Annotated in this window: 55 protein-coding genes; 37 read left to right on the top strand and 18 right to left on the bottom strand. The window is 62.5% G+C overall.

What is annotated here, in order from left to right:
* Together LB558_RS32600 and LB558_RS32595 are read left to right on the top strand one after the other, a co-directional pair.
* The coding region (locus LB558_RS32600; protein ID WP_224701493.1) for a porin at positions 1 to 1,086 on the top strand (1,086 nt) is incomplete at its 5' end.
* A gap of 234 nt (positions 1,087 to 1,320) precedes the next feature.
* Positions 1,321 to 2,415 carry a tyrosine-type recombinase/integrase gene (locus LB558_RS32595; protein ID WP_224701491.1) on the top strand — a complete coding sequence of 365 codons (1,095 nt, stop codon included), beginning with the start codon at positions 1,321 to 1,323 and terminating at the stop codon, positions 2,413 to 2,415.
* Positions 2,416 to 2,473: 58 nt separating this feature from the next.
* Here the strand turns inward: LB558_RS32595 and LB558_RS32590 are convergent, their stop codons facing one another.
* Both LB558_RS32590 and LB558_RS32585 read right to left on the bottom strand, forming a co-directional pair.
* On the bottom strand, positions 2,474 to 3,373 hold the full coding sequence (locus LB558_RS32590) for an alpha/beta fold hydrolase (protein ID WP_224701489.1): 900 nt from the start codon (positions 3,371 to 3,373) through the stop codon (positions 2,474 to 2,476).
* Between the two features lie 272 nt (positions 3,374 to 3,645).
* Positions 3,646 to 5,697 carry a lytic transglycosylase domain-containing protein gene (locus LB558_RS32585; protein WP_224701487.1) on the bottom strand — a complete coding sequence of 684 codons (2,052 nt, stop codon included), beginning with the start codon at positions 5,695 to 5,697 and terminating at the stop codon, positions 3,646 to 3,648.
* A 246-nt stretch (positions 5,698 to 5,943) separates the two neighbouring features.
* On the opposite strand from LB558_RS32585, the gene dapA reads away from it, so the two are divergent.
* Genes dapA through LB558_RS32570 form a run of 3 tightly spaced genes read left to right on the top strand, consistent with a single transcriptional unit; the run spans position 5,944 to position 8,056 of the window.
* Positions 5,944 to 6,825 carry a 4-hydroxy-tetrahydrodipicolinate synthase gene (dapA, locus tag LB558_RS32580; protein ID WP_224701485.1) on the top strand — a complete coding sequence of 294 codons (882 nt, stop codon included), beginning with the start codon at positions 5,944 to 5,946 and terminating at the stop codon, positions 6,823 to 6,825.
* 25 nt (positions 6,826 to 6,850) lie between these two features.
* Positions 6,851 to 7,330 (top strand): SsrA-binding protein SmpB, encoded by a 480-nt coding sequence (gene smpB / locus LB558_RS32575; RefSeq protein WP_224701483.1) that lies wholly within the window; start codon positions 6,851 to 6,853, stop codon positions 7,328 to 7,330.
* Positions 7,331 to 7,345: 15 nt separating this feature from the next.
* Positions 7,346 to 8,056: a GH25 family lysozyme gene (locus LB558_RS32570; protein WP_224701481.1), complete on the top strand. Its 711-nt coding sequence runs from the start codon at positions 7,346 to 7,348 to the stop codon at positions 8,054 to 8,056.
* A gap of 42 nt (positions 8,057 to 8,098) precedes the next feature.
* Here the strand turns inward: LB558_RS32570 and LB558_RS32565 are convergent, their stop codons facing one another.
* Both LB558_RS32565 and LB558_RS32560 read right to left on the bottom strand, forming a co-directional pair.
* Complete coding sequence (locus LB558_RS32565) at positions 8,099 to 8,755, bottom strand: uracil-DNA glycosylase (protein ID WP_224701479.1); 657 nt, start codon at positions 8,753 to 8,755, stop codon at positions 8,099 to 8,101.
* Between the two features lie 11 nt (positions 8,756 to 8,766).
* Positions 8,767 to 9,348 (bottom strand): NYN domain-containing protein, encoded by a 582-nt coding sequence (locus LB558_RS32560; protein ID WP_027038041.1) that lies wholly within the window; start codon positions 9,346 to 9,348, stop codon positions 8,767 to 8,769.
* A gap of 325 nt (positions 9,349 to 9,673) precedes the next feature.
* On the opposite strand from LB558_RS32560, the gene rpoZ reads away from it, so the two are divergent.
* From rpoZ to LB558_RS32490, 14 genes are all read left to right on the top strand, one after another.
* Entirely contained in the window at positions 9,674 to 10,075 is a 402-nt protein-coding gene (rpoZ, locus tag LB558_RS32555; protein ID WP_095086596.1) for a DNA-directed RNA polymerase subunit omega, read from the top strand.
* A 113-nt stretch (positions 10,076 to 10,188) separates the two neighbouring features.
* Positions 10,189 to 12,417 carry a RelA/SpoT family protein gene (locus tag LB558_RS32550; RefSeq protein ID WP_224701477.1) on the top strand — a complete coding sequence of 743 codons (2,229 nt, stop codon included), beginning with the start codon at positions 10,189 to 10,191 and terminating at the stop codon, positions 12,415 to 12,417.
* Positions 12,418 to 12,505: 88 nt separating this feature from the next.
* Positions 12,506 to 13,084 carry an orotate phosphoribosyltransferase gene (pyrE, locus tag LB558_RS32545; RefSeq protein WP_224701475.1) on the top strand — a complete coding sequence of 193 codons (579 nt, stop codon included), beginning with the start codon at positions 12,506 to 12,508 and terminating at the stop codon, positions 13,082 to 13,084.
* Between the two features lie 68 nt (positions 13,085 to 13,152).
* Positions 13,153 to 13,533 (top strand): VOC family protein, encoded by a 381-nt coding sequence (locus tag LB558_RS32540; RefSeq protein WP_224701474.1) that lies wholly within the window; start codon positions 13,153 to 13,155, stop codon positions 13,531 to 13,533.
* A 254-nt stretch (positions 13,534 to 13,787) separates the two neighbouring features.
* A complete protein-coding gene (locus LB558_RS32535) occupies positions 13,788 to 14,387 on the top strand; it encodes a DUF2062 domain-containing protein (RefSeq protein WP_224701472.1) in 600 nt (199 codons plus the stop codon).
* Positions 14,384 to 14,797 carry a holo-ACP synthase gene (acpS, locus tag LB558_RS32530; protein ID WP_023812868.1) on the top strand — a complete coding sequence of 138 codons (414 nt, stop codon included), beginning with the start codon at positions 14,384 to 14,386 and terminating at the stop codon, positions 14,795 to 14,797. Before LB558_RS32535 ends, acpS begins: the two co-directional genes overlap by 4 nt.
* Positions 14,798 to 14,875: 78 nt before the next feature.
* The gene (lepB, locus tag LB558_RS32525; RefSeq protein ID WP_013532585.1) at positions 14,876 to 15,625 is read left to right on the top strand and encodes a signal peptidase I; all 750 of its coding nucleotides are present in this window, start codon (positions 14,876 to 14,878) and stop codon (positions 15,623 to 15,625) included.
* The gene (rnc, locus tag LB558_RS32520) at positions 15,625 to 16,377 is read left to right on the top strand and encodes a ribonuclease III (protein WP_224701471.1); all 753 of its coding nucleotides are present in this window, start codon (positions 15,625 to 15,627) and stop codon (positions 16,375 to 16,377) included. Before lepB ends, rnc begins: the two co-directional genes overlap by 1 nt.
* A complete protein-coding gene (era, locus tag LB558_RS32515) occupies positions 16,374 to 17,297 on the top strand; it encodes a GTPase Era (protein ID WP_023812871.1) in 924 nt (307 codons plus the stop codon). The genes rnc and era overlap by 4 nt, the downstream gene beginning before the upstream one ends.
* Before the next feature lie 191 nt (positions 17,298 to 17,488).
* Positions 17,489 to 17,731 carry a hypothetical protein gene (locus LB558_RS32510; RefSeq protein WP_224701462.1) on the top strand — a complete coding sequence of 81 codons (243 nt, stop codon included), beginning with the start codon at positions 17,489 to 17,491 and terminating at the stop codon, positions 17,729 to 17,731.
* A gap of 700 nt (positions 17,732 to 18,431) precedes the next feature.
* The gene (locus LB558_RS32505) at positions 18,432 to 19,568 is read left to right on the top strand and encodes a porin (protein ID WP_224701460.1); all 1,137 of its coding nucleotides are present in this window, start codon (positions 18,432 to 18,434) and stop codon (positions 19,566 to 19,568) included.
* A 132-nt stretch (positions 19,569 to 19,700) separates the two neighbouring features.
* Positions 19,701 to 20,477 carry a DNA repair protein RecO gene (gene recO, locus LB558_RS32500; RefSeq protein WP_224701458.1) on the top strand — a complete coding sequence of 259 codons (777 nt, stop codon included), beginning with the start codon at positions 19,701 to 19,703 and terminating at the stop codon, positions 20,475 to 20,477.
* On the top strand, positions 20,474 to 20,992 hold the full coding sequence (locus tag LB558_RS32495; RefSeq protein ID WP_224701456.1) for a PaaI family thioesterase: 519 nt from the start codon (positions 20,474 to 20,476) through the stop codon (positions 20,990 to 20,992). The genes recO and LB558_RS32495 overlap by 4 nt, the downstream gene beginning before the upstream one ends.
* An 83-nt stretch (positions 20,993 to 21,075) precedes the next feature.
* Positions 21,076 to 23,838 carry a DUF2339 domain-containing protein gene (locus LB558_RS32490; protein WP_224701454.1) on the top strand — a complete coding sequence of 921 codons (2,763 nt, stop codon included), beginning with the start codon at positions 21,076 to 21,078 and terminating at the stop codon, positions 23,836 to 23,838.
* A 390-nt stretch (positions 23,839 to 24,228) separates the two neighbouring features.
* Here LB558_RS32490 and LB558_RS32485 read toward each other — a convergent pair whose 3' ends face one another.
* Positions 24,229 to 24,480, bottom strand: a complete 252-nt coding sequence (locus LB558_RS32485) for a type II toxin-antitoxin system prevent-host-death family antitoxin (RefSeq protein WP_224701452.1) — start codon at positions 24,478 to 24,480, stop codon at positions 24,229 to 24,231.
* A gap of 219 nt (positions 24,481 to 24,699) precedes the next feature.
* Here LB558_RS32485 and LB558_RS32480 point away from each other — a divergent pair, with 219 nt between their 5' ends.
* The 5 genes from LB558_RS32480 to LB558_RS32460 all read left to right on the top strand — a co-directional run bounded on the left by LB558_RS32480 (position 24,700) and on the right by LB558_RS32460 (position 29,172).
* Positions 24,700 to 25,218 (top strand): RNA polymerase sigma factor, encoded by a 519-nt coding sequence (locus LB558_RS32480; RefSeq protein ID WP_013532577.1) that lies wholly within the window; start codon positions 24,700 to 24,702, stop codon positions 25,216 to 25,218.
* Entirely contained in the window at positions 25,215 to 26,006 is a 792-nt protein-coding gene (locus LB558_RS32475) for an anti-sigma factor family protein (RefSeq protein ID WP_224701450.1), read from the top strand. The genes LB558_RS32480 and LB558_RS32475 overlap by 4 nt, the downstream gene beginning before the upstream one ends.
* A 310-nt stretch (positions 26,007 to 26,316) precedes the next feature.
* On the top strand, positions 26,317 to 27,420 hold the full coding sequence (locus LB558_RS32470; protein WP_224701449.1) for a peptidase C39 family protein: 1,104 nt from the start codon (positions 26,317 to 26,319) through the stop codon (positions 27,418 to 27,420).
* Positions 27,420 to 28,883, top strand: a complete 1,464-nt coding sequence (locus LB558_RS32465) for a RimK family protein (protein ID WP_224701447.1) — start codon at positions 27,420 to 27,422, stop codon at positions 28,881 to 28,883. Before LB558_RS32470 ends, LB558_RS32465 begins: the two co-directional genes overlap by 1 nt.
* 16 nt (positions 28,884 to 28,899) lie before the next feature.
* The gene (locus LB558_RS32460) at positions 28,900 to 29,172 is read left to right on the top strand and encodes a DUF3303 domain-containing protein (protein WP_224701446.1); all 273 of its coding nucleotides are present in this window, start codon (positions 28,900 to 28,902) and stop codon (positions 29,170 to 29,172) included.
* 18 nt (positions 29,173 to 29,190) lie between these two features.
* Here the strand turns inward: LB558_RS32460 and LB558_RS32455 are convergent, their stop codons facing one another.
* Entirely contained in the window at positions 29,191 to 30,102 is a 912-nt protein-coding gene (locus LB558_RS32455; RefSeq protein WP_224701444.1) for a LysR substrate-binding domain-containing protein, read from the bottom strand.
* Between the two features lie 112 nt (positions 30,103 to 30,214).
* Between LB558_RS32455 and LB558_RS32450 the strand changes: the two genes are divergently transcribed.
* Positions 30,215 to 31,105, top strand: coding sequence for a fatty acid desaturase family protein (locus LB558_RS32450; RefSeq protein ID WP_224701442.1), 891 nt, complete (start codon positions 30,215 to 30,217; stop codon positions 31,103 to 31,105).
* Positions 31,106 to 31,117: 12 nt separating this feature from the next.
* Here LB558_RS32450 and LB558_RS32445 read toward each other — a convergent pair whose 3' ends face one another.
* The 3 genes from LB558_RS32445 to LB558_RS32435 form a co-directional block, all read right to left on the bottom strand.
* Entirely contained in the window at positions 31,118 to 33,202 is a 2,085-nt protein-coding gene (locus LB558_RS32445) for a putative bifunctional diguanylate cyclase/phosphodiesterase (protein WP_224701440.1), read from the bottom strand.
* Between the two features lie 120 nt (positions 33,203 to 33,322).
* Positions 33,323 to 33,958 carry an HD family hydrolase gene (locus tag LB558_RS32440; RefSeq protein WP_224701438.1) on the bottom strand — a complete coding sequence of 212 codons (636 nt, stop codon included), beginning with the start codon at positions 33,956 to 33,958 and terminating at the stop codon, positions 33,323 to 33,325.
* The gene (locus LB558_RS32435) at positions 33,958 to 34,815 is read right to left on the bottom strand and encodes a YgfZ/GcvT domain-containing protein (protein ID WP_224701436.1); all 858 of its coding nucleotides are present in this window, start codon (positions 34,813 to 34,815) and stop codon (positions 33,958 to 33,960) included. The genes LB558_RS32440 and LB558_RS32435 overlap by 1 nt, the downstream gene beginning before the upstream one ends.
* A gap of 75 nt (positions 34,816 to 34,890) precedes the next feature.
* On the opposite strand from LB558_RS32435, the gene LB558_RS32430 reads away from it, so the two are divergent.
* Positions 34,891 to 36,222 (top strand): dihydroorotase, encoded by a 1,332-nt coding sequence (locus LB558_RS32430; protein ID WP_318011693.1) that lies wholly within the window; start codon positions 34,891 to 34,893, stop codon positions 36,220 to 36,222.
* 33 nt (positions 36,223 to 36,255) lie between these two features.
* Here the strand turns inward: LB558_RS32430 and LB558_RS32425 are convergent, their stop codons facing one another.
* From LB558_RS32425 to LB558_RS32410, 4 genes are all read right to left on the bottom strand, one after another.
* Positions 36,256 to 37,044, bottom strand: a complete 789-nt coding sequence (locus LB558_RS32425) for a hypothetical protein (protein ID WP_224701432.1) — start codon at positions 37,042 to 37,044, stop codon at positions 36,256 to 36,258.
* Between the two features lie 70 nt (positions 37,045 to 37,114).
* Positions 37,115 to 37,372, bottom strand: a complete 258-nt coding sequence (locus LB558_RS32420) for a hypothetical protein (RefSeq protein ID WP_008874920.1) — start codon at positions 37,370 to 37,372, stop codon at positions 37,115 to 37,117.
* A gap of 356 nt (positions 37,373 to 37,728) precedes the next feature.
* Positions 37,729 to 38,106, bottom strand: coding sequence for a TIGR02301 family protein (locus LB558_RS32415; protein WP_224701429.1), 378 nt, complete (start codon positions 38,104 to 38,106; stop codon positions 37,729 to 37,731).
* 64 nt (positions 38,107 to 38,170) lie between these two features.
* A complete protein-coding gene (locus LB558_RS32410) occupies positions 38,171 to 38,605 on the bottom strand; it encodes an NUDIX hydrolase (RefSeq protein ID WP_224701427.1) in 435 nt (144 codons plus the stop codon).
* 127 nt (positions 38,606 to 38,732) lie between these two features.
* On the opposite strand from LB558_RS32410, the gene LB558_RS32405 reads away from it, so the two are divergent.
* The gene (locus LB558_RS32405) at positions 38,733 to 39,494 is read left to right on the top strand and encodes an SOS response-associated peptidase (protein WP_224701425.1); all 762 of its coding nucleotides are present in this window, start codon (positions 38,733 to 38,735) and stop codon (positions 39,492 to 39,494) included.
* A 42-nt stretch (positions 39,495 to 39,536) separates the two neighbouring features.
* Here LB558_RS32405 and LB558_RS32400 read toward each other — a convergent pair whose 3' ends face one another.
* Complete coding sequence (locus tag LB558_RS32400; RefSeq protein ID WP_015318552.1) at positions 39,537 to 39,692, bottom strand: hypothetical protein; 156 nt, start codon at positions 39,690 to 39,692, stop codon at positions 39,537 to 39,539.
* Positions 39,693 to 40,083: 391 nt separating this feature from the next.
* On the opposite strand from LB558_RS32400, the gene cysS reads away from it, so the two are divergent.
* From cysS to LB558_RS32360, 8 genes are all read left to right on the top strand, one after another.
* Positions 40,084 to 41,520, top strand: a complete 1,437-nt coding sequence (gene cysS / locus LB558_RS32395) for a cysteine--tRNA ligase (protein ID WP_224701422.1) — start codon at positions 40,084 to 40,086, stop codon at positions 41,518 to 41,520.
* Positions 41,517 to 41,903: a VOC family protein gene (locus tag LB558_RS32390; protein ID WP_224701419.1), complete on the top strand. Its 387-nt coding sequence runs from the start codon at positions 41,517 to 41,519 to the stop codon at positions 41,901 to 41,903. Before cysS ends, LB558_RS32390 begins: the two co-directional genes overlap by 4 nt.
* A gap of 6 nt (positions 41,904 to 41,909) precedes the next feature.
* Positions 41,910 to 42,401: a GFA family protein gene (locus tag LB558_RS32385; RefSeq protein ID WP_224701417.1), complete on the top strand. Its 492-nt coding sequence runs from the start codon at positions 41,910 to 41,912 to the stop codon at positions 42,399 to 42,401.
* Positions 42,377 to 42,871: a GFA family protein gene (locus LB558_RS32380; RefSeq protein WP_412033511.1), complete on the top strand. Its 495-nt coding sequence runs from the start codon at positions 42,377 to 42,379 to the stop codon at positions 42,869 to 42,871. The genes LB558_RS32385 and LB558_RS32380 overlap by 25 nt, the downstream gene beginning before the upstream one ends.
* The gene (pip, locus tag LB558_RS32375; protein WP_224701413.1) at positions 42,868 to 43,827 is read left to right on the top strand and encodes a prolyl aminopeptidase; all 960 of its coding nucleotides are present in this window, start codon (positions 42,868 to 42,870) and stop codon (positions 43,825 to 43,827) included. Before LB558_RS32380 ends, pip begins: the two co-directional genes overlap by 4 nt.
* Before the next feature lie 187 nt (positions 43,828 to 44,014).
* Positions 44,015 to 45,631 carry a citramalate synthase gene (cimA, locus tag LB558_RS32370; RefSeq protein ID WP_224701411.1) on the top strand — a complete coding sequence of 539 codons (1,617 nt, stop codon included), beginning with the start codon at positions 44,015 to 44,017 and terminating at the stop codon, positions 45,629 to 45,631.
* Between the two features lie 83 nt (positions 45,632 to 45,714).
* Entirely contained in the window at positions 45,715 to 46,641 is a 927-nt protein-coding gene (gene rarD / locus LB558_RS32365; RefSeq protein ID WP_224701409.1) for an EamA family transporter RarD, read from the top strand.
* A gap of 9 nt (positions 46,642 to 46,650) precedes the next feature.
* Positions 46,651 to 47,337, top strand: a complete 687-nt coding sequence (locus LB558_RS32360; RefSeq protein WP_224701407.1) for a glutathione S-transferase family protein — start codon at positions 46,651 to 46,653, stop codon at positions 47,335 to 47,337.
* A gap of 16 nt (positions 47,338 to 47,353) precedes the next feature.
* Here the strand turns inward: LB558_RS32360 and LB558_RS32355 are convergent, their stop codons facing one another.
* Together LB558_RS32355 and LB558_RS32350 are read right to left on the bottom strand one after the other, a co-directional pair.
* Entirely contained in the window at positions 47,354 to 48,352 is a 999-nt protein-coding gene (locus LB558_RS32355) for a transporter (RefSeq protein ID WP_224701405.1), read from the bottom strand.
* Between the two features lie 176 nt (positions 48,353 to 48,528).
* The gene (locus LB558_RS32350; RefSeq protein ID WP_224701403.1) at positions 48,529 to 48,819 is read right to left on the bottom strand and encodes a muconolactone Delta-isomerase family protein; all 291 of its coding nucleotides are present in this window, start codon (positions 48,817 to 48,819) and stop codon (positions 48,529 to 48,531) included.
* Between the two features lie 110 nt (positions 48,820 to 48,929).
* Here LB558_RS32350 and LB558_RS32345 point away from each other — a divergent pair, with 110 nt between their 5' ends.
* Positions 48,930 to 49,823, top strand: a complete 894-nt coding sequence (locus LB558_RS32345; protein WP_224701401.1) for a LysR substrate-binding domain-containing protein — start codon at positions 48,930 to 48,932, stop codon at positions 49,821 to 49,823.
* 56 nt (positions 49,824 to 49,879) lie between these two features.
* Here the strand turns inward: LB558_RS32345 and LB558_RS32340 are convergent, their stop codons facing one another.
* Complete coding sequence (locus LB558_RS32340; protein ID WP_224701399.1) at positions 49,880 to 50,491, bottom strand: TIGR00730 family Rossman fold protein; 612 nt, start codon at positions 50,489 to 50,491, stop codon at positions 49,880 to 49,882.
* Positions 50,492 to 50,651: 160 nt separating this feature from the next.
* Here LB558_RS32340 and LB558_RS32335 point away from each other — a divergent pair, with 160 nt between their 5' ends.
* Positions 50,652 to 52,085 carry a LysM peptidoglycan-binding domain-containing protein gene (locus tag LB558_RS32335; RefSeq protein WP_224701397.1) on the top strand — a complete coding sequence of 478 codons (1,434 nt, stop codon included), beginning with the start codon at positions 50,652 to 50,654 and terminating at the stop codon, positions 52,083 to 52,085.
* A gap of 30 nt (positions 52,086 to 52,115) precedes the next feature.
* On the opposite strand, the gene LB558_RS32330 is transcribed toward LB558_RS32335, so the two are convergent.
* The gene (locus LB558_RS32330) at positions 52,116 to 52,907 is read right to left on the bottom strand and encodes an NAD(P)H-dependent oxidoreductase (protein ID WP_224701395.1); all 792 of its coding nucleotides are present in this window, start codon (positions 52,905 to 52,907) and stop codon (positions 52,116 to 52,118) included.
* Positions 52,908 to 53,035: the final 128 nt, after the last annotated feature.

Here is a 53,035-nt window from a genome sequence, read left to right as displayed (position 1 = left end):
ATCGCAGTTTCCGGTGCGCGCGCCGCCGACGCCGTCGTCGTCGCCGAGCCGGAACCCGCTGAATACGTCAAGATCTGTGACGTCTACGGCGCTGGCTACTTCTACATTCCCGGCACCGAGACCTGCCTGCGCATCGGCGGCTATATCCGTTATGACATCGGCGTCGGCGACATCGGCTCCTTCGATGGTGCTCGCAGCGCAGACCATATGGACGATGACAACAACGCTACCTACTGGAAGAGGGCCCGCTTCGCTCTGAAGACCTGGACCGGCCAGGAAACCGAACTCGGCACCTTGAAGACCTACACCGAGACCCGCTTCAACTTCCAAAATGCCCAAGCCGATACGGGCGACTACATCAATGGCGCCGGCAACACCGGTGCTTCGCTAAACTTCGCCTGGGTCCAGCTCGGTGGCCTGCGCGTCGGTAAGGACGAATCGGCCTTCGATACGTTCATCGGCTACGCCGGCAACGTCATCCAGGATACGCTTGTTCCCTATGGCGATTTCGACACCAATGTCGTTCAGTACTACTTCGATGCCGGCAACGGCTTCTCGGCAGTGGTCTCGCTGGAAGAAGGTTCTGGTTTCGACACGATCGACAGCTATGTTCCGCATGTCGTCGGCGGCGTGAAGTGGACGCAGGGCTGGGGCGCGATCACCGGCGTCGTTGCTTATGACAGCAACTACGAAGAAGTCGCCGGCAAGGTTCGTTTGGACGTGAATGCGACCAACGAACTGTCGCTGTTCTTGATGGCCGGCTACGGCACCGACGATAACCTCACCGACTTCAACGACGGCCGCGGCTTCTACAAGCAGTGGGGCGGCAATTGGGCAGTATGGGGCGGTGGCACCTACAAGTTCAACGAGAAGACCTCGTTCAACCTCCAGGTGTCGTATGACGATTGGAAGAACCTCGGCGTTGCCGCCAATGTCGCGTACGACATCGTTCCCGGCTTCACGATCACGGCCGAAGTCGACTACCTGAATGCTGGTAAGTTCGATGACCTCGACTTCTCGAACTGGACCCACGCCGACAAGAAGAGCAGCCTCGGCGGTCTCCTCCGCTTCCAGCGCTCCTTCTAAGGGCTGGTTCCTTACAGGTGAAATCCAGCCCGGGCGCACAACGCCCGGGCTGTTTTGTTTCGTGACTGGGTCAACGCAACAGAAGGATGGGGGTAACGGTAGCTGAATAGGGTCCGTGAGTGATTTCGTGGGATCCGCTGATGTGCGGATGAAATCACAATCGCGTGATTCAAATCTCTTGAAAGGACGCTTCCAAGCGGATAGGGCTGATCTATCCACTCGGGGGTGTGGCAAATGATGACGAACGAAGCGATTCAAGAGGGTGAACCCTCTGATCATTTTTCGATGTTTTCTTCTCAAAGTCCGAAGATTCGATACACCTACAACAAGATTAGAGAAGTAAAGTCGCATCGGGTCGGAGATCTTTTTTCAGCATATCGGGACATATTATGGGATGATGGGCGGCATAAGTATAATGTCAGCTCGTTCATCGGCGAAATAGACGAGATTCTCCTTGGGGAGCGTTTCAGCGCCTTTGACCAAAGTACCCTGGACAACCTTATCGGCACCTTGCGCCAGCGCGGCAACAGCAACGCAACCATCAATCGAAAGATGGCTGCCCTCAGCAAACTGCTGCGCAAGGCTCACAAGATGGGAGATATCCACAGCCTGCCCGAGTTCCGCCGCCAGAAGGAGCGGGCGGGTCGGATTCGCTTCCTCGAAAGGGACGAAGAGGCGCGCCTGTTCGCCGCCATCAAGAGCCGCAGCGAGGATGCCTACAGGCTTTCCGTCTTCCTTGTCGACACCGGATGCCGCCTCGGCGAGGCGCTTGGGCTAATCTGGAACGATATCCAGGAGCATCGCGTCAGTTTCTGGATCACCAAATCCGGCCGCAGCCGCACCATTCCAATGACCGAGCGGGTCAAGGAGGTCATCAAGCTGCCTCCCACTGAGGGTCGCCGGCCCAAAGGACCGTTCACCAAGCTCAGCCAAGCACAGTTCCGCGCCATCTGGAACGACGCGAAGGCCGAAGTCGGCCTCGGCGCCGACGACCAGGTGGTGCCGCACATACTGCGCCATACCTGCGCCTCGCGGCTTGTCCAGGGCGGCATCGACATCAGGCGCGTGCAGATGTGGCTCGGCCACCAAACGCTGTCGATGACGATGCGCTACGCGCATCTGGCCACCAACGATCTCGATGGCTGTGTCATCGTGCTGGAAACGCCTCGATCGACTCAGCCGGGCGGCAATTGCGCTGAAGGCTCCATGTTTTCTTCGCCCGTGACGACGCCTTCGTCGCCGACGGCAGAGCGGAAAAAGAGGGGCGAGGCAGCCGCCGCTGCAAAGGAGTCGCCGAAAGCGAGTCGGAAAAGTTCAAAAGCCAAGTAGGCTGAAGAATCCTGCCTATACTATCGGAGCTATCCCGTGCCTTGTTTGGTCATGGGAGTTACTTCGGGATATTCTTTCGCTCGGCCCGATCAAGAAAAACTGCGATGGCGTCCGGCAAGTCGCCAGTTTCGAGGAATGGCGCATGGCCCTGGCCCTTGATTGTGATCGCTTCCATCATGGAATGGCGCGCTCGCATCTGCTTGAGCGTGTCTATGGACAGCAATCTCGAATTGGCACCACGTATGGCGAGCAGCGGGATGGCGGCCAACGCCTCGAATTGAGGCCATAGATCAGGCAGAGGCTGCGTCAGGTCGAGGCTCGCAACGGTATCCACCAGCTTCGGATCGAAATCCGGCACCAGCCCACCATTCGTTTCGCGGTAGAGAGCCCGTACCATCCGATCCCAATCGGCGCCGGCAAGGGCGGAGAAGTCTTCGCCATGCACGCTGCGCTGGGCGGCGGTCGCCTGTGCGCGGGTTTTCGGTGCCGGGTCGCGCTCGAGATAAGACTGGATATGGGCAAGTCCGGCCATCTCGATCACCGGTCCGATGTCGTTGAAAACAATGGCTTTCAGGACGGATGGCCGCATCATCCCGAGCACATGGATGATCAGCCCGCCACGCGAGGTGCCGATGAAGGCCGCCTCTCCGATGTTCAGCGCCGTCAGCCCGGCCAGGATGTCGCCGGCCTCCACGCCGACATTGTAATTTTTGACGTCGGGGTCATAGGTTGACTGCCCCCGCCCACGGTAGTCGAAGGCGATGACCTTTCGCGGAGTTGCTGCATCCGTCGACAGATAGAGCGCCAGCTCGTGAAAATCCCTGGCGTTGCGGGTCAGGCCAGGCAGGCAGACAACCGGCCAGGGTCCGGTATTGGCCTCGCCGTAGACGCGCGCATGAAGTTTTAGCCCATCCGGTGCGCTGTAGAAGAAGTCGGAAAAGCCCTGGTCGTTTGGCATCTGGACGCGATTCCTTCTGGCCGCCTGATCGCCTTGCGACTGCTACAGGCGAAGGCAGGAGTGGTCAAACAGAGGGCGGACGCTGGAGCTGCCAATCTCCCCCCTTGCGGGGGAGATGGCCGGCAGGCCAGAGGGGGTGTAGGAATGCCGACCTTGGGCCACAACCGGTAAAGAAACAACGCTGATAGCCGAGGAACCCCCCAATGCCTTGCCAGGCATCTCCCCCGCAAGGGGGGGAGATTGGCAGCTTCGGCGAGTCGCCTCTCGAGCCCTCAACTCCGCCCGTTCACCAGATCCCCGACAATGTCGTATTTGCCGGAAATACGCATCTTGTAGACCTCGTAATTCTCCATCACGCGCTGCACGTAGCTTCTTGTTTCCGTGTAGGGAATCCGCTCGATCCAGTCGACGACCGCGTCGATGTCCTTGCCGCGCGGGTCGCCATATCTGGCCACCCACTGGCTGGCCCGGTTGGGGCCGGCATTGTAGCCGGCGAAGGTCAGCACGTAGGAGCCGTTGAAGCGGTCGAGCTGTTCGCCGAGGAAGGCCGAACCAAGCGTCGCGTTGTAGCCGGCATCGGTGGTCAGCCGTGTTTGCGAAAACTGCAGCCCGGCCTTCTTCGCCAGTTGCCTTGCGGTTCCCGGCATCAGTTGCAGCAGCCCGCGCGCGCCGGCGCTCGATACGGCGCCGATGTTGAATTCGCTTTCCTGGCGGGCGATCGCATAGGCCAGCGCCTTGCCCGAGCCGGAAATGTCAGCCGAATCGGGAATGACGCCGAGCGGATGCGACAATGCGCCGACATCGATGCCGCGCGCTCCAGCGATCTTGCCGATTTTCAGCGCCATGAAATGGTTCCCTTGCTTTTCGGCAAGGACAGCGAGCAGCGCCAGTTCCCCCGGACTGGTCAACTGCCCGGCAAGGTCGCGATAGAGCGTCTCGGCATAGCGGTCGTAGCCCGCCTCCTGCAGCCGCTTGATGGCGCTGACTGCTTCGCGGCCGGCAAAATTCTGCCGGTCGGCTACACTTGGCGAGGGATAGACGATGTTGAGCGCCTGCCGGCCGACACGTTCGGCGGCAAGCTGGCCGTAAAATGTCGTGCCGTAGGCAGCGGCGCGCGCAAAATAATCCTTGGCGTTGCCAGGGCCGCCGACTTCGGCGGCACGACCGAGCCAGTAATAAGCGCGCGACAGCGTCATCGGCCCTTGGGCAAGGTCGGCGATGCGGGCGAAATGCGTTGCGGCAAGCTTGGGGTCGTTCAGCCCACGCAGCGCGTACCAACCGGCGTGGAATTCGGCGTCCGCCGCACTGGTGGCACTTTCGGCGGCGTGTGTGGCGACGATCTTGTACGCGGTCTTCATGTCGCCCTGGTCTACCAGTTCGCGCGACAGCACCCGGCGCTCGACCCACCAGGCATCCGGATCGACCAGAGCTTCGCGATCAGTCGGCGCCTGCATCACAATGGCTGCAGCGCCGGCAAAATCCTCCTGCTTGCGCAGATATTCGGCCTGAGCGAAGAAGTAGCCGGCCGAACGTTGCATTGCCGGCACGGCCTTCAGCAGCTTGGGCGCGTTCTTGTCGCCTTTGTCGGCCGCCGCCCATGCATCGGCGAGCTGCCGGGCACCGGCAAGGCCGGCGACACGCAGGGCGGAATTCGCACGGTCGGCATAGAACATACGCTCCATGCGAAAGCGGTGGTCGGCGGCCGGGATCAGGCTGCCGAATTCCTTGATCAGCGCCGCCTCGTCCTTGGCCTCCAGGATCGCGGTGCGCCAGAAGGGCGACAGAACGGAACGCGCCGCCTTGGTATTGCCCGACCCCACATAGGCGCGGGCGAGAACCATCACGCCTTCGAATGTCTGCGGCTGGCTGCCGTCGAACGCCCTGATAACGATGTCGGGGGCAGGGTTCTCGCGATAGAGCGCGCGCTCGCTGTTCTTGCGCAGGGCGACGGTCCCCGGCCAGTTGGGCAGCATCCTGGCCGCAGCAGTGATATCGCCGCTAGGAACCTTGTCGCCGCCATAAAGCGCGATCGCCCAGGCAAGGATATGCTGGTCGAGCGACTGAGCCGGAAGGGCATCGCGCACTCCACGAGCGCGGGGACTATCGCCCGCCGCCAACGCATCCAGCCCGCTTTTCAGGGGAGCGACGTCCGGCAAGGGCGCCTGTCGCGTCCTTTCCTGCAGGTCTGGCAGCGCAATTGCCGCGCCTGGAATCGGAATGGCTGAGGTGACCCGTACGTCCACGCTACCGCTGATCGCCATGCCCGGCATCAGCGCGAGCGTGGCGCCAAGCAGCGCGAAAAGGTGAGGCCGACCGCCCGGCATGGTCCTTAAGTCTTTCCTTGTCCTGGCATTCCACAAGCTGGCGAAGATGCCTCGAAGCCTAAACTTAGGTCGTGAAGAGCCCGTAAACAAAGAGTTAGCGAGGCCGTTCGAATTGCGCTTGCTGGCACCATGGCAATGCTTGCCGCGCAACCATGTCGAGACTATGGTGCGCCGCTTCGCTTTCGGCTAGAAGGCGCGACCACAAACCCGAAACAAAACACCAGAAGTGGCAAGGAGTTGGACGATATGCTGAGAGGCTCGCTTACTGCGCTCGTGACACCGTTCGAAAAGAGCGGGCGTTTCGACGAGAAAGCCTTTCGCGCGTTCGTCGAATGGCAACTCGCGGAAGGCACTACAGGACTGGTTCCCGTGGGCACGACCGGCGAGTCGCCGACGCTGTCGCATGACGAGCATCGCCAGGTCGTCAGGGTCTGCATCGAGGTTGCCAAGGGACGCGTTCCGGTCGTCGCCGGCGCCGGTTCCAACAACACCGAGGAAGCCGTTGGCCTCGTGCAATATGCCGAGAAGGCGGGCGCTGATGCCGCCCTGGTCGTCACGCCCTATTACAACAGGCCGACGCAACGCGGCCTTTACGAGCACTTCGCTGCCGTCGCCAGGGCGACCAAGCTGCCGATCATCATCTACAACATCCCGCCGCGCTCGGTCATCGACATGATGCCGGAGACGATGGGCCGGCTGGCACACGACTTCAAGAACATCGTCGGCGTCAAGGATGCCACCGGCAAGGTCGAACGGGTCTCCGAGCAGCGCGCCACGTGCGGCAAGGATTTCATCCAGCTCTCGGGCGAGGACGCTTCGGCGCTTGGCTTCAACGCGCATGGCGGCGTCGGCTGCATTTCGGTGACATCGAATGTCGCGCCGCGGCTCTGTGCCGAATTCCAGGAAGCAACGCTGTCCGGCGACAGCGCCAAGGCCTTGGAGTTGCAGGACCGTCTGCTGCCCCTGCACAAGGCGATCTTCATCGAGCCTGGCGTCTCCGGCGCGAAATACGCGCTGTCGAAGCTGGGTAAGGTCGAAAACGTGCTGCGTTCGCCGCTTGTTACGGTCGAGGATGTGACCGCGGCAAAGATTGATGCGGCCATGAAGCACGCCGGCTTGATTAATTAGGGATGAGGCGCCACCTCTCCGCATCATGAACCAGGTCAGAAAAGCCGATCCCAACAACAAGACCGTTTCGGAAAACCGCAAGGCGCGATTTTCCTACGAGGTGCTCGACACGGTCGAGGCCGGTCTGGTGCTGACCGGTACCGAGGTCAAGTCGCTGCGCCAGGGCCAGGCCAACATCCAGGACAGCTATGCCTCGGTCGAAGGCGGCGAGATCTGGCTGATCAACTCCTATCTGCCGGAATATCTGCAGGCCAACCGCTTCAACCATGAGCCGCGGCGGCGCCGCAAGCTGCTGCTCAACAAGCGCGAAATGGCGAAACTGTCACAGAGCGTCGACCGCGAAGGCATGACGCTGGTGCCGCTGAAAATCTATTTCAACGACCAGGGCCGCGCCAAGCTGCTGCTCGCCCTCGGCCGCGGCAAGAAACTGCACGACAAGCGCGAATCGGAGAAGCAGCGCGACTGGTCGCGCGAGAAGGGTCGGCTGCTGAAGGAGCGTGGGTAGGCTGGGGCTATTCGTTTGAAGAACCGGATTGTCCTTTTCGGTCTAGCCAGCCTGGTTTTGGTGTGTTTTGTCGCTGCGGGCGGCTATCTCTATTTCAGGACATTCTCGCCGGACCGCAACAAGTATCCGGTGAGGGGCATCGATGTCTCCCATCATCAGGGTCGGATCGATTGGCGGCGTGTTGCCGCCGACGATGTCGCCTTTGCAGTCATCAAGGCGACCGAAGGCGGCGATCATGTCGACGATGCCTTCGCGAGGAATCTGGAAGAGGCCCGCGCCGCCGGTCTCGCCGTCGGCGCCTATCACTTTTTCACCTTTTGCCGGCCTGGCGCCGACCAGGCGAAGAATTTCATCTCGGTGGTGCCGCGCGACCAACCCTTGCTGCCCCCGGTGGTAGACATCGAATTCGGCGGCAACTGCCCGCAGCGGCCAACGCCCGAACAATTGAACGCCGAACTGGCCGCCTTCCTTGCCCCTGTCGAGGCGACGTTCGGCAAACCCGCGATTGTCTATCTGACTGATGAGGCAGCGCAGACCTATGCCGGGCGCATCGCTGCCCGTTCGCTCTGGCTTCGCTCATTGCTTCTGGAGCCGGACCGCGGCGACTGGGTCTACTGGCAGTACCACAACAGGGGTCGCGTCGACGGCATCAGCGGTGACGTCGATCTGAATGTGCTGCAGGGTGGGCCGGCCGTTTTGACCGCGCTGTCTGCGCCGTCACGCTGACAAGTCTGCCGGCACCCAACTCTATTCCCGCAGAAACATCCTCTATGTCCGCAGGAACGTCGCTATCTGGCTGAAAATACTCACGAACATCGCTTCGGTCAGCACGCCGGTGTTGGTGTTGTACCGCGAGCAATGATAGCTCGAAAACAAAGTCACGCCGCCGGCCGGCAACTGCCCGCCATGCTTGAACGGGTAAGCGGCGACGCGCCCGCCCAGCGCCCGCACCGTCGACTGATGCGCGATTGATCCCAGTGCCAGCACGGCGCGCAGGTTCGGGAACCTGGCGATCGTCGGCACCAGGAATGTCCGGCAGGTGGCAATCTCTGCGCCCACCGGCTTGTTCTCCGGCGGCACGCAGCGCACCGCGTTGGTGATCGCGGTGCCGACCAACTCCAATCCGTCATCTGGCCGGGCCTTGAACTCTCCGCGCGCGAAACCGTGCGAAATCATCGTCGAGTAGAGCAGGTCGCCGGCATAGTCGCCGGTGAACGGGCGGCCCGTTCGATTGGCACCGCGAAGGCCAGGCGCCAGCCCGACGATCAGCAACTGAACCGCCGCGTCGCCTTCGAGAGGCAAAAAAGTCGGCACCGGCGCATTGAACCAGGACGGCTCGCGCTGCCGCCATTCGGCGATGAAATCATGCAGCCGCGGGCAGAGCGGGCAATCGCGGCCGGGTTCGGAGGCGGAAAGGGCGGTCAAGGCGACCGGCCTCAGTAATCGTCCTCGTCGACTTCGGCCGGCTCGGGCCGGCGCACTGGGCGCTCGGACGGGTCACGGCCAACTTCGTTCTTCAGCGTCGTCAGGTCGATGAAATGATCGGCTTGGCGGCGCAGATCGTCGGAGATCATCGGCGGCTGCGAGGCCATGGTTGAGACGATCGACACCTTGCGGCCGCGCCGCTGCAGCGCCTCGACCAGCGTGCGGAAGTCGCCGTCGCCGGAAAAGATGACGTAGTGGTCGACGACGTCGGCAAGCTGCAGCGCATCGACCGCAAGCTCGATGTCCATGTTGCCCTTGATCTTGCGGCGACCGGTCGAGTCGGTGAATTCCTTGGCCGGCTTGGTGACCACCTTGAAGCCGTTATAGTCGAGCCAGTCGATCAGCGGACGGATCGAGGAGTATTCCTGATCCTCGACCAGTGCCGTGTAATAATAGGCGCGCAGCAGATAGCCGCGCTTCTGGAAGCTTGACAGAAGCTTGCGGTAGTCGATGTCGAAGCCGAGTGCGCGCGACGTCGCGTAGAGATTGGCGCCGTCGATGAATAGGGCGATTTTTTCACGAGGGTCGAACATGGAAAATATCCTTCTCGAAATAAACGGCCGTCTAAACGAAATGCGATAGCGACGTTCGGTCAGGCTCATAATAAACCGGCTGACCTCTACGCATCCGAGATAGCGCCAGATTCACGGCAATCCAAGGGCGCGTGCGGCACTGCAAGCAATTGTGATCGGGAGACCGAACACATAAGCACAGACAGGTTTTGCCGAATCGGGTGTTTGAACGAAGGATCGGGCGCCCTGCAGCCCGGCCATTGCCATGATGCTTGTATTTTGGCGGCGTTCGGGTTATGGACCGCGCCTGTTTTCCATCAAATCCATCGCATGAAAGGGGCAATCCATGGCCCGCGTAACTGTTGAAGATTGCATCGACAAGGTCGACAACCGCTTCGAGCTGGTGCTCTTGGCCGGCCACCGCGCCCGCCAGATCAGCCAGGGCGCGCCGATCACCGTGCCGCGTGACAACGACAAGAACCCGGTCGTGGCGCTGCGCGAGATCGCCGATGAGACGCTGTCGCCCGACGACCTCAAGGAAGATCTGATCCATTCGCTGCAGAAGCATGTCGAGGTCGACGAGCCCGAGGCCGACGGCGAGGCGATTGCCGATCAGACCGGCGCCGCTGTTGCTGCCACCGACGCCGATGACGCCGAGGAGAACATCACCTTCGACCGCATGACCGAGGAAGATCTCCTGGCCGGCATCGAGGGCCTGGTGCCGCCGGAAAAGAGCGACGACTACTAAGAGCCTGGATCAAGCATCCGGCCCTTCCGTCCTGGCAGTTTCGTGGCTATCTATGACATGCGCCGTACAGCAGTGCGGCGCATGATCCATTTCACCGCTGCGAGATTCCGCCCATGATGCGTCAGTATGAGCTTGTCGAGCGCGTCCAGCGCTACAAGCCTGACGTCAACGAGGCGTTGCTCAACAAGGCCTATGTCTATGCCATGCAGAAGCATGGCCACCAGAAGCGCGCTTCCGGCGATCCGTATTTCTCGCATCCACTCGAAGTCGCCGCCATCCTCACCGAAATGCATATGGACGAGGCGACGATCGCGGTCGCCCTGCTGCACGACACCATCGAGGACACGACCGCCACACGGGCCGAGATCGACGATCTGTTCGGACCCGAAATGGGCAAGCTTGTCGAGGGCCTGACCAAGCTGAAGAAGCTCGATCTCGTCTCGAAGAAGGCCGAGCAGGCGGAAAACCTGAGAAAGCTTCTGCTGGCGATTTCGGAAGATGTCCGCGTGCTGCTGGTCAAGCTCGCCGACCGTTTGCACAATATGCGCACCCTCGACCACATGCCGGAGGCCAAGCGCCTGCGCATCGCCGAGGAGACGATGGATATTTATGCGCCGCTGGCCGGGCGCATGGGCATGCAAGGCATGCGCGAGGAGCTGGAGGAGATCGCCTTCCGCTTCATCAATCCTGAAGCCTATCGCGCCGTCACCGCACGGCTTGCCGAAATCTTCGAGCGCAACAAGGGCGTGCTGACGGACATCGAAAAGGCGCTGTCCACGCTGTTCGAGAAGCATGCGATCAACGCCGGCGTGAAGAGCCGGCAGAAGAAGCCGTGGTCGGTGTTCCGCAAGATGGAGGCCAAGGCGCTGTCCTTCGAGCAGCTCTCGGATATTTTCGGCTTCCGCGTCGTCGTTGACACGGTCGAGGACTGTTACCGGGCGCTTGGCGCCATCCACACCGCGTGGTCGATGGTGCCGGGCCGCTTCAAGGACTACATCTCGACGCCGAAGCAGAACGATTATCGGTCGATCCACACCACCATTGTCGGCCCGTCGCGCCAGCGTGTCGAGCTGCAGATCCGCACCCGAGAGATGAACAAGATCGCCGAATACGGCGTCGCCGCGCATTCGATCTACAAGGACACCGGCGGCAAGACCAACGTTGCCGCCCACGCGATTTCGAAGGAGACCAACGCCTATGCCTGGCTCCGGCGCACCATCGAGCAGCTTGCCGAGGGGGACAATCCGGAGGATTTCCTCGAAAACACCAAGCTGGAGCTGTTCCAGGACCAGGTGTTCTGCTTCACCCCGAAAGGCATGCTGATTGCGCTGCCGCGTGGCGCGACCCCGATCGACTTCGCCTACGCGGTGCACACCGATGTCGGCGACACCTGCGTCGGTGCCAAGGTCAACGGCCGCATCATGCCGCTGATGACGGAACTGAAGAACGGCGACGAGGTCGAGATCATCCGCTCCAAGGCGCAGGTGCCGCCGGCGGCGTGGGAATCGGTCGTCGTCACCGGCAAGGCACGCTCGGCCATCCGCCGGGCCACCAAGAACGCCATCCGCAAGCAGTATTCGGGCCTCGGCATCCGCATCCTGGAACGCGCCTTCGAGCGCGCCGGCAAGACCTTCACCAAGGAGAGCCTGAAGCAGGTGCTGCACCGGCTGGCGCGCAAGGACATCGAGGATGTGCTGGCCTCTGTCGGGCGTGGCGAACTCGCCTCCACCGACGTCATGAAGGCGGTATTCCCCGACTACAAGGATGAGCGCGTCACCACGGCCGTCCCCAAGCCGCGCGAGGAGGGCTGGTCGAAAATCCGCAATGCCGCCGGCATGCTGTTCCAGATTCCGGGTCGCGCCGCGCGCAAGGACAAGGACCAGCCGCGCGATGGCGCCGTGCCGATCCGCGGCGTGCGCGGCGACCTGCCGGTGCGTTTCGCGCCTGAGGGGGCAGTGCCCGGCGATCGCATCGTCGGCATCGTCCAGCCGGGCACCGGCATCACCATCTATCCGATCCAGTCGCCGGCGCTGCAGGCGTTCGACGATCAGCCCGAGCGCTGGATCGACGTGCGCTGGGACATCGACGAGCGCACCAAGGAACGCTTTCCGGCGCGCGTCTCGGTCACCGCCATCAACGCGCCGGGGTCACTCGCCGATATAGCGCAGGTGGTTGCCTCGAACGACGCAAACATCCATACGCTGTCGATGGTGCGCACCGCGCCCGACTTCACCGAAATGCTGATCGATCTCGAAGTCTGGGATCTCAAGCACCTCAACCGGCTGCTGTCGCAGCTCAAGGACAATTCGAGCGTCAGCGATGCGAGGCGCGTGAACGGCTAGGCCATGATCCCGAAAAGCGGAGACCGGTTTTCTCGGACAAACGGGAACCGTTTGTCCAGAGATCATGATCAATCAAAAAGAGGCAGACATGAACACCGACGAAGTGCTGGGCATTTTCCGCGAGGCGGGTGCTGTTCTGGAAGGGCATTTCATTTTGACCTCGGGCCTGCGCAGTCCGGTCTTCCTGCAGAAGGCGCGTGTGTTCATGCATGCCGACAAGACCGAGCTTCTGTGCAAGGCGCTGGCGGAGAAGATCCGCGCAAGCGTGCCCGGCAAGATCGACTATGTCGTCGGCCCAGCGATCGGCGGGCTGATCCCGGCCTATGAGACCTCGCGCCATCTCGGCGTGCCGGCGATCTGGGTCGAGCGGGAAGGGGGCGAGTTCCGCTTGCGCCGCTTCGAGATCGCCAGCGGTTCGCGTGTCGTCATCGTCGAGGACATCGTCACCACCGGCCTGTCGATCCGCGAGACCATCGAGTGCCTGCGCGAGCTTGGCGCCGAGGTGGTGGCCGCGGCCTGCATCATTGACCGTTCGGCCGGCAAGACTGATGTCGGCGTGCCGCTCATCGCGCTTGCCGAGTATGAGGTCCCGGCCTATCCGGCCGACCGGCTGCCGCCGGACCTTGCCGCCATCCCGGCGATCAAGCCCGGCAGCCGCAACATCTGACGGGGCATGTCGCCCAAAAGTGTGCGGCGGTTTTTGGGGAAAACGACATGCGTGAAGACAAATTGGAAATGATCGCCGGCATCGATCATTTCGTGCTGACGGTCGCTTCGCTGGAAGAGACCTGCGAGTTTTACCAGCGCGTGCTGGGCTTTGAGCGCATCGACGCGGCGGATAGGCCGACGGCGCTGGCTTTCGGTGCCCATAAGATCAATGTGCATGAGGTCGGCCGCACTTTCGAGCCAAAGGCGAAGTCACCGACATCAGGATCAGGTGATTTCTGCCTGATCACCGACCGGCCACTGGATGAGGTCCGTGCCCGACTCGCGGCCAATGGTGTGGTGGTGGAACTCGGCCCGGTTGAACGTATCGGGGCCCGCGGTCCGATGATGTCGGTTTATTTCCGTGACCCGGACGGCAATCTGGTCGAGGTCAGCGAATATCTGCCGTAGCCGCCTGCGACGCTGCGCCCTTCGCAATGCGACTGCCGGTTCCCTAAATTCGCCGCGATTGTCCAATGTTGGAAGCAAGACCTGCCGCCCCGAAGGGCGGCAACAAGCGCGGCGCACAGAAGGTGTTTGGTTGTTCTTGCGCCAGCGCGTCATTATATAAGGTGGCGATTGCCATAGGGTGATCGTCAAGCGCAAGATGTGGCTGCCACGCCCGGCTGAAGGTGCCGTTGCGGGCGCTGTGGAACGGGAACAGAGTGCTTTTTCGACGCCGCAAGCCTGATGGCCTTTATGAGCGGGTGCGTACCTACCTTTGGCCGCGCCGCTCGTTTTCGCGCTCGCTTCAGTATTTTTCCAAGCGCATCCTGCGGCTGAAGGCCACACCGCATGCGGTGGCGGCCGGCGTTGCGGCCGGTGTCTTTGCTTCATTCTTCCCCGTCGGTTTCCATTTCATCATCGCTGCCATCCTGTGCTGGGTGATCGCCGGCAATCTGGTGGCGGCGGCGCTTGGTGCGGTTTTTTTCGGCAACCCGCTGACCTTCCCATTGCTATGGGGCGCGTCGTGGGAAACGGGCAAGCTCATCCTGCATGACCGCCTGCCGACGCATGGGCCGCCGGCACATCTGGGTGAGATGCTGCATAACCTCTCCTTCGCGCAATTATGGAAACCGGTCCTTGAACCGATGCTGATAGGCGCGGTACCGCTCGGACTGGTGTTCGGGCTGTTGTTCTACGCCATCACGCGCTGGGGTATGAACGCTTTCCGGGAACAGCGGCGCAAACGTCTGGCCGAGCGCGCAAGCCGGCATGCGCAATCGTCCCATCCCGGCGCAAGCATCGGTTCCACTGCGCGATGATTATCGGCATCGGCAGCGACCTGATCGACATCAGACGCATTGAGAAATCGCTGGAGCGTCATGGTCAGCGTTTCATCCAGAGAATCTACACCGAGATCGAACAGGCCCGCTCCGAAAACCGGCGGGCGCGTGCTGCCTCCTACGCCAAGCGCTTCGCTGCCAAGGAAGCCTGCGCCAAGGCGCTGGGCACTGGTCTGGCGCAGGGCGTGTTCTGGCGCGACATGGGTGTCGTCAACCTGCCAAGTGGCGCGCCGACCATGGCGCTGACGGGAGGAGCGCAGGCCAGGCTGGACAAAATCCTGCCAAAGGGCCATCGGGCGGCAATCCACCTCACCATCACGGATGATTTCCCGCTCGCTCAAGCCTTTGTGATCATCGAGGCGCTGCCCGTCGAAGAAGCGCCACATTGATTGCCTCTGACGACCGGCATTGACGTTGCCCAGCGCGCGCCGAGACTCTATACCATCCAACGCACAATCGAGGACGACATGAGCGTGGCTGAAAAATCCGAGAAGAAATCCGGCGGGCTTGGCGAGACCGTCAGCGTCATCGTCCAGGCGCTTTTGCTCGCCCTGGTCATCCGCACGCTGCTGTTCCAGCCTTTTTCGATCCCATCAGGATCGATGCGGCCGACGCTTTTGGAAGGCGACTATCTGTTCGTTACCAAATGGTCCTATGGCTATTCGCGCTATTCGCTGCCTTTTGGACCCGATATTTTTTCGGGCCGCATCTGGGGCTCCGAGCCGAAGCGCGGCGACGTAGCGGTTTTCAAGTTCCCGCCTGATCCGTCCGTCGACTACATCAAGCGCGTTGTCGGCCTGCCGGGTGACAAGATCCAGGTCAAGGACGGTCAGCTTTTCATCAACGGCGTCGGCGTGCCGCGCGTGAAAACAGGCCAGATCGACAATCCCGACATCACCGAGGAATCGCGCCCGATCGATGTCTATCGTGAGACCTTGCCCAACGGCGTCAGCTACGACACGCTCGACCTGAATTCGAATTCAATCGGCGACAACACCCGCGAATTCGACGTGCCGCCCGGCCATTACTTCATGATGGGCGACAACCGGGACAATTCCGCCGACAGCCGTTTCACTGTCGGCTACGTTCCCGCGGAAAATCTGGTTGGCCGCGCCAATCTTGTTTTCTTCTCGATCGCCGGCAAGGCGAGCCCTCTCGAAATCTGGAAATGGCCGTCGCTGATGCGCGCTTCGCGCCTGTTCCACTTCGTCAATTGATGGCTTTGAAGCGTCCGACAGGCGAAACTCTGGCCGGTTTGGTGAAGGCCAAGACCGGCCACGTCTTCAAGGATGTCCGTTTGCTTGAGACCGCCCTGACGCATTCCAGTGCGGTCAAGGCGGCCACCAACAACCAGCGTCTTGAATTTCTTGGCGACCGCGTGCTCGGGCTTGTCGTCGCCGATATGCTTTTCGAGAAATTTCCTGATGCGCCGGAAGGTGAAATCGCCCCGCGCTTCAATGCGTTGGTCGATGCGCGGACATGCTCCGAAATCGGCATCGAAATGCAGCTGGAGGATCTGGTCCGCGCCGATTCTGCCTTGAAGATGCGGTCGCGGGGCTCGGGCGGAAACTATCTGGCGGATGCGGTAGAAGCCCTGATCGCGGCGGTTTACGTCGACGGTGGCATGGAGGCCGCGCGGCGGTTCGTCCTGCGCTACTGGGAACCGCGCTCGCATACGGTGATCGCAAAGCCGCTCAATCCGAAATCCGATCTGCAGGAATGGATTGCCAAGGCCAGCGATGCGCGCCCCGAATATGTGATCGAGAAACGCGAAGGCCCGGACCACCAGCCCGTCTTCACGGTGTCCTTGCAGGTCCGCGGCTTTGCGCCGATAAGCGGTACTGGCGGCTCCCGCAGGGTGGCCGAAGAAGCGGCGGCTTCGGCATTTCTTTTGCGCGAAGGCGTCTGGGCCACCGCATCGGCCCAAAAATCGGAGCGCGCGCGCTCAAGTGAAGGGAGTGCGGCATGACCGCCACCGAAGAGCCGGCGACCGCAGCCGCCACGCATTCCGGCTTTGTCGCGCTGATCGGCGCGCCCAATGCGGGCAAGTCGACCTTGGTCAACCAATTGGTCGGCGCCAAGGTGTCTATCGTCACCCACAAGGTGCAGACAACCCGCGCCATCGTGCGCGGCATCGCCACGCATGACAATGCGCAGATCGTTTTCGTCGACACGCCCGGCATTTTCAAGCCGAAGCGGAGGCTCGACACGGCGATGGTGACCACCGCCTGGGGCGGGGCCAAGGACGCCGATATCGTGCTGCTTTTGATCGACGCCGAACGCGGCATCAGGGGCGACGCCGACGCCATCCTCGAACGGCTGAAGGATGTGCGCCAGCCGATGGTGCTGATCCTCAACAAGGTCGACCGCGTCAAGCACGAAGCGCTGCTGGCTCTGTCGGCGGCAGCGAACGAAAGGGTGCCGTTCAAGCGCACCTTCATGGTTTCGGCGCTGACTGGTTCCGGCTGCAAGGACGTGCTCGATTATCTGGCCGAGGCTCTGCCGGTCGGTCCCTGGTACTATCCGGAAGACCAGATCTCGGACCTGCCGATGCGCCAGCTCGCGGCCGAGATCACGCGCGAGAAGCTTTATCTCAGGCTGCATCAGGAATTGCCCTATTCCTCGCACATCGAGACCGAGAAATGGGAAGAGAAGCCGGATGGTTCGGTGCGCATCGACCAGACCATCTATGTCGAGCGCGACAGCCAGAAGAAGATCGTGCTCGGCCACAAGGGCGAGACCATCCGCGCCATCGGCCAGGCGGCGCGCATGGAGATAGCAGGCATCCTCGAACAGAAGGTGCACCTGTTCCTGTTCGTCAAGGTGCGCGAGAACTGGGGCGACGACCCCGAGCGCTACCGCGAAATGGGGCTCGAGTTTCCGCGCTAGATCGAAGGTCCGCGTAGCGACAGCGGCAAGCGGTTTTCGGAGAGTTCAAATAAATCGCTCCAGGTCCATGGTCAGCAATCTGAACATCGGCACGGCGCTTGTCAGCCGACTGGTCGCCACACAGGAGTGATCTTGCGGTCAGGCCGGTCGAGATTGGCGGCTGAGGCCTTCTATCTTGGTGACGAGATGAGATGGAAAAGGGCGATCCCGCCTGTGATCTGGCAATTGCCTGGACGCTTTTCGAGGGCAAAAGCCGGGAAGCGTTCTGCGCCGACCCTCCCGCCGACGAAGCGATGATGTGCAAAGCGCTGATCACGGTCGGCGGACACATCGGCATCAACCTCGTCGAGTTTGAAAAATCCTGGCACGTAGTCGATGAAGTGCTTGCCGATCGCGCGCGCGGGCGTGAAGCACCGAACGACAAGCCGCTCTAGCCAACCAGAACCCAGTCCTGTCGCCGAACATCCGCCATCGCACGGCGCGACCAGCGACTTTCCAACCGACGCGACGCTTTCCCGGGCTTATGGAGTGCCGTTCGCCTGATCGAGGCGGGCGACCACGTCGCCTGCCTCGCCAAGGCCGACTGAGAGGCGTCACGGAGGAATCGTTTTCCGGTTGGCTGCTGTCACAATCAGCGACGCGACGGCGCTCCAGGGAATTTCGATCGTTTTGGAAGAGGCAGACAGGCTTGGAAACGTCATCCCGCTTTTCGCCTCGGTGTCAGAGTGGGTTGGGCGATGTGCCTCATCTGACGATAGAGGGGGCGGCAAGAATCAGGTTGATTTCGGCGGAATCAGGTAGATATTCCGCATTATGCGGAAATTTTAGAAATATATAACGTAAGAAGTGTATTTAGCCGCGAAAGTATCCGCATATATATTTAATATATGACGTCGTGCCAGTTGTGCCATCCGTTGTCATGGGAAGTGTTATTTGTGCAACACATCGTTAAACTGTTCACGGAATTGGCATTATTTCGGAAATCGTCATTGAAGGCAGATGATCGATGGGTATGTTCGCCGCTGAAAAGGGCGAGCGGTGTGAGCCTTTTTCGTTGTGGGGGTGAGGCGGGAAAACATTGCCGCCAGCCACAAATCCGAAGCCATTTATAACTATGACTGGAGAGGTCAGAAAATGAACATCAAGAGCCTCCTTCTCGGCTCAGCCGCGGCCCTGATCGCGGTCAGCGGCGCGCGCGCCGCCGACGCTGTCGTCGTCGCCGAACCGGAACCGGCCGAATACGTCAAGATCTGCGACGTCTACGGCGCCGGCTACTTCTATATTCCGGGCACCGAGACCTGCCTGCGCATCGGCGGCTATCTCCGCTACGACATGGGCGTCGGCGATTCCGGCTCGCTCGATGGCGCCAACAACGTGGCCGATCACATGGACGGCGATAGGCACGACACCTATTACAAGAACATGCGCTTCACGCTGAGGACTTATACCGGCCAGGAAACCGAACTTGGCACGTTGAAGACCTTTACCGAGACCCGCTTCCAGTTCGGCAACTCTTCCGGCGACTATACCGGTGACGGCACCGGCTGGCAGGCCGGCAACAAGGCCACCACCCTCAACTTCGCCTGGATCCAGCTCGGCGGCCTGCGCGTCGGTAAGGACGAAACGGTATACGACCAATTCATCGGTTATGCCGGCAATGTCATCCAGGACACGCTCATCCCCTATGGTGTCAAGGATACCAATCTCATCAGCTACTACTTCGACGCAGGCAGCGGCTTCACGGGCGTGGTCTCGCTCGAGGAAGGCACCGGCGTCAACACGATCGACAGCTATGTTCCGCATGTCGTCGGCGGTTTGAAGTACAAGGGCGACTGGGGTGCGATCACCGGCGTCGTGGCCTATGACAGCAACTATGAAGAAGTGTCCGGCAAGGTCCGTTTGGACGTCAACGTCAGCAAGGAACTGACGCTGTTCGTCATGGGCGGCTACGGCACCAACGACAACATCAACGACTTCGGCACAGGCCGTACCCAATACAAGCCATGGGGCGGAAACTGGGCGATCTGGGGCGGCGGCACCTACAAGTTCAACGACAAGACCGCGTTCAACGCCCAGGTCTCCTATGACGACTGGAAGAACCTCGGCGTCGCGGCCAACGTTGCCTACACCATCGTCCCCGGCTACACGATCACGGCTGAAGTCGATTACCTCAATGCAGGAAAATTCGACGACTTCGACTTCAACAACTGGACCAAGGCCGACAAGAAGAGCAGCGTCGGCGGCATCGTTCGCTTCCAGCGCAATTTCTAACGGATCGACTGACCTCACCAGCCCGCCCGCAGCACATCGCTGCGGGCGGTTTTTTATGCATTGTTATGAGAGTTACCGGAGGCCCAAGCCCATACCTTGATTTCGCCACCCGACCGGTGAAAAGCTCCTGAAATGGAATGGCGCGACGAGGGAATCATTCTCGGCACCCGCAAGCATGGCGAAACCAGCGCCATCCTCGAGGTGATGACGCGCGCGCATGGCCGTCATCTTGGCCTTGTTCGCGGAGGCCGTTCGCGCAAGCAGCAGCCCGTGCTCCAGCCCGGCAATCGCGTCGACCTGTTGTGGCGTGCGCGCCTTGATGAACATCTCGGCACCTTCCAGGCTGAACCGATCGAGATGAACGCGGCCCGGTTGATGGACAGCGCCGTCGCCGTCTACGGCTTGCAGACCATGGCCGCGCATCTGCGCCTGCTGCCCGAGCGCGACGCCCATGGCGGCCTCTACGAGGCGCTATCGGTGATGATCGTCCATCTCGACGATGCCGATGCCGCCGGCGAACTGGTAGCGCGTTTCGAACTCCTGATTCTCGATGAACTCGGCTTCGGCCTCGATCTCAGCCAGTGCGCCGCCACCGGCACGCGACAGGACCTGGCCTATGTCTCGCCGAAGTCGGGACGCGCGGTATCGCGCGAAGCCGGTTTGCCATGGCGCGACAAGATGCTGGCTCTGCCGGCCTTCCTGCAGCGCAGCTCCGGCCTGCGCGCCGATGCGGCTGATGTCGGCGACGCCTTCCGGCTGACCGGCTTCTTTTTCACCCGCCACGTCTATGAGCCGCGCGGCATCGAGCCGCCGGACGCTCGTACCGGCTTCCTCGCCGCCTTGCGCAAGCATCAGGCGCGCGGCAAGGCCATAGCTGGCGAGGCCGCAGCCAGAGAAATCATCACATGAGCGAGGTCGAACTTTATCCTGGCCGGGTCTCACCGCTCGGACTCGGCACCATTCCGCACGCCGACATCCTGAAATACACCGGTTTGGAATTGCTGCAGCGCATCGTCGACGGCAAGTATCCGGCGCCGCCGATTTCCTTTCAGCTGAATTTCACTCTCACCGAAGTCTCGGACGGGCGCGCTGTCTTTCGTGGCATGCCGAGCGAGCGCCATCTCAATCCGCTGGGCAGCGTACATGGCGGCTGGGCGGCGACGCTGCTCGATTCGGCACTGGCCTGTGCCGTGCAGACGCTGCTCGACAAGGGCGAGGCCTATACGACGGCGGAGTTCAAGGTGAATTTGACGCGGCCCATCACGCCGAAGACCGGCGAGGTGGTCTGCGAGGGCAGGGTTGTTCACAAGGGCCGCACGTTGGCGGTGTCGGAAGCGACGCTGAAGGATGCTGGCGGCAAGCTGCTGGCTTTCGGCACCGAAACATGCTCGATCTTTCCGGCCGCCAATCTGGCGGCGCGTTGAGTTTTGTGGCCGTTTGGCCGCCGCATTTGAAATGTCAGTACGACGAAAGTCAGTGAAAACTGGCCTGGTTTGGGGGAACCGCCATGTTTGAAAGCCTGATCGGCCTTGTCGCCATCATCGCCTTGTTCGTCATCATTTCGCGCCAGCAGAGCCGCATACGCCTTGTCGAGCGCGAGCTTGGCGCGCTGCGCAGCCTGGTCCTTTCCGGTGCCGTGCCGCCTGCGGCCAAGCCCTCCGAACAAGCCACGCCCGACGACGCGCCCACCGCTGTGATTCCGGCCGTTGCGGCAGCGGCCGACATTCCCTCGCCAGCAATAAGCGAGCCGGTCGCCGCACAGGCGCCAGCCATGGAAGCGGGAGCCCCAATCGGTGAGTTCGTGTCCGGGCCATGGGCGCCAAGCGAGCCGAAGGCAGCGGAACCTGCCGCGCCTGCCGCAGCGGCGAAAGCCACCCGCCAGTCCGATGTCGAAACGGCGCTCGGCACCCGTTGGGCGGTCTGGGTCGGCGGCATCGCACTGGCGCTGGGCGGCCTGTTCCTGATCCGCTACACCATCGAAGCCGGCATTTTCGGTCCCGGCGTGCGGCTGGCCATGGCCGGAGTGCTCGGCCTGGTGCTGGTGGCCGGCGGCGAGTTCATCCGCCGCACCGGCTTCAAAGTGCCGGTGCAAGGCGCCGCCGGCGCCTATATTCCGGCGATCCTGACCGCAGCCGGTGCCTTCATCCTGTTCGGCACCGTCTATGCCGCGCATGGCATTTACGGCTTCATTGGCCCGGCACTCGCATTCACTCTGCTCGGCATCATCGGCGTGGCGACGATCGCAGCAGCCCTTGTCCATGGCCAGGCGCTGGCCGGCATCGGCCTTGTCGGCGCCATGGTGACGCCGGTGCTGGTCGCCTCGCAGGCACCGAATCCCTGGGCGCTGTTCGGCTATCTCGCGATCGTGCTCGCCGCGACCGGCGTCATCGCCCGCATGCGCGACTGGAAATTACTGATGGCGGCCGCCTTTTTCGGCACCGGTGTCTGGACGATCCTCTATATGACCGATGCGCCGGGGGCGAACCTCTCGGCCATCCTGTTCGTCGACGCCGTCACGCTGGCTGTGCTCGCCCTTGTCTGGCTCGCTCGCCGTGGCGACGAAACCGCGCCAGCCAGGGCTTTCGACTGGCCGTCCATCATGCCTGGCCTGTTCGTCGCATTCTCGGCGCTGGGCCTGTCAGTCGATCCGGCCTTCGCTGCCGCCGGCTACGCCTTGCCGGGCGCCGTGGTGATCGCCGCGATGGTGGCGGTCGCGCTTTATCGTCCGCTGGCGCTGCCGCTCGTCTACGCGGCCGGCCTGGTCACGGTGCTGATCTACCTCGGCATCATCCCGCCAACCTCGATCGCTTCCGATTTTCCGGGCGGTGCCCTGGGCGTCGACGGACTGCCGGTGGCCACGTCCAACGCGCTGACCTTGCGCATCGGGATTGGCCTCGGCCTGGTCTTCATCGGCGCCGGCTTTTGGGCGGCGCGCAGGTTTGCCGCCGGGATGCAAATCCGCGCGGCCTCATGGGCGGCGTGGGGCGTCATCGTCCCGCTGGTCATCCTGCTGGCACTCTGGTTCACCTTCGGCAATCTCGACCGTGACCTTGTCTACGCTGCCGCAGCGGCACTGCTGGTCGTCATTTTCGCCGCCGGCGGCGAGTGGATCGCGCGCGCCGAGGAGCCGCCGCTCAAGGGCGGTCTCGCGGTGTCGTTTGCCCTGGGCGGCGCGGCCATCGCCGGGCTCCTGCTCATGCATATGGCTTTCGATTCCGGCTGGACCACCATCCTGCTCGGTGCGGCGGCCATCGTGCCGGCGCTGGCCACGCGCTGGCGCGTCTATCCGGTGCTCGGCTGGATTTCGGTCGGCGCGGTGATCGCGGTGCTTGGCCGCGTCGCCTTCGACCCGACCATTGTCGGCGCCGGTTTCCTGTCGACGACGCCGGTGTTCAACTGGCTGCTGCCGGGCTACGGCGTGCCGGCACTGGCCTTCGGCTTTGCCGCCCGGCAGCTCGCCCGCACCACCCCCGCACTGCCAGTAGCTGGCAATGGCCGGCCGCGCCTTGCCATGGAAGCGGCTGCGGCTCTGTTTGCGCTGCTCACGCTCGCCATGCTGGTGCGCCACGCCATGCACGGCGGCGTCATCGACATGGGTGCCATGACGCTCGCCGAACAGTCGATCTACACGCTGATCGCCATCGGCGCCGGCGCCATCCTGGTCGCCATCGACATGCGCTCGCCAAGCGCGGTGATGCGCTATGGTTCGATGGCCGCCGGCGTGGCCTCGGTCGCCTTCATCGTTGTCAGGCATTTCGTGGTGCTGAATCCTTTGCTTACCGACGAATCGACCGGCCAGATCCCGGTGTTCAACCTGTTGTTCCTCGCCTATCTCCTGCCGGCGGTCGCCGCCGGCGGGCTGGCGCTCTACGCTAGGGACAAGCGGCCGAAATGGTATGCGCAGATGCTGGCCGTGGTGGCTGCCGTGCTTGCCTTCGCCTATGCCACGCTGTCGGTGAGGCGCCTGTTCAAGGGCGAGTTCATCGGCCTGTGGAGCGGGCTTGGCCAGTTGGAAACCTACACCTACTCGGCACTCTGGCTGGTCATCGGCGTGGCGTTGCTCACCGCCGGCGTCTGGCTGAAATCCCAGGTGCTGCGCATTGCCTCCGCCGCGCTGATCGCGGTCGCCGTGCTGAAGGTCTTCATCTTCGATATGTCGGAGCTGGAAGGCGTTCTCAGGGCGCTTTCCTTCATCGGCCTCGGCGCCGTGCTGATCGGCATCGGCCTGTTCTACCAACGGCTGCTGACACGGGCTGCGAGGGAGGCGTGACGTTCGCTATCTCCGGACGCCACGCAGGCGGCGTTGCGTAGCCGCCTCTTGATGAGGGCCGCAATATTGCGGACGAAGGCTGGGCTGAAAGAACCGATCGGCTTCGTCGAGACGAGATCGTAAGCTTCGTCAAGCTGAACGTGGTTGTACTCGTCGAGGATCAGCCATGACGGGAAGTCGAGACCGCCCCTGCGGCATTCCATTTCGCTAATAGCCATATGTACGCGGGACTGGTCGGACTTTTGCGAGGTGACCGGGAATAGGAACAATGCGGCAGGGTGCGGTCGGCGTTCTGACTACGATGCAGACGGGCCGCGCCTTGCGGCCGGATTCCTCGCCGTCGTCAGCCGGGCGCGCCCACAGATAGTAGTATCGAGCAAATCGCCGGGCCTAAGCATCCGGCTTGTCGCCGTCTATGATGGACTCCAATCCGGACATCAGTTCATCGTGAACTTCATCCGGCGCGTCCTCCAGCGTGTAAGCGGGGGCACGAGGCGAACCGATGAGTTGCCGGTATTGGCTGGCTGACAGAATGACCAGTTTCTCTTTCCCGCGCTTTGTAAGAGCGACAGGTTCGATCAGCGCCGTTTCAAGGATTTCCCCGGACACGCGGTTCATGTCGGAGAAAGTGAATTGCTTCATCCCGTGGCCTTTCTACGTGATTCACCTATTATACCTATTTTACGTAGTTAGACAATCGAGTTGCCGCTGCCTTCGGTTCGGGAATAAACCAACTTTTCATATCGTTATCTCATCGCTTGGGTGACCGGGGCGGCGGACCGCTTCGCGCTGGCCGCTTGCGCCGCACCCGGAAGGCGCGTTCAATCGGGATCAACAAGGGCGACCTCGAAACCAGCGGTCATGGACGAAAAGAAGGCAGCAATCCTTGGCGAAATACCGCGCCTGCGCCGTTACGCACGCTCGCTTTTGCGCGACCGCGACGCTGCCGACGACCTTGTCCAGGATTGCCTCGAGCGGGCACTTGTGCGGCTCGACAACTGGCAGACGGGAGAAAGCCCCAGGAGGTGGCTGTTTACGATCATGCATCATTTGTTTATCGATCAGATGCGCAAGGTGAACCGCCGCGGCGAGGCGGCGATGCTGCCGCTGGAGGCGGGCGAGGCCGTGGCCCAACCTGCGGAGCAGGTGGAGAGCATAGCCTCGCGCGAGATCATCGATGCGTTGCAGGCGATCAGCCCTGACCGCCGCGCGGCCCTTGTCATGGTCGCCATCGAAGGTTTTTCCTATGCCGAAGCTGCCAACATTCTGGGTGTCCCGGCCGGCACGCTGATGTCGCGAATTGCGCGCGGGCGTGAGGAATTGCGCGGATTGCTGGACGACACGGCGCGCCGCCGCGCGATAAGGATCGTGGAGAAATGATCCGCCGCGACTTTTCCGAACGTGACATCCACATGGCGCTCGATGGCGAGCTGCCCAGCGATGAGCACTCGGCTTACGATGCCTGGCTCGACGCCAATCCCGAGATGAAGGCCAAGAGCGCCCGTTTCACCGCCGACCGGGCGGCGCTGCGTGCCGCCTTCGCCGACGTGCTGGATGAAGCCGTGCCTGCGCGGTTGCGCAAGGTCGTGCTTGGCGAGGTGCCGGTCAAGGCAGTTGTGCCACGCTCACGCTGGTGGTTTGCCGCTGCTGCCGCCGTGCTTCTGGTCGTAGGCGGACTTGGTGGCTATTTTGCCGGCATCGACGGCATCGGCCTGGAGGATCCGGCGGAAGATCGGCTGGCTGAGCAGGCAATCGCGGCCCATGTCATCTATGCCGCCGAAAAGCGGCATGCCGTCGAGGTGCCGGCCAGCGACAAGGACCATCTGCAGACCTGGCTGTCCAACCGGGTAGGGTTGAAGCTGGTGGCGCCCGACCTGACCGCCGACGGATTCCAGTTGGTCGGCGGCCGGCTGTTGCCGGCAGGCGAGAGCAAGGCCGCCATGCTGCTTTACGAGGACGGCAATGGGCAGCGTATATCGCTGTTCGTCACCACGGAATCGACGGAGAACGCCAAGGGGACCTATGCGTCGGCACAAGACGGTCCCCAGGCCGTCTACTGGCTGGACAAGGGCTATGGCTGCGCCGTGGTCGGCTCCTTGCCGCGCGAGCGGCTGGCCGAGGTCGCCAGGAGCGCCTACACGCAACTTGTGAACGGGCTGGCAAGCTGAACGGCATCGCTTTTGCCGGTGCAGTCGATCCGCGAATGCTGGTCCGGCCGAAGGACCTTTTGCGCCCGTCGGGCCGGCGTCGGATTTGTCACAATTCGGCCCTAATCGAGGTGCGATAGCGCTTGATGAATGCCGTCGCATCGCCCCGAAAATTGGAAACGGTTTTTGGAAACACGAGGCGAAGATTCAAGGTGGTGGAGCGGACTTTGTGCGCCCAGGTGGACGCCGGTTTTCCCAACGCCCTGGTTGGCGTCAAGGACGTGTTCGAGTAGGGCCATTTCCACCATCAATCGAGGTTTTCTGAAGCCGCATGCCTGCCGAGATCCGCACGGCCCGCGCGTCTGACGTCGATGATCTCGCCGCCATTGAGAAAGCTGTTTTCTCAAGCGACCGTATTTCCCGCCGCTCCTTCCGCCTGTTCATCGAGCGTGAAACCGCCGAGACGCTGGTCGCCGAGGTCGATGGCCGCCTTGCCGGCTACGCGATCGTGCTGTTTCGCAAGGGCAGTGGCGTGGCGCGCCTCTACTCGATTGCGACCAGTCCGTTTTTCGGCGGGCTGGGTGTCGGCCGCATGCTGCTCGAATCCGCCGAAGATGCCGCCTTCGAGCACGACCGCATGATGCTGCGTCTTGAAGTTCGCGAGGACAACAGCCGCGCGATCCGCATCTACGAACAGGCCGGTTATCGCAAGATCGGGCGCGAGCCCGGCTACTATGAGGATGGCGAAACGGCACTTCGCTACGAAAAGACCTTGCGGGGCGACATTCCGATCGCCACCAAGGTGCCGTTCTATCCGCAGACCTGCGAGTTCACCTGCGGCCCGTGCTGCCTGATGATGGCGATGGCCAATTTCGATCGCGGCTTCGTGCCGGATTCGGTCATGGAAATCCGCCTGTGGCGTGAAGCGACGACCGTCTTCATGATGTCGGGTCCCGGTGGTTGCGAGCCGTTCGGCCTCGCTGTCTCGGGCTACGAGAGCGGGCTCGCGGTGGAGATCTACGTTTCCTTCTATGGCGCGTTGTTCCTGCAATCGGTGCGCAGTGAGGACAAGCGCAGGGTGATGGAACTGGCCCAGGTCGACTTTCGCCGACGCGCGGAACTTTACGGCATCCCGGTGAATTACCGTGCATTCACAATCGACGATATCCGCGCTGCGATCGCTGGGGGAAAGCTGGTGCTGGTGCTGATCAGCGGCTTTCTGATGTTCGGCAAGAAGGTGCCGCACTGGGTGCTGGCGATCGGCGATGACGGCGACCATATCCTGATCCACGACCCTTGGGTCGAGGATGAAAGGCAGGAGACCATCCTTGATGCAGCCAACATTCCCGTGCCTTACGGCATCTTCATGAACATGGCGCAGTTCGGTCGCGATGGATTGCGTGCCGCCATCACTCTGGGAAAGCGTGACAGATAATGACCTGGGTCATCCTTACCGGCAGGCAGAGCGATCTCGATCAGGTGGCGACACCGCACAAGATCATCACCAATCGCGACTATCTCGCGCACCCGTCATTGTTTCGCGGCCAGCGGCCGAAGGTCATCAACCTGTCGAACAATTACGCCTACCAGAGCCGCGGCTACTATGCGTCGCTGCTGGCAAGCTCGCGCGGCCACAAGGTGATCCCGACGGTCGAGACGATGATCGACCTGTCGGAGCGCAAGCTTTATGAGCACGCGCTGCCGGAACTGGAGCTGGCGCTCAACAAATGCCGCAAGGATCTCGGCGGCGCCTTTCCGCAAAAGGTCTGCATCTTCTTCGGCATCGGCCCGTCGAAAATCTGGGACCGCTTCGCCAAACTTCTGTTCGACTGGTTCCGCGCGCCGGCGCTCGAAGTCCACATCAAGGACAACGCCGAATGGGCCTCGATCCGCAAGATCGGTTTCCATCCGCTGGCGCGCATGACCGAGGACGAGGAAAAAAGCTTCATCCAGTGCCTGGAGACCTACACCAACCGGGAATGGCGCGACACCAAGGGCCGCACGCCGGCGCGCTACACCTTCGCCACGCTGGTCGACCCGCATGAGGAATTGCCGCCCTCGGAGATCTCGTCGCTGCGCTATTGGGCCAAGATCGCCGAGAAGATGGGCGTCGAAATCGAGCCGATCACCAAACGGGACCTCGCCAAGCTCGCCAATTACGACGCGCTGTTCATCCGCGAGACGACTTCCATCTCCAACCACACCTATCGTTTCGCCCGCCGCGCCCAGCAGGAAGGCATGCCGGTGATCGACGATCCGCTGTCGATGATCCGCTGCACCAACAAGGTCTATCTCAACGAGCTGATGGCCTACAACAAGGTGCCGGTGCCGCCGACGGTGATGATCGCCGGCACCTCGGATCTCGAACTGGCGGCGCAGACACTGGGCTTTCCGCTGGTGCTGAAGATCCCGGATTCGTCATTCTCGCGCGGCGTCAAGAAATGCGCCAACTTCGAGGATCTGAAGACGCTCGCCACCGAATGGCTGGAGGATTCCGACCTTCTGATCGCGCAGAAATTCATTCCGACCGAATATGACTGGCGTGTCGGCGTGCTCGGCGGCCAGCCGCTGTTTGCCGTGCACTATCTGATGGCCAAGAAGCACTGGCAGATCGTCAACCACAAGGCCACCGGCAAGCCCGACCAGGGCGGTATCAAGACCTTCACGCTGAAGGAAACGCCGGCGCATGTCGTCGAGACGGCAGTGAAGGCGGCGCGCTGCATCGGTGATGGGCTCTATGGCGTCGACCTCAAGGAAACTAAGGACGGCGTCTTCGTCATCGAGGTCAATGACAACCCCAACCTCGACCATGGCTGGGAGGATTCCGGCGAGAAGGACGATGTCTGGGTGCGGCTGACGCAGTGGTTCCTGGAGCGGCTGGACCGGCCGGGGCGGTAATTTGATCGGGGAAAAGATGCTGTTCATCGTGATCGAGGATTTCACCGGCTGCGATCGCAAGGAGATCTACCGTCGCTTTCGCGACCGGGGTCGCTTGAAGCCGGACGAGCTTCTCGTGCACCACAGCTGGATCGCGGCGGACATGAGCCGCTGCTTCCTGCTGGTGGAGACCGATGACGTCACGCTGCTGCAGCGTTGGGTCATCGAATGGGCGGATCTGGTGGAATTCGAGATCATCCCCGTGGCGACAAACAAGGACATGGCAGAGGCATTGAGCGGGCACCTCTGATCATCGCCGCGTGTCACGTCAACGCAGTGCCGGCGAGCCGACTGCGCGCCTGCACTCGTCGATCAGCCACTGGCGAAACGCCCCCACGACATCGCGCCTGGCGCTGCGCTCCGGGATCGTCAGGCAATACGGCTGGCGCAGCTCCAGTGCCTGGGCGAGGGGCCTGACAAGCCGGCCCTCTTCCAGCGCCTCGGCACAGTAGATCCCTTGCGCCAGCGCCACGCCCAGTCCCGAAATGGCAAGATCGAGTGCGGCGCGCGATGAGTTGGCCGAGAGGCCGCGCTGCGCTGCCCGGCCGGGTTCGATGCCGGCCGCCTCGAACCAGTTGTGCCAGGACGGAAAGGACGCACCGGTCGGTCCCCAGCCAGTGTGGATGAGCGGCAGGCTGGCGAGCCCTTCGGGTTTGATCGTGCCGGTCAGCCCGGGCACACACACGGGATAGGCCGCGTCCTGGACGATATCCTCGGTCGGGTGCTCGCGATAATGCGGCCCATAGGAGAGCCTGATGTCGATCAACTCACGGTCGAACGGCACCGGGTCGTCGTCGCCTCTGAGCGATATGTCGACGGCGCCATGGCTTGCGACAAAACCCGCCAGACGCCTCGAAAGCCAACCCATGGCCATGGATGGCGGCACCGACACCACAAGGCGCGGGCGGAACGCATCGCCGCCCAGCTGGCGCGCGACGCTGCCGATCTCCTGGAAGGCCATGGTCAGCCTAGGCAGCATTTCGACGCCGGCCTCGGTGAGGACGACGCGCCGGTTGACGCGATGGAACAGCTTGCGGTCCATCTGCTCCTCGACGGTGCGGATGAGCTGGCTCACGGCGGCGGCTGATACAGAAAGCTCTTCCGCCGCCCCCGCAAAGCTGCCTGTACGGGCCGCGGCCTCGAAGGCCTGAAGTCCTTTGAGAGAGGGAAGTGCGACCATGATCACCGAATAGATAAGCTCAACTTGTCTAAATGGCAGAAATCGTCATTTTTGGAAAGATTTTTCATGCGCTACAGTGGATTTCATCAAATCCCAGCCTGGATCGAAGCCCGTGGATCATCGCGACGTAATTTCATCGTTGACGCAGGAAGAGCGCAACCGGCTGACCGCCAAGTCTGATGCCGCAGGCGTCGTTCAGCTTGCCGCTCATTGGGGTGCGATCGCGATCTTCGGATCGCTGATCGCCGCCAAGGCGCCGTTCTGGCCGCTGCTGATGCTGCCGCAGGGTATCCTCATCGTGTTCCTGTTCACGCTGCTGCACGAGACGGTTCATCGTACGGCTTTCGAAACGCAATGGCTGAACGATGCCGTGGCGCGGGTGTGCAGCCTGGCGATCGCACTGCCGGCGGACTGGTTCCGCTACTTCCACTTTGCCCACCATCGATACACGCAAGATCCCGACAATGACCCGGAACTGGCGTTCCCCAAGCCGGAGACATGGCGGCAATACCTCGTCCACATATCCGGCATTCCGTTATGGTGGGGGCACCTCAAGACGCTTTATACCAACGCGGCGGACCGTGGTCGCGAAAGCTACGTTCCGTCAAAGGGCTATGATAAGGTGCGCATCGAGGCGCGCGCCATGATTGCCTTTTATGCCGTAGTCATTCTGCTGGCCGTTTATTTCCGGCTCACCGTGCTTCTCTATGTCTGGATACTGCCGGCCTTGCTCGGCCAGCCGTGTCTGCGCCTCTATCTCTTGGCCGAGCACGGCCGTTGTCCGTTCGTCGCCAACATGCTGGAGAACACCAGGACCACGCTCACCAATTGGCTGGTTCGCAAGCTGGCGTGGAACATGCCGTTCCATGCCGAGCATCACGCCTATCCCGGCGTGCCGTTTCATCAACTGCCGCAGTTTCATGCGCTGATCGAGCGGCATTTGAAGGTGGTCGAGCCGGGCTATGTCAGCTTCCACGGCAAATATATCGACACGCTGCGTTGATGGTGGCCGACTTCAGCCGGTCTGGCTGTGCAACGCACGGGATTTCAACAGACGCTGAATATCGGCCGCATTTGACGGCACGCCGATCAGATAGCCCTGCGCCTCGGTACAGCCATTGCCGCGCAGGATGTCGAGCTGCGCCTCGGTCTCGACACCCTCGGCGGTGACAGTGATGCCAAGCTCGGCACCCAGCCCGATGACGGTGCGCACGATCGCCGCGGTGTCGCGATTGCCCAGGTCGTGGATGAACGAACGGTCGACCTTGATCTTGTCGACAGGAAAACGCCTGAGATAGCCGAGCGACGAATAGCCGGTACCGAAATCGTCCAGCGCGATGCGGATGCCGAGTTCGCGCAACTGCCGCAGCGTCCTTAGCACCGCCTCGCTTTCATCCATCAGCACGGTTTCGGTGATCTCCAGTTCCAATCGACCGGCTGGCACGCCGGAGAAAGCCAGCGCCGAGATGACGCTGCGGGCGAAGCTGCCGCTTTTAAGTTGCACGGCCGAGACATTTACCGCGACGCGCAGGCCGGCGGGCCAGCGTGCCGCCGCCGTGCAGGCTTTCCTCAGCGCCCATTCGCCAAGCGGCACGATCAATCCGGTTTCTTCGGCGACCGGAATGAAGCTATCTGGCGCCACGGTGCCGCGTGTCGGCGAATGCCAGCGCATCAAGGCTTCCGCGCCGACGATCTCGCCGGAGGCGATGTTCATGATGGGTTGGAAATCGAGGTCGAACTCCTGGCGTGGCAGCGCGGTCTCAAGGTCGACCTCCAGCGCACGCCGTGCCTGTACCATTGCGTCCATTCCAGGTTCGAAGAAGCGATACAGATTGCGCCCTTCGCTCTTCGCCCGGTAAAGCGCTGTATCGGCGTTCCTCAGCAGCGTGTCGGCATCTCCGCCGTCGTCGGGGAAAACCGCGATGCCCAGGCTGATGCCGATATGCATCTCGCGGCTCTTGTCGCGGAACGGTTTTCCGATTGTCTCGACGATGCGCTTCGCGAGTTTTTCAGCATTGGCAATGCCCTTGAAATTGAACTGGATGATGACGAATTCGTCGCCGCCGAAGCGGGCAACGACGTCGTTTTCATTATGAAGGCAGCGCTGCAGCCGCTCGGCCACGCTCTTCAGCAGCCAGTCGCCGGCCGGATGTCCCCAAGTGTCGTTGACCGCCTTGAAGCGATCGAGATCGAGCGAGAAGATCGCCAGCGGCGTGGCCGCCATGTCCTCCAGCGCAAGGTCGAGCCGCTCGCGAAACATCGAGCGGTTGGGCAGTCCGGTCAGCATATCGTGATGCGCAAGATGGGTCATGCGCTCTTCGGTACGGCGACGTTCGGTGACGTCGTCAAAGGTCGCCACCCAGCCGCCGCCGCGCATCGGCTGGCGGGTGACCAGAATCGTCCTGCCGTCGGTAAGATGCCGATAGGCTGAATGCATTTTTTTCGCCACCAGGCAGGCCTCGGTCTTGGCGACTTCGCTGTCGACATCGATCTTCGTATAGATGCCGAGTTCCAGCAATCGTTCGAGCGCGTCGCGGTGGGTCGTTCCAAGCGGGAAGTCCGCCGCGGTGACGTTGTAGAGTTCTAGGAAACGCCCGTTGCGCACGATCATCTTGCCGTCGGCGTCATACATCAGCAGGCCTTGCGACATGTTGGCGAGCGCTGCGTCGAAGCGGCGGTGCTGCTCCTTGAGATCCTCTTGCGCGCGGCGCTGCTCGGTGATGTCTTCATAGATCGACACCCAGCCGCCCAGAGCCAGTGGGCGGTGCGAGATGCTGACGATGCGGCCATCCGACAGCATCTCCTCGTAAGTCGAGGGTTTGGCCTGGTCGATATAGGGCTTGCGGATGGCGTAGAGTTCGTCGGCGGTTTGCGAGGCGACGCCGATGTCGACGCTGTGGCGCAGGATGTCGAGGAACCGGATGCCGGGGCGTATCACCTTGGCGTCGAGGCAAAAGATGTTTAGGTAGTTGCCGTTGCAGATGATCATCCGCTCGTCGGCGTCGAACATGCACAGGCCATGCGACATGTTCTCGACCGCGGCCGAAAAACGTTCATTCTGTTCGCGCAGTTCGTCTTCCATGTGGCGGGAGCGGTCCATGCCTTCGGCCTCCCGTTTCGGGACGGCCGAACCATCTTTGGCATCAGCGACGGGCATGAGCGCGCCTGCGAACCGTGATCGAACGCGCTACTGTGGCCCCGGCCGGTTAATTTAGCGTTTTTAGCCGATTGCGGGCACCGAAACCTGATGCCGCGACGTCTCGATCGCCGAAAACCGTTTCAGGAACGCGTTCTGGGCCCAGGTCACCGAGCGTGGCGTGAAATCGAAGCGGTCGGCATTGAAACCGCGCGGACGGCCGAAGAACTCGGTCGCCTCGGCGGTCGAAAAGCCGGCGAGCAGCGTTGCCTCGAAATATGCGGCGATCTGGTCGGCGCGCTTGATCTCCTTGCGCAGCGCAGCACTTGGTTCCGGCGGCAGCGAGAAGCGCAGATGGATGGCGCGCTGCAACCGCAATTCACAGTCCTTATAGCTGCCGCCCATCACCGATTTGAACGGCGAGATCATGTCGCCGATGACATATTCGGGGGCGTCGTGCAGCAACGCCGCCAGCCGGGCGTCGGCCGAAGCCTCGGGCACCAGGTCGCAGAACAGCGCCTCGACCAGCAGCGAGTGCTGGGCGACCGAAAAGGCATGTTCGCCGCGGGTCTGACCGTTCCAGCGGGCAACGCGGGCGAGCCCATGCGCAATGTCCGAAATCTCGATGTCGAGCGGCGAGGGGTCGAGCAGGTCGAGCCGGCGGCCCGACAGCATGCGCTGCCAGGCGCGTGCCGGCGCGCCGACGCGGTCGGCCGCCATCAGGCCTCCTCCGCGCTGACGGCTTCCTGCGGGAAGGCGAATTTTGCCCAGACCGGGATGGCAAGTGAAACGGTGGCGTCCCCGGCCATGATCGGCTGGCCGGCGTCGAGCGCCGCCTTGACCCGGTCGATGCGCGCAATGGCCAGACCGGTGGTTTCGACGGTCGAGCCGAGCGTGCCAACCGGCCGGCCTGCGACGATCAGCTCGGTGCCGGGCGCGGGTAGGGGCCTGTCGGCCGATGCAATCAGAACGCGCCGCCTGGCCGTGCCGCGATGCTGCATACGCGAGACGACCTCCTGGCCGACATAGCAGCCCTTCTTGAAGCCGACGCCGCCGGTTTCGTCCAGCAGCACATCGTGAGGGAAGGCGTCTCCGAGTTGGTAGTCGCTGCCGCTTTCGGCAATGCCGCCGGCAATGCGGAAGGCTTGCCACGCGGCAAGATCGCCGCGCTCAGCTGTTTCGCCGTAGGAGCGCTCGACGGCGTCGTTGCGAAAGCGCGTGTCGGCCACCGTTGAATCGGATTGTGAGGGTGTTGATTCATGTCCCCATGCGACGGTGACAAACGCCTGATCGGATTTGGCAATCTCGACCTTGGCGCGCAGTTTGTAGAGGGTCAGCCGGCGTAAAAAATCGTCCGCTATGTCGGCCCGGCATTCGAGCCGGAATGCATTTGCACCGTCGCGCGATATCAGGAAATCGAACAGGATCTTGCCTTGCGGCGTCAGCAGCGCGCCGGGTTTGGCTTCGCCGGGAGCCAGGATGTCGAGATCGGTGGTCAGGATGTTCTGCAAAAAATGCTCGGCATCCGGACCTGATACGGAAATGAGGGCGCGGTCTTTGAGCTGGGCAAAGGGCATGGGCGGAAAAGCAACCTGATCTTGCAAAACGGTCGGCCTTTACGTAAGCCGCTGGCACTCCCCCCGCAAGAGAGCATGGCCATGATCTACGACCTCATCCTGACAGGCGGCACAGTGGTCAACCATGACGGCGAAGGGGCTCGCGACATCGGCGTGAAGGACGGGCGCATCGCTGCCATCGGCGATCTCCGCCAGGCCTCGGCCGATAAGACGATCGACTGCCGCGGCCTGCATATCCTGCCAGGTGTCATCGACAGCCAGGTGCACTTTCGCGAGCCGGGACTGGAGCACAAGGAAGATTTGGAGACGGGTTCGCGCGCGGCCGTGCTTGGCGGCGTCACCGCCGTGTTCGAGATGCCCAACACCAATCCTTTGACCACCAGCGAGGCAGCGCTTGCCGACAAGATCCGGCGCGGCACGGATCGCATGCATTGCGATTTCGCCTTCTGGGTCGGCGGTACGCGTGAGAACGCGAAAGATGTCGGCGAGCTTGAGCGGTTGCCGGGCGCGGCCGGGATCAAGGTTTTCATGGGCTCGTCCACCGGCGATCTGCTGGTCGAGGATGACCAGGGCGTGGCATCGATCCTCCGGAACACGCGCCGCCGCGCCGCCTTTCATTCGGAAGACGAATTTCGGCTGCGCGAGCGTCTTGGCGAACGTATCGAGGGCGATCCGTCATCGCACCCGGTATGGCGCGACGAAATCGCTGCCTTGCGCTGCACCGAACGCCTTGTGCGCATCGCTCAGCAAGCGCGCGCCCGCATCCATGTCCTGCACATCTCGACCGCCGAAGAGATTTTGTTCCTCGAACAGCACAAGGATGTCGCGACCTGCGAGGCGACGCCGCATCATTTGACGCTGAGCGCCGACGACTATGCGCGGTTTGGCACGCTGATCCAGATGAACCCGCCGGTGCGCGCTGCGCGCCATCGCGACGGCGTCTGGCACGGCATTGCGCAAGGCATCGTCGATGTGCTCGGCTCCGACCACGCGCCGCACACGCTGGCCGAGAAGGCAAAGCCCTATCCGGCCTCACCGTCGGGAATGACCGGCGTTCAGACGCTGGTGCCGATCATGCTCGACCACGTCAATGCCGGCCGGCTGACCTTGCAGCGCTTTGTCGACCTGTCGAGCCACGGCCCGCAACGCATCTTCGGCATGGCGAGAAAGGGCCGCATCGCTGCCGGCTACGACGCCGACTTCACCATCGTCGATATGAAGCGGCGCCAGACCATCACCAATGCGCAGGCCGGTTCGAAAGCCGGCTGGACGCCTTATGACGGGAGAGAAGTGATCGGCTGGCCGGTCGGCACCGTCATTCGCGGCCGCCGCGTGATGTGGGAAGGCGAGATCGCCACGCCAAGCCAGGGTAGGGCGGTGGAGTTTTCTGAGGCTTTGCCCCGCTAGGCTCCCTACCCCCGCAGGTGGGAAGAGCCGCACTCAATCCCCCGCGACGAAGAACGACCACTGTCCGCTAGGGGTGATACCGACGCGATAGAAAATATAAGCGCCGAACTGCTTCATGTCGTCGAAATCGCCAGCGGTGACGATCTTGAACAGTTCGACCCGCTGCTTGGCGTCCAGCTTGTCCAGCGGCAGGGCGAAGAAATACGGCCATACATAAAGCTCTTGTGGCGTGCCGGCATCGAGGTGGACGTAGCCGGCATCGAGCACCTCCTCCAGGATGGCCAGGATCTCCTGGCCGTCCGGGTCGCCGGAGAGCCCCTTGAGGAAGGCGATGGCGTCGCCGTCTATGTCGGTCAGCGATATCTGCGTGGCGCTGTCGCCCTTGCCGATCAAGGGCCGCAGCTTTTCGATGTCGCCGCCCTTGCAGGCTTCGACGATCAGGTCGTGCATGCGCCGTACCGGCTCCGGCAGCTTGGCGAGATCGTAGACAACCTCGGGTACCGGCGTGTCCGGATCGACGCGCGGTCTGGTCACGCCGCCATCCGCCGGGCTGTCCGGCTCGGCTTCATTCGGAGCAGCCGGTTCAGTGGTCGGCGGCGGCGTTCCGACCGGGTTGGGCATTGGCACGGTGCTTCCCGGAGGCGACATGTCATCGTCCGCCGACGGCGTGGCTGTTGGCGGGAGCTCTTCGCGCTTGATCTCGCTCAGCGCGTAGGCGGGGCCGCTCGCGAGACACACAATCAGGGGAATCGCGGCACAGCAAGCGGCGAAGGAGATGCAGAGGACAAAGCCACGCGGCTTGCCTGACATCGAAAAACTCACTGCCCGTTTCTCCCTGCTTCCGGGCATGACGCCCGAGCGGCATTTTGCCGTCAAAGAACCGGATTTCGGTTCAGTGCCGCAGCCGTTCAGGTTCGAAGGCGCCAGCAATCACCTTTTCACGCATACGGTCGAGCAGGGCAAGGGCCGAGGTCTCGCCATTGGCACGCAACATCTCGCCGAAGGCTGTTTCGAGCGCTGCTTCGGCAATGATCTCGGGCTCTATCCCGGCGGAGAGACCTTCCGCCCAGGCCTCGCTGTGGCTTTCCACGGCGGTCAGGCGTTTTTCTTCCCTGACCAGCGCGTCGATGTCGTTGACACCATGTTCCATAAGCGAATGTCCACCCTTTCAAGCTGCGATCCATCGATGTGGATCAGGCCTGATCTGTTCATTTCACACACAGGGACAATTAAGTATTTGTAAATACGACATTTTTTTGATCGTCTTTTACAAAGCCCAATTGCCTTGTGCGAAGCTGCGTTCAGCTCGAGTCAAACTTAGCCGATTGGGGCGGCCTGCGGGGCGAAAACCTTCAGTTTGAGTTAATTCCGCTTTCGCGCGGTAAGGTTTCGTTAATACTGTTGCAGAAGTGCAACATGAGGATTGCACCAAGATGTCGCCTGGCACAAGCCGATATATCGGCTGTGCCCAGCAATGATCCGGATAGTTGTTGACGGGGCGGGTGCCTAGTTGCCGTAACGCGAGGCGATATCGCGCGACAGCGTCTCGCCTTCCTTCATGTAGCGGCTGATGGCTTCGGTCGCCGAGGGCGTGCACCGCGTATAGGTGCCGCCGAAGGAGCGGTAGCCGCGATTGAAACTGGCGATGAAGCGGGCGCGCCGCTCGGCGTCCGGATTTTCCGAATCGAGCAGTTTTGTCATCTCGACACGCCACTGGTCGCCCTTCTCGCCGCACAAATTGCGCAGGAAATGCAGCGACCCCAGAACCTCCGCCAGCCGCATCAGCCCCGGCTCGAACGGTGACTCGGCGCTGAACGCCGGCCGTGCCGAGACGGCTGCACTGACGGCAAGACATATGGCGAGGAGCATGGATGAACGGTTCATAGGCGCTCTTTGCAAAATAGCATAAGCCTTTGTGGCGAAACAATTTGTCGCCCGCAAGGCGATTTCAGGACCGCGCCCCGGGGGTTCCGCCGGCGCCCAACAAGTCTTCGGCGACCGCGAACACCGAGCCGGCGAGCGGCAGTGCCGCCATCTCGCCGAGCGTATAGAAGGCGGCCGTCTCGGCGTCGTCGTTGGCCACCGCCTCGCCGCCGGCATAGGCGGCGCCGAAGACCGTGAGGAGATAATCGACCGGGTGGCTGTCGTCCTTGCCGTCGATGTGGATTTCCCGCAGCGGGCGATAATTTGTGGCGCGTAAACCGGTTTCTTCCAGAAGTTCGCGCTCTGCCGCTGCCTCCAGCGTCTCGCCGGGTTCGACCTTGCCACCGGGGAAGGCATAGAGCCCTTGCGAGGGTTGCCGGGCTCGCTTGACCAGAAGCACGGTGTCTGCCCGCACGACTGCGACCGATACTGCCGGAAGTGTCTTGCGCGCTTCGTTCATGGATTCCCGATCAAGCGTGTAGGCAGGTCTGTTGTGGACCGCCCAGCATGGGCAAGCTTTAGCGGTTGCGCAACGTCGGTTGCATCGCCACTTTCAAGCTGAACCATTCGAAAGGCGCCAGTCGACCATGTGCGGACGTTTTGCCTTGACCGCGACGCCGGACCAGACTGCCGCCTTGCTAGGCTTGGCCGAACTGGAAGATTTCCCGGCGCGCTACAACATCGCCCCGACGCAGCCGATCCTGATGGCGATCGCCGGCCCTCCGCGGTCGCCGGGCTCGAATCTGCCGGACCGGCAGCCGATGCTGGTGCGCTGGGGACTGATCCCGACTTGGGTGAAGGACACCAGGGAGTTTCCATTGCTGTTCAACGCGCGTTCTGAGGGCGCTGCCGAAAAGGCCTCGTTCACAGCGGCGATGCGTCATCGCCGCGCTTTGGTGCCGGCGTCCGGCTTTTATGAATGGCGGCAAACCGGTGGCAAGAAGGGGCAGCCCTATTGGATACGCCCAAGGCATGGCGGGTTGGTCGCTTTCGCCGGCCTGATCGAGACCTATGCCGAGCCGGGCGGTTCGGAAATGGACACCGGCGCCATCCTGACCATCAACGCCAATGCGGACATCGCCCAAATCCACGACCGCATGCCGGTGGTGATCGATCCCAGGGATTTCGCTCGTTGGCTGGATTGCCGCACGCTCGAGCCGCGCGATGTCGCCGACCTGTTGCGGCCGGCACAGTTGGATTTCTTCGAGGCAATTCCTGTCTCCGACCTCGTCAACAAGGTCGCCAACACCGGATCGGAGATTCAGGAGCGAGGCGAGATCGGGCCGGAGCCCGAGAAGGTCAAGCGCCAGAAGCCCGGCGCCGACGACAGTCAGATGACGTTGTTCTAGCGCCCTCATGCCAGGCGCCTTTTGCGCCGGCAGTGCACCGCTTCAGGCGGCGCGGGGCGATACGATCTTCTGCGCCGGCTTCTTCTTCTTCGCGGTGTGGAGAAGAGCGGCGACGATCGCGGCCGGACCGATTGCGCGATAGTGGTTGGCGAGCGCCGGCTGCTTGGCGCGGTTGGCTTCCTGCTTGCTTCGGGGCATGTCTCTCTTCCCAGGTAACATTTTCGTGTCTGCGTTTGATGGCCGATTCTGACCAAATCGTGACGCCTGCTGATCTAGCCGACGAATGTTTCATGACTGTGCCGACATGTTTAATAAAATGTTTCACTGGGTCATTACCTGTGACCCAGCGACGTTTTTGCTGAAACTTGCGACTTGACGGCAACACAAGCCAAGGCGATAAAGCCGCCCATGAAAACGTCTTTCGCCATTTGTGGCATTTGCATTATTGGCTAGCCTCGCGCTGGTCCGGACGTTTTCGCCTCATCTTTCCCCAGATTGGACAAACGCCCCGGCCAGCAGGCTGGAGCTTGGCTTGCGTCTCGCGCAGGCTGGCTCCATCCAGATTGAGTTCTGAACCGGGAAGGCACGAATGTCTGACGTATCGCAGGGCCTGCGCCTCTACAACACGCTGACGCGGACGAAAGAGGATTTCGTCCCGATCGATCCAGTCAATGTGCGCATGTATGTCTGCGGCCCGACCGTCTACGACTTTGCCCATATCGGCAACGCCAGGCCGGTGATCGTGTTCGACGTGCTGTTCCGCTTGCTGCGTCATCTGTATGGCGAGACGCACGTCACCTATGTGCGCAACATCACGGACGTCGACGACAAGATCAACGCCCGCGCTTTGCGCGATTTCGGCGGCGAGATCGCTTCCGGCACGCTTTCGCTCAACGAGGCGATCAGGCGGGTCACCGAAAAGACCGCCGATCAGTTCCACAGGGATGTCGCGGTTCTCGGCTGCCTAGAGCCGACGGTCGAACCGCGCGCCACCGAATTCGTCGAGCCTCGCGCCGACGGCAAGGTCGACATGATCACCTTGATTCAAAGCCTGATCGAACGCGGCCATGCCTATGTTGCCGCAGGTGAAGTCCTGTTCGACACCGCGTCGATGCCAGACTACGGCCAGTTGTCGAAGCGCAATCTCGACGAGCAGCAGGCGGGCGCTCGCGTCGCTGTCGACGCGCACAAGAAAAATCCCGGCGATTTTGTCCTCTGGAAGCTGTCGTCGCCGGAGGAGCCGGGCTGGAATTCGCCCTGGGGCAGGGGCCGCCCGGGCTGGCACATCGAATGCTCGGCAATGGCGGCCGCCTTTCTCGGCGAGGTCTTCGACATCCATGGCGGCGGCCTCGACCTGATCTTCCCGCATCATGAAAACGAGATCGCCCAGTCGCGCTGCGCCCATGGCACTGACGTGATGGCCAACATCTGGATGCACAACGGCTTCCTGCAGGTCGAAGGGCAGAAAATGTCGAAGAGCCTCGGCAATTTCTATTCGATCAACGAGCTCTTGGAGACCGAGACCTTTGGCGGCCGCAAATGGCCGGGCGAGGTGCTGCGGCTGGCAATGCTGATGACGCACTATCGCGAGCCGATCGACTTTTCCGTGCGCAAGCTGGAAGAAGCCGAGAACATGCTGCGCAAATGGAAGCGGGCGGCCGACCTCGCGCCGGCGGCGGCAGGGCAGGTGCCCGTGGAGATCATCGATGCCTTGTCCGACGATCTCGCCACCTATGCCGCCTTCCAGGTCCTGACCCAGTTGGCCGGCGAGGCAGCGGACGGCAACGATGCGGCGGCTTCGCTGAAGGCGTCGCTGCTGTTCCTCGGCTTCGATGTCGCGACGGCGAAGGTTGATGAAGACCACGTCGCCAAGGCCATCGCCAAACGTCTCGCATTCATCGCCGCCAAGAACTGGGCCGAGGCCGACCGCATCCGCGACGACCTGCTGGCACAAGGTGTACAGTTGAAGGACGGCAAGGACCCCGCCACCGGCGAACGCATCACCACCTGGGAGGTAAAAAGATGATCGACCATCTCGGCATCACCGTTGCCGATTTCGACGCTTCGAAGGCTTTCTACGACAAGGCGATGGCGCCGCTGGGTGCCGCGCTGCTTTACATGGTGCCGCTGGAATATACCGGCGGCGCCAAGGTCGGTGGCTATGGCCGTGACCGGCCGGTGTTTTGGCTGAGCACCGGCAAGGACAAGCCCAGGGATCACCAGCATGTCGCCTTCACCGCGCGCCGCCGCGCCGAGGTCGAAGCCTTTTATGCCGCGGCACTTGCCGCCGGCGGCAGGGACAATGGCGGGCCGGGCCTGCGCCCGCACTATCACCCGGACTACTACGCCGCCTTCGTCTTCGATCCCGACGGCAATAATGTCGAGGCCGTCTGCCATGCCCCGGAGTGAACAGCGATGAGCCTCGACAACCGGCCGATCTACACCGGCGGCTGCCAATGCGGCGCGGTGCGCTTTCGCGTCGAGGGCACGCTTGGTGACGCCTCGATCTGTCATTGCCGCATGTGCCAGAAGGCGTTCGGCGCGTTTTACGCGCCGCTGGTGTCGGTGCGCGGCGCCAGGCTCGACTGGACGCGTGGCGAGCCGAAATACTTCCGCTCCTCCAACCATGTCGATCGCGGCTTCTGCGCCAATTGCGGCACGCCATTGACCTTCACCGCCCCCGACGGCGTTGGCCTCGCCATCGGTGCGTTCGACAATCCGGCGGAGATTGTGCCGCTGATCCAGTGGGGCACCGAGGCAAAACTGCCCTATGTCGATAAAATCCCGCAATTGCCGGGCGAGGAGACCATGGCCGACATGTCGTCGGCCCCCTATCTGGCCGATCTCGTCTCCTACCAGCACCCGGACCACGACACCGAACAATGGCCGCCGAAGGAAAAGCCATGACCACAGTAAGAACCGGTGGCTGCCAGTGCGGCGCCGTGCGTTTCCGCATTCATGGGGCGCTCGGCCGTCCGTCGATCTGCCATTGCCGCATGTGCCAGAAGCAGTTCGGCTCGTTCTTCGGGGCGCTGGTCACGGTGCCCAGGGATGGCGTCGAATGGACCCATGAAGAGCCGAGCTATTTCCAGTCGTCGGTCAACATCGCTCGTGGTTTCTGCGCCCGCTGCGGGACCCCGCTGACCTACCGGCAGCCCGGAGGGCTTGAGATCGCCATCGGCGCCTTCGACGACCGCTCCGATCTCGCCCCGCAGATCCAGGTCAACTACGCCGCGCGGCTACCTTGGGTGGAGACGATCTTCGATCAGCCCGTCCACCAGGATCCCGACTACTATAACAGGCAGGAAGCGATCATCTCCTTCCAGCACCCCGACCATGAAACAGCGGACTGGCCGACCAAAGGTCTACAACTATGAGCAGTCAGTTGCGTACGCTTTACCCGGAGATCGAGGCGTTCGATGCCGGCATGCTCGATGTCGGCGACGGCCATCAGGTCTACTGGGAGCGTTCCGGCACCAAGGGCGCCAAGCCGGCCGTGTTCCTGCATGGCGGGCCGGGCGGCACCATTTCGCCAAAACACCGGCGGCTGTTCGACCCGAAGCTTTACGATGTCATCCTGTTCGACCAGCGCGGCTGCGGAAAATCGACGCCTAACGCCTCGCTCGAGGCCAACACGACATGGCACCTGGTCGCCGACATCGAACGGCTGCGTGAGATGGCTGGCTTCGACAAATGGCTGGTGTTCGGCGGCTCCTGGGGCTCCACGCTTGCGCTCGCCTATGCCGAAACGCATCCCGAACGCGTCAGCGAACTGGTGGTGCGCGGCATCTACACGCTGACGCGTGCGGAACTCGAATGGTACTATCAGTTCGGCGTCTCGGAGATGTTTCCGGACAAGTGGGAGCGGTTCCTGGCGCCAATCCCGGAGGCCGAGCGCGGCGACATGATGGCCGCCTACCGCAAGCGGCTGGTCGGCACGGATCGCAAGGCGCAGATCGAAGCGGCCCGCGCCTGGAGCCTGTGGGAAGGCGAGACGATCACGCTGTTGCCCGAACCGGAGACCAGCGGACCGTTTGGGCAGGACGACTATGCCGTCGCCTTTGCCCGCATCGAGAACCACTATTTCGTCCATGCCGGCTGGCTTGAGGAAGGGCAGTTGCTGCGCGACGCGCACAGGCTGAGCGACATTCCCGGCACCATCGTCCATGGCCGCTACGACATGCCGTGCCCGGCGCGCTATGCCTGGGCGCTGCACAAGGCCTGGCCGAAGGCGGATTTCCATCTGATCGAGGGTGCCGGCCATGCGTATTCGGAGCCGGGGATCCTCGACCGGCTGATCCGGGCGACCGATAGATTTGCGGGGAAGAAATGACAGTGCCATTCGCCCCCCTCTGTCCTGCCGGACATCTCCCCCTCAACGGGGGAGATTGGCTTGCATTTCGGCTTTCGCAAATATTCGGCGCAGCATGGGATGGCGGAGCATTCGAGCTGCCGATCTCCCCTCTTGAGGGGGAGATGGCCGGTAGGCCGGAGGGGGGTGCTCGCGCGCCCACAGGACAATGAAAAAACAGCGCCTCTACCTCTTCGACACGACCCTTCGCGATGGCCAGCAGACGCCGGGCATCGACTTTTCCGTCGAGGACAAGATCGCCATCGCAAAACTGCTCGACGCTTTTGGTCTCGATTATGTCGAAGGCGGCTATCCCGGCGCCAATCCGACCGACACCGCCTTCTTCCAGGAGAAGCGCACGTCACGCGCCAAATTCGTTGCCTTCGGCATGACCAAGCGGGCAGGGGTGTCGGCGTCCAACGATCCCGGGCTTGCGTCACTCGTGCAGTCGAAGTCGGATGCCATCTGCTTCGTCGCCAAGAGCTGGGACTACCATGTGCGTGTCGCGCTCGGCTGCACCAATGAGGAGAACCTCGACGCCATCAAGGCCTCCGTCGAGGCGGCGATCGCCGCCGGCAAGGAGGCATTGGTCGACTGCGAGCATTTCTTCGATGGCTTCAAGGCCAATCCTGACTACGCGCTGGCCTGTGCCAGGACCGCCTATGATGCCGGCGCGCGCTGGGTGGTACTGTGTGACACCAATGGCGGCACGCAGCCGTCGGAAGTCCGCGCCGTCGTCGAGAAGGTTGTTTTATCAGGTATTTCAGGCGATCATCTCGGCATCCATGCCCATGACGACACCGGCCAGGCCGTGGCGAATTCCCTCGCCGCTGTCGAGGCCGGCGTGCGCCAGATCCAGGGCACGCTCAACGGCATCGGCGAGCGCTGCGGCAACGCCAATTTGATCTCGATCGTGCCGACGCTGGCGCTGAAGCCGGCCTTCGCCGATCGTTTCGAGACGGGCATTTCGACTGAGGCACTGACCGGCATTTCGCGCCTGTCGCGCGCCTTCGACGAACTCCTGAACCGAGCGCCAGAGGCGCAGGCGCCCTATGTCGGCGCTTCCGCCTTCGCCACCAAGGCCGGCATCCATGCCTCCGCGCTGGCCAAGGAGCCGGCAACCTATGAGCATGTGCTCCCGGAAACGGTCGGCAACCGCCGCCGTGTCATGGTCTCGGACCAGGGCGGCAAGGCCAATTTCCTCGCCGAGCTGAGGCGGCGCGGCATCGAAGTGCCGAAGGACGATCACCGGCTCGACGCGCTGATATCAGTGGTCAAGGAGCGCGAGGCCGAGGGCTACGCCTATGAAGGCGCCGATGCCAGCTTCGAGCTCCTGGCGCGCAAGATGCTGCACGGCCTGCCGGAATTCTTCAACGTCACCTCGTTCCGCTGCATGGTCGAGCGCCGCTTCGATGCCAATGGCCAGTTGAAGACGGTCTCCGAAGCGATCGTCAAGGTGGTGGTCGACGGCGAGGAGAAGATGTCGGTGGCCGAGGGGCATGGCCCGGTCAACGCACTCGACATCGCGCTGCGCAAGGACCTCGGCAAATTCCAGGGCGAGATCGCCGACATGGAGCTGGCCGACTTCAAGGTGCGTATCCTCAATGGCGGCACCGAGGCGATCACCCGCGTTCTGATCGAATCGCATGACGGCACCGGCGCGCGCTGGTGGACGGTCGGCGTTTCCGAAAACATCATCGACGCCTCGTTCCAGGCGCTGATGGATTCCATCGTCTACAAGCTGATGAAGAACCGCGAGATGGCCGGGCTGGTGGCCGCCGAATAGGGTTGAACCATCAGCGAAAGTCCATTGATCCATCAGAACTTTGCGATGGTCTTGCCAAGGTGACTGGGCCATAGCGTTGGCCCATGGCCACTGAAGCAATTACCCTGGATGCAGATTCCAAGGCCCGGCGGGGCTTTCTGCTGGCGCTCGGCGCCTATCTGCTATGGGGATTGCTGCCCTTCTACATGAAGGCGGTCGCTCATCTGCCGCTCGCCGAAGTCATTGCCCATCGCATCGTCTGGTCGGTGCCGATCGCCGCCGCCGTTCTGGTTTGGGCCGGCCGTACGGCGGATTTCAAGGCGGCGCTTCGCTCTCCCCGCACCATCGCCATGGCCGCGCTGACGGCGGCGCTGATTTCGGTCAACTGGGGCATCTATGTCTGGGCGATCGCCGTCGACCGCACCGTCGAAACAGCGCTCGGCTACTACATCAATCCGCTGGTCAGCGTCGTCGTTGGCGCGCTGCTGCTCGGCGAGCGGCTCGACCGGCTGCAGATCGCGGCGGTGGCGCTGGCGGCCGTCGCGGTCACGGTGCTGACCATAGAGGGCGGCAAGCTGCCCTGGGTGTCGCTGGCGCTGGCGTTTTCCTTCGCCGCCTACGGCTTTTTTCGCAAGACGCTGCCGATCGGCCCGAGCCAGGGCTTTTTGCTCGAAGTGCTTTTGCTGTCGGTGCCGGCGCTCGGCTACATCGTCTATCTCATCGCGACCGGACAGGACCACATCGTATCCAGCAGCGGCACCGATACGGCATTGCTGATCGGCTGCGGTCCGGTCACATCGGTGCCGTTGTTGCTGTTCGCCTTCGGCGCCAAGCTGCTGCGCCTCTCCACCATCGGCATCATGCAATATATCGCGCCGACCATGGTGTTCCTGATCGCCGTTCTGATCTTCGGCGAGCCTTTCGGCACCACCCAGGCGGTTGCGTTCGCGCTGATCTGGGCGGCCCTGGCGGTCTATTCCTGGTCGATGTTGACGACAGCGCGTAGGGCCGCGCCGCAGCCCGCACGGTAGGGATTTCGGATGTACCTGCTGCATATCGCCAACAAGAATTATTCCTCATGGTCGCTGCGGCCTTGGGTGTTGATGCGAGAGCTGAACATCCCGTTCGAAGAGCGGCTGACGCCATTCCCGACCGGATCGAGTTGGGAACTCTACCGGCAGTTCTCGCCGAGCGGCCGCGTGCCGTGCCTGATCGACGACGGCTGGGCGGTCTGGGATTCGCTGGCCATCGTCGAATATCTCGCCGAACGCCACCATGGCGTGTGGCCCGTCGAAGCCAAGGCGCGCGCCTGGGCACGCTCGGCCGCCGCCGAGATGCATTCGAGCTTCACCGCATTGCGCAGCGCCTGTCCGATGAGTTGCGGCGTGCGGGTAAAGCCGTTTCCGATGTCCGATGCGCTGAAGCAAGACCTCTTTCGCCTCGGTGACCTCTGGAACGATGGCCTTGCCCGTTTCGGCGGGCCGTTTCTGGCCGGCGCTCATTTCACCGCTGTCGACGCTTTCTTTGCCCCGGTGGCGTTCCGAGCACAGTCCTATGGGCTCTCCTTCGAGGGTGCGGCTGCAGCCTATCCAGCGCAATTGCTTGCTCTGCCGGCGATGCGCGAATGGCATGCGGCTGGGGTTGCCGAGACCTGGCGCGAGCCCGATCACGAAGCGGAAGTCGCCGCCGCCGGCACCATCATCGAGGATCTTCGCGCCACGGCGTGAAAGCCGCCGGCGGGTGCTACATCTGTCCGAGCCGCCTGACAAAGAGATAGGTCGCGCCCGCGATCACCATCGACACCGCCGTCACCACCCAAAAGCCCATTGGCGTGTCGACCAGCGGCAGGCCCCCAACGTTCATGCCGAACAGGCCTGAGATGATGGTCATCGGCAACAGCACCGCCGTCATCACCGACAGTACGTACAGCAGTCGGTTCGACTGCGTCGTCAGCTTTGCCATAAGCTCGTCCTGCAACAGCCGGGCGCGCGCCTGCAATTGCTCGCCGTCATAGTGAAGCGTCTGCGCCCGGTGTGAAAGGCGCGCGGCCATGTCGTTGATGCTGTCTGGCAGGTCGTTGCGGTGCGAATGATCAAGATGACGGAACAGATTGGTCAGCGTCGCCATCTGCCTGTGGATCACCACCAGATGCCGGCGCGCATCGACGAGGGATTGCCGTTCATTATGCCATGCGTCGCAGACGATACGGTCTTCGATGCCGTCGAGACTGTCGCCGAGTGCCGCAAGTTCCGCCACCATGCCATCGAACGACTGGCCGACGACAGCCTCGATCAACTCGGCTGGCGAGCGGAACTTGCGCGATCCATTCTCGATTGCCTTGCGGATGTTGTCGACCGACTGCAGCGGTTGCTTGCGGGCGCCGACCAGCATCGTGTCATTGAGCGCGAAGCGGAAATGGCCAAGCCCGCCCGCTTCCGCTGAATAGTCATGGCGTAGGTCCGGCAGATCGCCATAGAGCCAGTCGTCCTCGAGGTCGATGTGGCAGCCATGGCTGGCGGACAGGAAAGCTTCACGCACCGGTGCCGGCAAAGCCTGATCGGTGCCGATTTCGTGGCGGGCCCGCATGTCGGAAAGCTGGTAGCTGCGCCACGTCCAGTGCGCCGCAGCGGGGTCCCTGGTTCGCACGCCCTCAGCGGTGAAATGATAGAGGAAGAACAGTCCATGCTCGTCGGGCAGGTAGGGCGACAGGTCGGTGCCTTCCGGGGCGAGAGTGATATCCATGGGCGCGGTGCCAGATGCATGTTCCGAAGATGGCGCCGCACGGCGGGTGCCTGGCCTTGATTTCTAGCACGAGCGAACCTGATTCCGTGTGACGGTTTCTTGACAGAAGATCAGAGTCTGTCGATGGCCCACGTCAATCCGGTGGTGACGCCTTCGCCACCCCGGATTGCGCCCTGTCAGTGCTTCGGGCCGAAGCCGGGGTAGGGCTTGAGCGGCACGATTGCGGCAATGGCCATCATGCCGGCCTTGACCAACGGCAAGGTGGCGAGGTGGCCGCGAACCTCTGCATCATCAGCAGCCTCGAACATCATGCCGCTGCCCGGGATGTCGCCGCGGTTCCAGACCTGGCGTACCGCCCCTTCGGCGTAGAGCGTGCGCCGCTGTTCGGCTTCGCCGGGCAGAAGCGGAGCGAAATCGGCATCGGCAAATTTTTCGGTGTTGCGGGTGAGAAGGGCAAAGAACTGCATGGCGATCTCCTTTGGTTGGATGGCCCGAACTATCGCTCCTGCTGGTCAGACTGTCTAAGACTGGTTAGGCTAAAGTTGAGACCTGAAGGGACTGGAGCTTTGGAGGAAAAATGTTCGACCTGCGCCAGCTCCGCTATTTCGTCACCGTCGCCGAAACCGGAAATGTCGGGCGCGCAGCCGAAATGCTGCATATTTCCCAGTCGCCACTCAGCCGACAGATCATCCAGCTTGAGGAGCAGTTGGGTGTTTCCCTCTTTGAAAGGTCGAAGCAGCGGGTCCATCTCAACGCCGAGGGCCGCGCCTTCCTCACCGAGGCCCGTGCGCTGCTGTCCAATGCGCGACGTTTGGAGGAGTTCGGCCGCAACCTGGCCAGCGGCGCCGTCGGCCGGCTCGCCATCGGCTATGTCGAAGGGGCCGTCCATGCCGGGCTTGTCGCCGGGATGCTGCGCCAGTTCCGTCGCGACCGGCCGGATTTCCACCTGCAGCTGAGAAGCCTGCGTTCGGCGGCGCAGTTGGAAGGGCTACGGCAGCGGTCGCTTGATCTGGGCTTTGTCTACTCGCCGCCACCCGATGACGATCCGGATGTCGCCGCCATGGCGCTGCGGCATGAGCCGTTGGTGCTGGCGATCCCCGAAGATGATCCACTTGTTGAAGTGCCAGAGATTGGGCCTCACCACCTTGACGGTCGCACTTGGATCACCGTCGTGCGCCAGCCGGACGACACCAATCGCGGCCAGTTCCTTGCCGCCTGCGCCAAAGCCGGCTTTTTGCCCGACATCGCCTATGAGACGGCGGACCCGCTGACCTCGCTCGGCCTGGTCAGCGCGGGTCTCGGCCTGGCGACGGTGCAAGCCAGCCTGCGTGCCGCCGCACCGCCGCGGATCGCGTTTCGCGACTTGCCGTGGTTCGACCGCACGGTTGCACTCCATCTCGCCTGGCGACGTCATGACCGGCGCGCGGTGATTGCCGATTTGCGGCAGGCTGCGGGGGGAAGAGGGCAGTAGGGCAGGACACTCCAGGCAATTCACACACTGCCTTACTGCCCTATTCCCTTAACCCCCTACATTTTGTCTATCACCGACTGCACGCCCTCGGTCGGGGCGTCGACGGACGACCCTGCCACCATGATGGCGGCGACGATCGCTTCGGGGTCGTCGACGACCAGCGGCTTGACCCGCTGTGCGGTGTGGATGAAGCCCTCGGCGGCCATGTGATCGAGCAACGCCAGCATCGGATCCCAGAATCCGCCGACATTGCCGAAGACGATCGGTTTGCGATGATGGCCAAGTTGTCTCCAGGTCATGATCTCGATGATCTCCTCGACCGTGCCGATGCCACCCGGCAGCGCCACAAAGGCGTCGGATTTCTCGAACATCTTGTGTTTGCGCTCGTGCATGTTCTCGGTGATCAAGAGTTCATCGAGCCGGTCAAGCGCTGTTTCGCTCGCCTCCTTGTTGATCAGGAAGCGCGGAATGATGCCCGTCACTTTGCCGCCGGCCTTGAGCGCGCCTTCGGCGACAGCGCCCATGATGCCTTTGGTGCCGCCGCCATAGACCAGCCGCAGCCCCGCTTTGGCAATCGAGCGCCCGAGCAGGTGTCCGGCCTTTATATAGGTTTCATCGCGGCCCGGAGACGAGCCGCAATAGACGCAGACGGATCGAATCGTGTTCATGCCGATGATTGGTGATTGGGTCTGAAAGCGCGGTCAAGTCCCAAGGGTCAACAAGCCCGGGCTTTTTCTTGTCGGCCCGTTTTTCTTGTCGGCCCGTTTTTCTTGTCGGCATTGGCAAAACAGGCTAGACCGGCGTTAGGTGGCTAAGGGGTAGGGAAATATGGCAATTAATCCACTTAAGGCGTTCCTGTTCGCAGCGGGTGGGACCGTTGCGGCCGCGGGAACCGCCTATGTATCGGGCGCACTCGACCCGTACCTCAATCCCACGCCGCCGGCCAACGTGGCGGCTCTGACGCCGCCGGCGGCGCCGAAACCGGCCGATCCCGGCACCGAAGCGCGGCTGCCCGCCGCGGAGGTCCCTGCGGCTCCCGCAGCGCCGGCTGCGGCTGGTCCGGTCGCACCGTCCTTCGATGTCGTGCGCGTCGAAAGCAATGGCTCGATTGTCGTTGCCGGCAATGCAGCGCCCAACGCCAAGGTCGAGATCCTCAACGGCTCGACGGTGCTTGGCTCGACGGTCGCTGGTCCCGATGGTGCCTTCGTTATCATCCTCGATGATCCCCTGAAGCCCGGCGATTATACGATCGCGCTGCGCGCGACCACGGGCGATGTCGTAACGCCCTCGGTGCAGACCGCCGTCGTTTCGGTTCCCAAGGATGCGGCCGGCCAGGTGCTGGCCATGGTCGAGGAGCCGGGCAAGCCAGCCGAATTGCTGACCGTTCCCGCGCCCGAGACAAAGCCGGCTGCTCCGGCCGCCGCGCCGGCTGCTCCCGCGGCCGAAGCGCCCGCAACCGCTCCGGCACCAGCCGTCCCAGCGCTAGCCGCGGTCGACGCAGCACCGGCTCCTGCAGCGCTGGCGACGCCGCCCGCTGCAGGCGTGACCGAGCCCAAGATCGTCGTCGAGGCGGTCGAGATCGACGGCAGCAAGATCTTTGTCGCCGGCCTCGCCGATGCCGGCCGCAAGGTGCGCGCCTATGCCAACGACATCCTGCTCGGTGATGCGCAAACGTCGAGGGATGGCCATTTCCTGGTCGAGGCGACGCGCGATATTCCGGTCGGCAGCTACACAATCCATGTCGACGGCCTGGATGCCGACGGTGTGACAGTTGTGGCCCGCGCGGCCGTACCGTTCGAGCGCGAGCCCGGCGAAGCGGTCGCCGCAGTGGCACCCTCGGAGCCGAAGCCCGTTCAGCCCAAGCCGGCCGCACCTGCCGCCGAGGCGCCGGCCGTCGCCGCCGCACCTGCCGAGACGGCACCTGCCACGACGCCCGCTCCCGCCACCGAAGCTCCGGCCGTTGTGGCGGCGGCAACGCCGCCAAGCGATGTGCCCGAGACCGTGGCGCCCAAGCTTGAACATGCCGACGGCGCCGTCATCATCCGCCGCAACGACACGCTTTGGCGGATCTCGCGGCGCGTCTATGGCCATGGCATGCGCTTCTCGACCATCTACCTCGCCAACCAGGACCAGATCAGTGATCCCGACCGCATCTGGCCGGGTCAGGTGTTCAAGGTCCCGGAAAAGTCGAAGGAAGGCGAAGCCGCCGACCTCAAGGCGATGGGCGAGCAGGCAACGACAGCGCCGGCCAAGACCAATTAGAGTCCAAGGCCATCCAAGGGTCGACGTCGGCTAGCTTGTTGAACCGCTCAGATGAAGTTTGAATCCGATCATGTTCGGATCGCCCAGGTCGGGGCGTAGGTTCATGCTCGGAATCAAATAATCGCCGCCATTTTGGCGGCGATAGGGAATGGGTTGCGTGGTCGCGAGCGTCCTCATCCTCTCGCGCAGGCGCTCGGCAGTGGGTTCGAAGTCGGCTTCACCGAAGCGATCGACGCTGTAGACGACGAATGGCGGAAGGACGTCGTAGCCCGGGTAGTAGAGGATTCCGTGGTTGATCGGGAACAGCAGATCATCAATTGGTCCGTTGACGCCACGAGGGGCATAGTGCTCCTCCCAGCCGCCGGCGGTCACGATCAGCATTGCGCGCTTGCCCATCAAGGTTCCTTCGCCGTAGCGGTCGCCCCATCGTTTGTCGCTATGCTCACCCACACCGTAAGCGAAGCCGTAGGCGAAGACCCTGTCGACCCAGCCCTTGAGGATCGCCGGCATGGCAAACCACCAGAGCGGAAACTGGAGAATCAGGGCATCCGCCCATAGCAGCTTTGCGATCTCGGCCTTGACGTCCTCTGTCAACGCGTCGGCCTCGAAAGACTTTTTTGACGCTGCGGCAGGCATCAGCCGCGCGTCCGGCGCTAGAACCGGAAAGTCGGCCCGATCAACCGATGATTCCCAGTCCTGGGCGTAAAGGTCCGTCACCCGCACTTCGTGGCCTTGTGCCTCGAGTTCTCCGATGGCGACATCGCGGAGCGCGCCGTTGAGCGAGCGCGATTCTGGATGAGCGAAGACAAGTAGGATTTTCATGCGGAAGCTCCGAGGGCTGAAGAACTGGTCCCTTAGCTAGGCAATATCGATCTAAGGCTTGTTGAGATTCAGGATTCCGCCTGAACTTGGATTGTGATTCAAGCTTTGGATGGAACGATTCGTACTGA

The sequence above is a fragment of the Mesorhizobium sp. CO1-1-8 genome (genome assembly GCF_020164875.1).
Taxonomy (GTDB): Bacteria; Pseudomonadota; Alphaproteobacteria; order Rhizobiales; family Rhizobiaceae; genus Mesorhizobium.
This window is presented reverse-complemented; position numbering and strand designations above follow the sequence as displayed.

What these genes read in the sequence shown, in the direction of transcription:
- LB558_RS32595 (WP_224701491.1), top strand. Translation starts at nt 1,321, where the DNA reads ATGATGACGAACGAAGCGATTCAAGAGGGTGAACCCTCTGATCATTTT.
- LB558_RS32590 (WP_224701489.1), bottom strand. Translation starts at nt 3,373, where the DNA reads ATGCCAAACGACCAGGGCTTTTCCGACTTCTTCTACAGCGCACCGGAT.
- LB558_RS32585 (WP_224701487.1), bottom strand. Translation starts at nt 5,697, where the DNA reads ATGCCGGGCGGTCGGCCTCACCTTTTCGCGCTGCTTGGCGCCACGCTC.
- dapA (WP_224701485.1), top strand. Translation starts at nt 5,944, where the DNA reads ATGCTGAGAGGCTCGCTTACTGCGCTCGTGACACCGTTCGAAAAGAGC.
- smpB (WP_224701483.1), top strand. Translation starts at nt 6,851, where the DNA reads ATGAACCAGGTCAGAAAAGCCGATCCCAACAACAAGACCGTTTCGGAA.
- LB558_RS32560 (WP_027038041.1), bottom strand. Translation starts at nt 9,348, where the DNA reads ATGTTCGACCCTCGTGAAAAAATCGCCCTATTCATCGACGGCGCCAAT.
- rpoZ (WP_095086596.1), top strand. Translation starts at nt 9,674, where the DNA reads ATGGCCCGCGTAACTGTTGAAGATTGCATCGACAAGGTCGACAACCGC.
- LB558_RS32550 (WP_224701477.1), top strand. Translation starts at nt 10,189, where the DNA reads ATGATGCGTCAGTATGAGCTTGTCGAGCGCGTCCAGCGCTACAAGCCT.
- pyrE (WP_224701475.1), top strand. Translation starts at nt 12,506, where the DNA reads ATGAACACCGACGAAGTGCTGGGCATTTTCCGCGAGGCGGGTGCTGTT.
- LB558_RS32540 (WP_224701474.1), top strand. Translation starts at nt 13,153, where the DNA reads ATGATCGCCGGCATCGATCATTTCGTGCTGACGGTCGCTTCGCTGGAA.
- acpS (WP_023812868.1), top strand. Translation starts at nt 14,384, where the DNA reads ATGATTATCGGCATCGGCAGCGACCTGATCGACATCAGACGCATTGAG.
- lepB (WP_013532585.1), top strand. Translation starts at nt 14,876, where the DNA reads ATGAGCGTGGCTGAAAAATCCGAGAAGAAATCCGGCGGGCTTGGCGAG.
- rnc (WP_224701471.1), top strand. Translation starts at nt 15,625, where the DNA reads ATGGCTTTGAAGCGTCCGACAGGCGAAACTCTGGCCGGTTTGGTGAAG.
- era (WP_023812871.1), top strand. Translation starts at nt 16,374, where the DNA reads ATGACCGCCACCGAAGAGCCGGCGACCGCAGCCGCCACGCATTCCGGC.
- LB558_RS32510 (WP_224701462.1), top strand. Translation starts at nt 17,489, where the DNA reads ATGGAAAAGGGCGATCCCGCCTGTGATCTGGCAATTGCCTGGACGCTT.
- LB558_RS32505 (WP_224701460.1), top strand. Translation starts at nt 18,432, where the DNA reads ATGAACATCAAGAGCCTCCTTCTCGGCTCAGCCGCGGCCCTGATCGCG.
- recO (WP_224701458.1), top strand. Translation starts at nt 19,701, where the DNA reads ATGGAATGGCGCGACGAGGGAATCATTCTCGGCACCCGCAAGCATGGC.
- LB558_RS32495 (WP_224701456.1), top strand. Translation starts at nt 20,474, where the DNA reads ATGAGCGAGGTCGAACTTTATCCTGGCCGGGTCTCACCGCTCGGACTC.
- LB558_RS32490 (WP_224701454.1), top strand. Translation starts at nt 21,076, where the DNA reads ATGTTTGAAAGCCTGATCGGCCTTGTCGCCATCATCGCCTTGTTCGTC.
- LB558_RS32485 (WP_224701452.1), bottom strand. Translation starts at nt 24,480, where the DNA reads ATGAAGCAATTCACTTTCTCCGACATGAACCGCGTGTCCGGGGAAATC.
- LB558_RS32480 (WP_013532577.1), top strand. Translation starts at nt 24,700, where the DNA reads ATGGACGAAAAGAAGGCAGCAATCCTTGGCGAAATACCGCGCCTGCGC.
- LB558_RS32475 (WP_224701450.1), top strand. Translation starts at nt 25,215, where the DNA reads ATGATCCGCCGCGACTTTTCCGAACGTGACATCCACATGGCGCTCGAT.
- LB558_RS32470 (WP_224701449.1), top strand. Translation starts at nt 26,317, where the DNA reads ATGCCTGCCGAGATCCGCACGGCCCGCGCGTCTGACGTCGATGATCTC.
- LB558_RS32465 (WP_224701447.1), top strand. Translation starts at nt 27,420, where the DNA reads ATGACCTGGGTCATCCTTACCGGCAGGCAGAGCGATCTCGATCAGGTG.
- LB558_RS32460 (WP_224701446.1), top strand. Translation starts at nt 28,900, where the DNA reads ATGCTGTTCATCGTGATCGAGGATTTCACCGGCTGCGATCGCAAGGAG.
- LB558_RS32455 (WP_224701444.1), bottom strand. Translation starts at nt 30,102, where the DNA reads ATGGTCGCACTTCCCTCTCTCAAAGGACTTCAGGCCTTCGAGGCCGCG.
- LB558_RS32445 (WP_224701440.1), bottom strand. Translation starts at nt 33,202, where the DNA reads ATGGACCGCTCCCGCCACATGGAAGACGAACTGCGCGAACAGAATGAA.
- LB558_RS32440 (WP_224701438.1), bottom strand. Translation starts at nt 33,958, where the DNA reads ATGGCGGCCGACCGCGTCGGCGCGCCGGCACGCGCCTGGCAGCGCATG.
- LB558_RS32435 (WP_224701436.1), bottom strand. Translation starts at nt 34,815, where the DNA reads ATGCCCTTTGCCCAGCTCAAAGACCGCGCCCTCATTTCCGTATCAGGT.
- LB558_RS32430 (WP_318011693.1), top strand. Translation starts at nt 34,891, where the DNA reads ATGGCCATGATCTACGACCTCATCCTGACAGGCGGCACAGTGGTCAAC.
- LB558_RS32420 (WP_008874920.1), bottom strand. Translation starts at nt 37,372, where the DNA reads ATGGAACATGGTGTCAACGACATCGACGCGCTGGTCAGGGAAGAAAAA.
- LB558_RS32415 (WP_224701429.1), bottom strand. Translation starts at nt 38,106, where the DNA reads ATGAACCGTTCATCCATGCTCCTCGCCATATGTCTTGCCGTCAGTGCA.
- LB558_RS32410 (WP_224701427.1), bottom strand. Translation starts at nt 38,605, where the DNA reads ATGAACGAAGCGCGCAAGACACTTCCGGCAGTATCGGTCGCAGTCGTG.
- LB558_RS32405 (WP_224701425.1), top strand. Translation starts at nt 38,733, where the DNA reads ATGTGCGGACGTTTTGCCTTGACCGCGACGCCGGACCAGACTGCCGCC.
- LB558_RS32400 (WP_015318552.1), bottom strand. Translation starts at nt 39,692, where the DNA reads ATGCCCCGAAGCAAGCAGGAAGCCAACCGCGCCAAGCAGCCGGCGCTC.
- cysS (WP_224701422.1), top strand. Translation starts at nt 40,084, where the DNA reads ATGTCTGACGTATCGCAGGGCCTGCGCCTCTACAACACGCTGACGCGG.
- LB558_RS32390 (WP_224701419.1), top strand. Translation starts at nt 41,517, where the DNA reads ATGATCGACCATCTCGGCATCACCGTTGCCGATTTCGACGCTTCGAAG.
- LB558_RS32385 (WP_224701417.1), top strand. Translation starts at nt 41,910, where the DNA reads ATGAGCCTCGACAACCGGCCGATCTACACCGGCGGCTGCCAATGCGGC.
- LB558_RS32380 (WP_412033511.1), top strand. Translation starts at nt 42,377, where the DNA reads ATGGCCGCCGAAGGAAAAGCCATGACCACAGTAAGAACCGGTGGCTGC.
- pip (WP_224701413.1), top strand. Translation starts at nt 42,868, where the DNA reads ATGAGCAGTCAGTTGCGTACGCTTTACCCGGAGATCGAGGCGTTCGAT.
- cimA (WP_224701411.1), top strand. Translation starts at nt 44,015, where the DNA reads ATGAAAAAACAGCGCCTCTACCTCTTCGACACGACCCTTCGCGATGGC.
- rarD (WP_224701409.1), top strand. Translation starts at nt 45,715, where the DNA reads ATGGCCACTGAAGCAATTACCCTGGATGCAGATTCCAAGGCCCGGCGG.
- LB558_RS32360 (WP_224701407.1), top strand. Translation starts at nt 46,651, where the DNA reads ATGTACCTGCTGCATATCGCCAACAAGAATTATTCCTCATGGTCGCTG.
- LB558_RS32355 (WP_224701405.1), bottom strand. Translation starts at nt 48,352, where the DNA reads ATGGATATCACTCTCGCCCCGGAAGGCACCGACCTGTCGCCCTACCTG.
- LB558_RS32350 (WP_224701403.1), bottom strand. Translation starts at nt 48,819, where the DNA reads ATGCAGTTCTTTGCCCTTCTCACCCGCAACACCGAAAAATTTGCCGAT.
- LB558_RS32345 (WP_224701401.1), top strand. Translation starts at nt 48,930, where the DNA reads ATGTTCGACCTGCGCCAGCTCCGCTATTTCGTCACCGTCGCCGAAACC.
- LB558_RS32340 (WP_224701399.1), bottom strand. Translation starts at nt 50,491, where the DNA reads ATGAACACGATTCGATCCGTCTGCGTCTATTGCGGCTCGTCTCCGGGC.
- LB558_RS32335 (WP_224701397.1), top strand. Translation starts at nt 50,652, where the DNA reads ATGGCAATTAATCCACTTAAGGCGTTCCTGTTCGCAGCGGGTGGGACC.
- LB558_RS32330 (WP_224701395.1), bottom strand. Translation starts at nt 52,907, where the DNA reads ATGAAAATCCTACTTGTCTTCGCTCATCCAGAATCGCGCTCGCTCAAC.